This window comes from Nonomuraea cavernae (assembly GCF_014646355.1).
Lineage (GTDB): Bacteria > Actinomycetota > Actinomycetes > Streptosporangiales > Streptosporangiaceae > Nonomuraea > Nonomuraea cavernae.
On sequence record NZ_BMNH01000002.1, the window covers coordinates 466,996 to 524,666 of the forward strand.

A 57,671-nucleotide genomic window follows, 5' to 3' on the forward strand; every position below is an offset into this window, starting at 1 on the left:
CAGCACGCGCTACTTCAAGGCCGGCGACGAGGGGCTCGGCCGGTACGGCGGGGTGATGGTCGCCTTCGCGGGCTCGATGCTCGGCCTGGTGGTCGCCGACGACCTGCTCCTGCTGTACGTGTTCTGGGAGCTGACCACGGTCTTCTCCTACCTGCTGATCGGCTACCACCCGGAGAGCAGGACGAGCAGGCGGGCGGCGCTGGTGGCGGTGACCGTCACCACGTTCGGCGGGCTGGCCATGCTGGCGGGGCTCGTGCTGATCGGTGAGGCGGCGGGCACCTACCGCGTCTCCGCGATCGTCGCCGACCCGCCACCGGTGGCAGCCGGGACGCTGGCGCTGGTCCTGGTGGGGGCGCTGTCGAAGTCGGCGATCTTCCCGTTCAGCCTGTGGCTGCCCGCGGCGATGGCCGCGCCGACCCCTGTCTCGGCCTACCTGCACGCCGCGGCCATGGTGAAGGCGGGGATCTACCTGCTGGCCAGGCTCGGCCCGGCCTTCGGCGACCTGACGTGGTGGCGGGCGCCGGCGGTAGGCCTCGGGGTGCTGACGATGCTGCTCGGCGGGTGGCGGGCGCTGCGCGAGACGGACCTGAAGCGGCTGCTCGCCTACGGCACGGTCAGCCAGCTGGGCTTCCTCACGGTGCTGTTCGGCGCGGGCACCCGGGACTCCGCGCTCGCGGGCGTGGCGATGCTGCTCGGGCACGCGCTCTTCAAGGCGGCGCTGTTCCTGGTGGTCGGCGTGATCGACCGCGGGACGGGCACCCGGGATCTGCGCGCGCTCAGCGGGCTGCGCCGGTCGATGCCGTGGGTGTGCGTGGTCTCGCTGCTGGCGGGGGCGTCGATGGCGGGTCTGCCGCCGTTCGTGGGGTTCGTCGGCAAGGAGGCGGCGCTGGAGTCGCTGCTGACGGGCGAGCCGGCGGCGACGGCGATGCTGGCCGGGATCGTGCTCGGGTCGGCGCTGACCGCCGCCTACACGCTGCGCTTCCTGTGGGGCGCGTTCGCCGGCAAGCCCGGCCTGGAGCCGACGCCGGTCCGGCGTACCGAGGCGGCGATGTTCGCGCCGCCCGCGCTGCTGTCGGCGCTCGGGCTCGCGCTGGCGCCGCTCGCCTCCGTGTACGACACCGCCATGTCGGGTTACACCGGGACGTTCCCGCCCGGTCACGGCACTCATCTGGCGCTCTGGTCGGGCGCGCCGGTGCCGCTGGCGCTGTCTGCGCTGGCCCTGCTCGGCGGGGTGGCGTTGTTCCTGGCGCGGGAGCCGGTCGCCCGCCTCGGGACGAGGCTGCACCTGCTGGACTCCGGCCACGTCTACTGGTCGCTCATGCGGCGGCTGGACCTGTTCTTCGTGCAGTTCACCGGCGTCACCCAGCGCGGCTCGCTGCCCGACTACCTGATGCTGGCGCTGAGCGCGATGGTCGGCCTCGGCGTCTTCGCCATCGGCTACGGCCGGCCGGCGTCGCTGGAGGTGGCCGTCGTCGCCTGGGAGCGGCCCGAGCAGCCCGTCGTCGTGGTGCTCCTGGTCGCGGCGGCGCTGCTCGCCCTGTACGCCCGTGCGTACATCCTGGTGGCCGTCGTCTCCGGACTCACCGGGTACGGCACGGCGCTGCTCTTCCTGGTGCACGGCTCCCCCGACCTGGCGCTCACCCAGTTCCTCGCCGAGACGCTGAGCCTGGTGGTGTTCGCGCTGGTGCTGCGGCGGCTGCCGTTGGAGGCGGACCGGGGGCGGGTGGATCTCCGCCTCCGGCTGGCCCTCGGCGTCGCGGTGGGGGTGGTGGCCACGGGCGCCGGGATGCTGGCGATGAGCGCGCGCGCCGCCGAGCCCGCGGGCGCGCACATGGCGTCGGCGGCGCAGACGGCGGGCGCGCACAACATCGTCAGCGCGCTGCTGCTCGACATCCGGGCCTGGGACACGATGGGCGAGAGCTCGGTGATCGTGGTGCTGGCGCTGGGCGTCACCAGCATGGTGTTCCTGCGCCGCCGGACGTACAGCATCGAGAGGGAGGGCGGCGAGCAGCCGCCCGGCCGCACCCACTGGCTGGCTTCGACGCTGCCCGCCGGTGAGCGGGCGCTGCTGTTCGAGATCGTGGCGCGGCTGACCTTTCACTCGGTGATGCTGCTGTCGGTGTTCCTGCTGGTCATCGGGCACTCACGGGTCGGGGGCGGGTTCGCGGGCGGCATCGTGGCGGGCCTGGCCATCACCGTCCGCTACCTGGCGGGCGGCCGCTACGAGCTGGCCAGGGCGGTGCCGGCGCACGCGGGCGTGCTGATGGGCGTCGGACTGACGCTCTCGACCGGGACGGCGCTGACCGGGCTGCTGTTCGGGCAGGCGGCGCTGGACATCCTGGCCGTGGACCTGGCGGTCCCGGTGCTGGGCCACCTGCACCTGTCCACGGGGCTGGTGTTCGACCTCGGCGTCTACCTGGCCGTCATCGGCCTGGTGCAGGACGTGCTGCGCGGCCTCGGCGCCGAGCTGGACCGGCAGATCGACGCGGAGGCCGCGTGACGGCCCCGCTGCTGCCCCTCGCCGCCTGTGGCGTGCTGATCGCCGCCGGGGTCACCCTGCTGCTGGAACGCAGCCTGGTCCGCATCCTGGTGGGCGTGATCGTGCTCGGCAACGGCGTCAACCTGCTGATCGTCACGGTCGGCGGGCCGGCGGGCAACCCGCCGATCCTCGGCCGGTTCGCGCCGGAGAGCATGGCCGACCCGCTCCCGCAGGCGATGGTGCTCACCTCGATCGTGATCACGCTGGGCGTCAGCGCGTTCCTGCTGGCCATGGTGCACCGCTCGTGGCAGCTGACCGGCAGCGACGGGGTGCAGGACGACACCGAGGACCGCCAGGTGCGGCTGCGGGCCAGGCGCGGCGAGCTGAGCGAGGGCGTCCGGCAGCTGAGGGCGGCCTACCGGCGGCTCATCCTCGACCAGCGGGCCGAACTGGCCCGGCTGGACGCCGCGCGGGCCGAGCGGCAGGCGCTGGAGGAGACCAGGCGCCAGGAGCTGGAGCCCGCCGAGGAGAAGAAGGTCCGGCTGCTCGGGCTGCGCGAGGAGGACGCCCGCAGGCAACGCCAGCAGGCGGCCCGGGAGAAGGAACTGCGCAGGAGGCTGCGGATCCGGCAGCGGGAGGCGCTCAAGCAGATGCGGACCGCGATCCGGGCCGAGCGGGAGCGCCAGGCGCTCGCGCTGGACCCCGAGCTGGAAGGCGACGAGGACTGATGGAGGCTCTGGTCAGCCTGCCGGTGCTGCTGCCGCTCCTGGCTGCGGGGCTGAAACTGGCGATCGGCGCCCGCCTGCGCCGCCTGCAGTCGCTGATCAGCATCGGAACGCTCGGCGGCGTGCTCGTGGTCTCGGTGCTGCTGCTGATCGAGGCCGACACGAACGGCCCGCTCGTCACCGACCTCGGCGGCTGGCCCGCCCCCGTCGGCATCTGCCTGGTCGCCGACCGGCTGTCCACGCTGATGCTGGTCGTCTCGTCGGCCGTGACGCTCTGCGTGATGATCTACGCGGTCACCAGCGCGTACGCCGACCAGGAGCTCACCGCGCCCATGGGGATCTTCCACCCCGCGTTCCTGGTGATGGTGGCGGGCGTGACCGACGCGTTCCTCACGGGCGACCTGTTCAACCTGTTCGTGGCGTTCGAGATGCTGCTGAGCGGCTCGTACGTGCTGCTCACCTTCGGCGGCACCCAGTCGCGGATCCGCGCCGGGGCCACGTACACGGTGATGGCGCTGGCCTCGTCGATGCTGTTCCTCGTCGCGCTGGCCGTCACCTACGCGGCCACCGGCACCCTGGCCATCGCCCAGCTCGCCGAGCGGTTCCCCACACTGCCCATGCACGTCCGGCTGCTGATCGAGCTGACCCTGCTGCTGGTTTTCGCGATCAAGGCGGCGATGTTCCCCCTGTCGGCGTGGCTGCCCGACTCCTATCCGACCGCGCCGACGCCGGCCACGGCGGTCTTCGCGGGGCTGCTCACCAAGGTCGGCGTCTACTCGGTGATCCGGCTGGAGGCCCTGCTGTTCCCCGGGGGGCCGGTGTCGACGCTGCTCATGTGGGTGGCGCTGGCGACCATGCTGACCGGGGTGTTCGGCGCCGTGGCCCAGACCGACATCAAGCGGATGCTCTCCTTCACGCTGGTCAGCCACATCGGCTACATGGTGTTCGGAGTGGCGCTGTCGACCGTGCAGGGCCTGACCGGCGCCATCTTCTATGTCGTGCACCACATCACCGTGCAGACGAGCCTGTTCCTGGTGACCGGGCTGATCGAGCGGCGCACCGGCACCACGTCCGTGGACCGGCTCGGCGGGCTGATGACGGCCGCGCCGCTGATCGCGGTGCTGTTCTTCGTCCCGGCGATGAACCTGTCGGGCATCCCGCCGATGTCGGGCTTCCTGGGCAAGCTCGTGCTGGTCCAGGCGGGGGTCGCGGACGGCACCCCGCTGGCGCTCACGCTGGTGGCCGGCGGCCTGGTGACCAGTCTGCTCACGCTGTACGCCATGGTGAAGACCTGGGGCAAGGCGTTCTGGCGGGAGCCGCCGGCCGAGCACCCGGGGCTCGTGATGGAGAGCGAGGAGGCGACCGGCGAGGCTCCGATCGTGACCACGGCCGCGATGCCGGTGTTGCTGCTCGGGTCGTCGGCGGCGCTGGTGGCCCTGGCCCTGTCGTTCACGGTGCTGGCCGGGCCGCTGTCGTCGCTGGCGGAGCGGGCGGCCGGTGAGCTCATGGCGCGCGAGCCGTACATCTCCGCCGTACTCGGGCGGACGATCTCCGGGGGCGGATCGTGAACCTCGCCCCGAGGCTGTTCGGCCGGCGGGTGCCGCTGCCGCTGCTGGTCGCGCTGGCCCTGCTCTGGGTGACGCTGTGGGGCGAGCTGTCGGTGGGCAACGTGCTGGGCGGGCTGGCCGTCGGGCTCGTCGTCACGTGGCTGCTGCCGCTGCCGGTGCTGGATCCGGGCCTCCGGCTGAACCTGCCGGCGCTGCCGTCCTTCCTGGTGCGGTTCGCCGGCGACATGGTGGCCTCGACGGTCCGGGTGGCCGTCTGGGTGCTGCGTCCCGGCCCGGCGCCGACCCAGGTCGTCACGGTACGGCTGCGCACCTCGTCGGACGCGATGACCATGCTCGTCATGGTGGCGCTGTCGTCGGTGCCGGGCAGCCTCGTCATCGAGGTCCACGGCGAGCCCCGGGAGCTGGTGCTGCACATCCTCGGCTACCGGGGGGACGTGGCCGAGAAGGTGACGGAGGACGTCGCGGGGCTGGAGCACCGCATCGTGGCGGCGTTCGGCACCCGGGCGGATCGGGAGGAGTTGCGGTGACGGGCGTCTACCTGGTGACCTTGGGGCTGCTCGGCTGCGCGGCGCTGGCCACGCTCTACCGGATGGCGCGCGGCCCGAACATGCTGGACCGGGCGGTCGCGCTCGACGTGATGACCGCGCTGGCCATGTGCGGCATCGGCGCGTTCGCCGCCGTCCGGCACGACTACTCCGACGTGCCGATCATGTTGGTGCTGTCGTTGCTGGGCTTCGTCGGCTCGGTGTCGATCGCCCGCTTCTTCGCGGGCAGGTCGCGATGACCCTCCTCGACGTGGCCGCGGCCATCTGCATGATCACCGGTGCGGGGCTGTGCCTGATCGCCGGGGTCGGCCTGGTGCGCTTCACCACCACGCTGGAGCGGATGCATCCGGGCACCAAGCCGCAGGTGCTCGGCGTGCTGCTGATCCTGGTCGCGATGTGGCTGCGCAATCCCACCTGGGCGATGGCCGGCCCGCTGGTGGTCACCGGCCTGGCGCAGGTGATCACGGTCTCGGTGGCCGCGCACATCGTGGGGCGGGCCTCCTACCAAGCGGGCGCTCCCGGCGAGGACGGCACCGAACTGCCCCCGCGGGAGTCCTGAGGGCTCGCCGCGTCATTCCTCCGTGGAGGTGGAGCGGTCGAGCGCCGGCTGGATGAACCAGGCCCACAGGGCGAGCAGCGCGACGACTCCGGCCGTGATGATCGCCACCGTGCCGTCGAACAGGTAGTCGACGACCAGCATGGTCGCCGCGGTCATCGCCACGGCGAGCGCCAGGGCGCCGGCGATGCCGTACAGGTTGGAGCGGCGGACCAGCGTCTCCTTCATGCCCTGCCGGAACAGCACCCGGTGCTGGGTGGCCGGGGCGATGTAGAGGATGGACGCGATGGCCGCGCTCACCAGCGCGACGAAGTACAGCCGCCGGTCGAGGTCGCCCAGCCGGACGAACCCCTCCGAGAACGGGACCGTGAGCAGGAACGCGAACAGCACCTGGACTCCGGTCACCGCCACCCGGGCGCCCTGCAACAGCTCGACGAAGTTACGGTCGGCTCGCTCGCCGTGGGATTCCTTCGCCGACTCCAGCCCCTGCTCCACCCGGGCCCCCTTTCTCCCCTTATTACCTTTTGATGGGCTATGACTTACCTTGCGGCTTTCCTCGAAACCTCGGGCCTCCCCCGTGGGGGGATCGCCGCTGGTCGGGGCGGATGAGCGGCCGCCAGATGATCCTTTCGGCCCGGCGTGACGGAGCCGGCGGATCGGCCCCCCGCCCGGAGCCGCCGCTCCCTCAGCGGCGCCCTCTCGCCGTCGCCTCGGAAACGCTGGTATTCCCCCGGGCGATATGCGAGCGTGCAAGATGTGTCCGGATCAGAATCACTGATGAACCGCGAACCGCTGGAAAGCTCGACAATTTCCGGCAATTTGCCGCAATTAACCGAGCCGTTCAGTCTCGCCTGGCTTCTTCATCCCGTCTCGACCACCGATTTCATCCGTTCGTACTGGGAGACGGCGCCCCTTGTCGTCCATCGCGAGACGCCGGAGTATTTCTCACGCCTGCCGGGGCTGGACGATGTCGACGAGCTGATCACGGCCACGACGTCGGGCCCGATTCGATCCGTCGACGACGGACTCATGGTCAGAACGGATGCGAGGGGCACCCGGACGGATCGGCGCTTCCGTCTGGACGCGGGCGGCATGCCGGACGTGCAGGAGGCCTACCGGGCCTACCACGACGGTTTCTCGATCGTCCTGAACCGAATCCATCACAGGTCCGGCGTGGTCGCGCGACTCTGCGGCGCGCTCGAGGTCTCGCTCCACCACCCGGTCGGCGCCAACCTGTATCTCACTCCGCGCGACAGCCAGGGATTCCTTCCGCACGCCGACACCCATGACGTCTTCATCCTGCAACTGCACGGCACGAAGGAATGGCACGTCGCGGACCCGCTGGACAGCCTTCCCCTCGCTTCGGCGAAGTCCGGGCCCCTGAAGTCGTTCTCCGGCTTCCGCGCGTTCACGCTACGGCCGGGCGACGTCCTCTATCTGCCGCGCGGTTTTCCGCACGAGGCCGTGACGGGCTCCTCCTCGTCCCTGCACCTCACCGTCGGTCTGCACGTCTTCAGGTGGATCGACCTCGTCAGCGAGGCGCTGGCCCTGTTCGCCGACGAGCACACCGGCCTGCGGAGCGCGCTGGCGCCCGGCTTCCTGGACGCCCCGCTGGACGCGGCCCGGCTCGCGACCCTCGCGGACGAACTGGCGCGGGCGGCGATCAGTCAACCGCTGCTGATGGAACGCGCCAAAGCCCGGCTCGGCGCGCGGGTCCGGGCCACCGGCAAGGCCGCGGGCGGCGGGCATTTCCGGTCGATAGACGCCATCTCCGGACTGACCCTCGACAGTGTCGTGGCCCGCGCTCACGGTGTTCTCTGCCGGGCCGGCTCCACCGCCGAGGAGGCACGGGTCGAGTTCGCCGGCAACTACGTCTCCGGGCCCGCCTTCCTGGCGCCCGCGCTGACGTTCGTCGCCGGCCACGAGCGGTTCGCGGTCGGCGAGCTACCGGGCCCGCTCTCGGCCGAAGACAAGATCGACCTTGTCGGTCGGCTGGTCAGCGAGGGCCTGCTGCACTGCACGGACAACGACGATGGAGGCGAGAGCTGATGACCGCTGACCAGGACGCGACGGCGGGGCGCGGGAACGATGTCACCGACGGCCCCGAGAAGCGCGTCGTGAGCGAGGCCCTCAAGAGGCTGAACGAGGAGGACGAACGCCTTCTCCGGCTCTGGCAGGAGAGCGTCGTCCTGCAGGAACCGCGCCTCAACAGCAAGGGCGTGGCCGGTCTGGTGCGCATGGCGATGGTCGACGAACCGTTCCGGGCGCGTCTCGTCAACGACACCGAGCGGCTGCTCGACGAGCTCGACCGGAAGGTGCACATCGGCGACCAGCTGCCGGACGGCGTGACCTTGCGCTTCGTCGAGCACACGCCGGACACCCTCTATGTGGTCCTGCCACCGCGCGCCAGGGAGATGAGCCGGCGCTCCCCCTCAGTGCGCGAGCTGCTCAGCTCGCGCACCTCGGCACAGGCGTGGTTCGAGGACAACGCCGACCTGGGCGACGCGGTGCTCGACAACGGCGACGGCCGTGACACGGGGGACCCCGCCGTCGACCCGCCCATCTTCGTCCTCCCCTGACCCGTCTGACGACGGGAGGCGTCCGCCGGCCCCGTCATGCCGGCAGACGACCTCCGGTCAGGTGCCGATGGGCGAGTACATCCAGGGGTCGCGCAGGTCGTGGTAGGTGGGCGGCCCCTCGAAGAGGCTCGTCAGCTCCGCCAAGGCGTCGCGCAGCCGGGGCGGCGGCTCCCTGCGCTCGCCCGCTCTGGCCTCCTCCTCGGAGGTGAAGTAGGCGGTCTCGGTGTAGAGGCCGCTCTCGTGCAGGGCCGTGGTGCCGCCGATGAGGTCGGGGCGGAAGGCGGCCAGCTCCGGCTCGCAGAGCCGGATGATCTCGTCCATCCGGTCCGGGTCCTTGAGGTGTCCCTGGATCACCTGCACGAATCCGGCCGAGTCGGACCCTCCGCCCAGGTACTGCCGTACTCGGGGGCAGTCGTGGAGGATCATCTGTCCCTCGAACAGCTTCGCGGTCGCGAACCACCACTTGCCCTGGACGGCCAGGTCGGCCGTGCGCCATGCCGACTCCTGCGTGTCGTAGCGCGCCACGGCGATGTAGGCGCCGCTGTCGGTCACGCCTATGGTGCTGCCGAGCCAGCCGTGCGCCTCGTGCGACATCTCGCGATGCCACCAGTCGTGGGCCTCCCGCAGTTCGCCGGACGCGGTCACCTGACCCTGAATGATCTCGATGAACATCACGGCCCCCTGCTTCCGTCCCTGTTCCTCACGCTAGGGGGGCCTCTCCGCGAATTCGAGACGGCACGGTTCTCGTGCGGGCCAAGAGTTGGTGTCAGCCGTTCCCGCCCGGCCCGGCTCGATCAGGGCAGCAGGGTGTAGTGCGGGAAGTTGCCCACCAGGCGTTCGCCCTCGGGGCCGGCGGTGACCGCCCGCACCAGGAGCTCGCCGCCGACGAAGGCGCCGCGCCAGGAGGCGCCGAGCCCGCCGAAGAGCTCGTCGCGGTCGCCTCGGGAGCGGGGCCGGTTGTGGCCCACCTTGAACGCCCGGATCCCGGGGGCGAGGCGCTCGGCCGTCGCCTCGTCGTCGCAGGACAGGGTGGCGACCAGGGCCCCGTTGCTGGCGTTCATGGCGGCCAGCAGCTCGGCCTCGGTGTCGACCAGGACGATCGTGTCGACCGGGCCGAACGGTTCGGCGTGGAACAGCGGCGAGGAGCGGGGCGGGTCGAGCAGCGCCGTCGGAGCGAAGTACGCGGAAATATCCTGACCGGGCAGGAAATGTCCGCTGTCGAGGGCGGCCCGGTGGATCGGCACCCCGCCCTTGTCGACGGCCTCGTCCACCTGGTCGGCCAGCTCCTTGGCCTTCGAGGCGCTGATCAGCGGCCCGAAGTCCAGCTCGGGCAGCGGATCGTCCGGATCGCGGACCGCCAGCGGATGGCCGAAGCGCAGCGAACCGACGGCCGCGAGGTAGGCGGCCAGGAACTCGTGGAACAGCTCCCGCTGCACCACGAACCGCGGGTAGGCGGTGCACCGCTGCTTGCCGTAGTCGAACGAGGCGCGGATCTGCCCGGTCAGCAGATCCCAGCCCGAGTAGTCCCACACGCCCCAGCAGTTGAGCCCCTCCTGCTCAAGGACGTGCCGGCGGCCGAGATCGGCCAGCGACGCGGCCACCTGCGCCCCCGCGTCCCGGCCGCCGACGAACGAGACGCAGCCGACCGACCGCCCCCGGACCAGCACCGGCGACAGCTCCGCCCCTCCCCCGCTGACCAGGGTGACCGGCAGGCCCTCCTTGACGGCGAGGGCCGTGGCCAGCGTGAGGCAGGACAGCCCGCCGCCCGTCGGGGTCTTGGCGATCACCGCGTTGCCGGCCAGCGCCTGGACCAGCACGGCGTGCATGAGCACGCTCATCGGATAGTTCCAGCTCGCGATGTTGCTGACCGGCCCGGACAGCGGCGCGCGGCCTGCCACCATGCGGTCGATCTCACCGAGATACCAGCGCACCCCGTCGAGACACCGGTCGACGTCGGCGCAGGCCGTCTTCCACGGCTTGCCGATCTCCCAGACCAGCAGCAGGGCCAGCAGGTCGCGGTGCGCGGCCATCGACTCGACGGCCGCCGACACCCTGGCGCGGCGCTCGGCGAGCGGCACGTGCCGCCACTGCCGGTGCTCGTCGGCCGCGCCGGCCACGGCCCGCGCCGCCCCTGCCCGGTCCAGCCGGGGCGGGCCGGTGATCGCGGTGCCGTCGAGCGGTGAGAAGACGGGGGCCGGGCGGCCGTCGCGCTGCCAGAACCCGCCCCAGTGGTTGAGCACCCGGTCGTCGTGGAACGCCTCCGGGGCGGCGGCACAGCATCTGTCGTAGGCGTCCGCCCAGGACGTCCCTGGTTTGAGCTGCATGAGGGCCCTCCTCAGTCGGACCAGTCGACGGCGACGAGCTCGGGCAGCGGCTCGAACTCCCTGATCGCGTCCAGCGAGGAGCCCATCGCGGCGTTGGCCTCGCGTTCCACCATCACCTCCACGAGCACCGGCAAACGTTCCCGCTCCGACTCGGCGCTCGCCCAGGCCAGCGCGTCGCGAAGGTCGCCGGGCAGTTCCACCCGGCGGGCCGGGCAGCCGAAGGCCTCCATCGCCTTGACATGGTCGATGCCGCCCTCTCCGTAGTGCAGGTCCACCGCGTAGTCCATGTCCAGGTAGAGCAGCCCGGGCCGGGCGTGCTCCAGGATCTCGGGGACGACCTCCTCCACCTGGGGCGAGTCGGGCAGCATGATGATCACCAGGTCGGCGTCCGCGACGGCCTCCGCCACGCTCCGCGCGCCCGTGCCGCCCCTGGCCAGCAGGTGTTCGATCCGCTCGCCGCCGAGGTCGAAGCCGGTCACGGCGTGCCCGGCCTTGAGCAGGTTGGCGGCCATCGGGGTGCCCATGATCCCGAGGCCGACGAATCCGATGGTCACGGGTTCCTCCAAGCGAACGCGCCCGGCCCCTGGTGCCGGTACTCCAGGCCGACGTGGCCCTGGTAGCCGGCGGCTTCCAGGCGGGTGAGAATCTCTGGGTACGGCATGCTCCCGCTGCCCGGCTGCCCCCTGCCGGGGTCGTCGGCGATCTGGACGTGGCCGAACCTGGGGGTGGCGGTGTCGATGAGGGCCAGCACGTCCTCGCCCATCACGTGCAGGTGGTAGAGGTCGGCGAGCAGGGCCACGTTGTCGCGGCCGACGGCGTCGATCACCGCGAAGGCCGCCCGCGACGAGGTGATCGGGTAGTGGGGGCATTCCTGGGAGTTGAGCGGCTCCAGCACGACGGTCGCGCCGGCGCGGGCCGCCACGTCGGCGGCCAGGGCGAGGTTCTCCGCCGCGAGGTCGTGGTCGGTGCCGGGGTCGTTGCCGTAGAGGGCGTTGAGCACCGTGCAGCCCAGCTCGGCGGCGAATCCGGCCGCGACGTCGACGTTGGCGCGGAAGCGCGCCGAACCGTCGGGGCGGGCCAGCAGGCCGCGATCGCCCGCGGCCAGGTCGCCGGCGTCGAAGTTGAGCGCGACCAGGTGCACCCCGGCATCGTCGATGGCGCCCTTCAGCGCGTCGAGCTCCCGGTCGGACGGCTGCGGCCCGGCGAACGGCCACCACAGCTCGACGGCGTCGAATCCGGCCTTGGCCGCCGCCTCCGGACGCTCCAGCAGGGGCAGGTCGGTGAACAGGAGGGAGAGGTTGACGTCGAACTTCAGCATGGGTCCTCCAAGCGCTTCAAGGCGTCGTCTTCCCGAGCACCGTACGCAGCAGCGCGGCCGTCTCCGAGGGGGTGCGGCCGACCCGGACGCCGACCGCTTCGAGGGCGTTCTTCTTGGCCTGGGCGGTGCCGGACGAGCCGGACACGATGGCGCCGGCGTGGCCCATGGTCCGGCCCTCGGGCGCGGTGAAGCCCGCGACGTAGGCGACGACGGGCTTGGTGACGTGCGCGGCGACGTAGGCGGCGGCCCGTTCCTCGGCGTCGCCGCCGATCTCGCCGATCATGACGATCGCGTCGGTCGCCGGGTCGTCCTGGAACGCCTGGAGGCAGTCGATGTGGGTGGTGCCGACGACCGGGTCGCCGCCGATGCCGACGGCGGTGGAGCAGCCGAGGTCGCGCAGTTCGTACATGAGCTGGTAGGTGAGCGTGCCGGACTTGGAGACCAGGCCGATCCGCCCGGAGGAGGTGATGTCGGCGGGGATGATCCCGGCGGAGGACTGGCCGGGGCTGATCAGGCCGGGGCAGTTGGGCCCGATGATCCTGGTCCGTCCGGCGGCCAGGGCGCGCAGCCGGACGGCGTCGTGCACCGGGACGCCCTCGGTGATGACGACGCAGAGCGGGATCGGCGCCGCGACGGCCTCCTCGACGGCGGCCAGGGTGAAGCGGGGAGGGACGAAGACGACGCTGACGTCGGCCCCGGTGGCGGCGACGGCGTCCGCGACCGAGCCGAAGACGGGCACCGCGCGCTCGCCGAAGTCGGCCGTGCGCCCGCCCTTGCCCGGGGTGACCCCGGCGACGACGTCGGTGCCGGCGGCGAGCATCCGGGCGGTGTGCCGGGTGCCCTCCGCGCCGGTCATGCCCTGGACGAGCACCCGGCTGTCCTTGGTCAGGAAGATCGCCATCACGCACCTGCCGCGAGTCCGGCCGCCAGCTCGGCGGCGCCGTCCATGGTGGGGACCTGGCGGACCGCCGGGTGCGCGGCCTCGCCGAGGATGCGCCGCCCCGCCTCGGCGTTGTTGCCGTCCAGGCGTACGACGATGGGCCGGGCCAGGCCGCGCTCGCCGAGCAGGTCGAGCGCGCTGACGATGCCGGTGGCGACGGCGTCGCAGGAGGTGATGCCGCCGAAGACGTTGACCAGCACGGAGCGCACGTCGGGGTCGGACAGGATGATCTCCAGCCCGTCGGCCATGACCTGGGCGGAGGCGCCGCCGCCGATGTCGAGGAAGTTGGCCGGGGCGGCTCCGGCGCCGGCGACCACGTCGAGCGTGCTCATGACCAGGCCCGCGCCGTTGCCGACGACGCCGACCCGGCCGTCCAGCTTGACGTAGTTGAGGCCCTTGGCCCGCGCGCGGTCCTCCAGCCCGGCGGATGGGGGCGGCGCCGGATGGTCGTGCCGGAAGGCGGCGTTGCCGTCGAGGGTCACCTTGCCGTCGAGGGCCACGATCCGCCCCTCGGCGGTGCGGATCAGCGGGTTGACCTCGACCAGCAGGGCGTCCTCCTCGACCATGACGCGCCAGAGCCGTTCGAGTGTCCCGGCCGCCTCCTCCGGCAGGCCGGCCCGCTCGGCCAGCAGCCGCGCGGTGGCGGCGTCGACGCCGGTGAGCGGGTCGACCGGCACCCGCGCCACGGCGTCGGGGCTGGTCGCGGCCACCTCCTCGATGTCCATCCCGCCGTGCCGGGAGACGATGGCCAGGAAGGCGCCCTCGGCCCGGTCGACCAGGTAGGCCGCGTAGTACTCCGCGGCGGGGGCGGTGGCGGCCTCGACGAGGACGGCGTGCGCGCGGTGGCCCCTGATGTCCATCCCGAGGACGCGGCCGGCCTCCTGCTCGGCGGCGGCCGGGCCGGGCGCGGCCCTGATCCCGCCCGCCTTGCCCCGGCCGCCGATCCGCACCTGCGCTTTGACCACGACGGGGGCGCCCAGGCGGGCGGCGATCTCGCGCGCCTCGGAGGGTGTGGTGGCGACCCCGCCGGCCGGCACCTCGATGCCGTGACGCTGGAAGAGCTCCTTCGCCTGGTGTTCGTACAGGTCCATTAGAGCCTCCTTTGTAGACGGTATACCGTATGGAATATCCCTCGTCCAGACCCTCGACAGGAGCCCGCGGAGCGGGATATTCCATACAGTATGGAAAACACTGCAGCGGTCAGGGACTGGCGCGGGCGCTCCTACCTCGTCGGACCGGTCCCCTCCGACCGGGCTCGGATGTTCTGGCTCGCCTGGGCCGCCATGGTGGCGATCGGCCCCCTCCAGTACGGCTACGCGGCCCTGCTCACCCGCGACGGCGCCGCCCTGGTCCCGCTCGCGGTGTGGATCGTCTGCCAGGCCGCGGGCGCGCTCCCGGCCCTGCGCCTGGTCCGGCGCCGGCGGCTCGGCGTGCGGGCCGCCCTCGGCGCGGGCGCCGCGCTGAGCGGGCTCGGCCTGCTCACGCTCGCCCTCACGGCCGGCTCCGCCCCCCTCTCCGCCGTCCTGCTCGGCTACGCCGTGCTCGGCGGGCTGGGCGCCGGGCTGGTCTACGGCGTGTGCGGCGAGGTCGTCTCCTCCTGGCATCCCGAACGGCCGGCGACCCGGGTCGGCCTGCTGACCGGCGCCTTCGGCTACGGCGCGCTGCCCCTGATCGTGTGGGTGAGCCTGGTCCCGGACGCCCTGCCGGCGGCCTTCCTCACCGCGGCGGTCCTGGCGTGGACGGCCATCGCCGCCGCGGCCCGGTTCCTGCGCCTGGCGCCGGAGCGCTGGTGGCCGGACACCGTCGACCCGAGGTCGCACGCGCTGGACGCGGCGATCCTGCGCCGGACCCCGGGGCCGCTACGGGAGTTCTCGCTGCCCCAGGCGCTCCGGACGGGCGCGCTGCCCACCCTGGCCGGGGTCCTCGTCTGCGCGGGGGCGGTGTCGATCTTCGATGTGATCGTCGTGGCGGGCACCGGCGCCTGGGGCCCGCTCGCCGTCCTCGTGGCGCTGAACGGCGCCGGCCGGGCGCTGGCCATGCGCTGCTCGGAGGCGTTCGGGCGCAGGCGGGTGCTGACCGGCGTCCTCACCCTGCTCGCGGCCGGCCAGGTCCTGCTCGCCGCCGGGTGGTCCGCCTCGCCGGGCGCGGCCGTCGTCACCGCGCCCCTGTGGCTGGGGGCCGTCACGGCGGGCGCGGCGGGCGGCGCCTTCTACCCGCTGGTGGCCAGCCTGGTCCGCGACTACTTCGGCGCGGAGCGTACCGGGCAGATCCACGCGGTCGTCTACAGCGCGAAGGCGGTGGCGGGGATCGGCGGCGTCGCCCTGGCCGCGATCGCCCTCACCGCGCCGGGCGGGGCACTGCTGGCGGCGGCGGCCGTCGCGGGGCTGACCGCGGCGGCCGGCCTGCGGCTCCGCGCGCCCGGACTGCCGGCGACGATCCCCGTGTGACCAGGCTCACCAGCGAGATCACCAGACCCCACGGTATGCTGTAGGCAGTCGACGAAAAACGGAAGAACATTCTGGGAGCCAGAGATGATGCTGCTGTCGGACCAGGCGGGCGCCAAGATCCCCCGTCCCGCCACGCTCCGGGAGAGCGTGATCGAGGCCATCCAGGAGCTCATCGTCTCCAGCCAGCTCAAGCCCGGCCAGCACCTGGTCGAGAGTGAGCTGGCCCAGCTGCTCGGGGTGTCCCGTCAGCCGGTGCGCGAGGCGTTGCAGCAGCTCAGCGGTGAAGGCTGGGTCGACCTGCATCCCGGTCAGGGCGCGTTCGTGCACGTCCCGACCGTGGAGGAGGCCGACCAGTTGCTCGCCGTGCGCGCGCTGCTGGAGACCGAGTCCGCCCGCCTCGCCGCGCAACACGCGAGCGAGGAGGGCGTCCGGCGGCTGCGCGAGCTGTGCTCGCGCGGCATCCAGGCGGTCGAGTCGGACGACACCGACGCCGCCGTGGCGATCAACTCCGACCTGCACGCGCTGGTCACCGCGCTGTCCGGCAACAAGGTGCTGGCCGAGCTGGCCGCCCAGGTGGCCCGCCGGGTGCGCTGGTACCACACGCCCGTGGCACGCCAGCGTGGCATGACGTCCTGGCGCGAGCACGCGGCCCTGATCGACGCCATCGAGGCGGGCGACGAGCGGCGGGCCGCCGAGATCATGCGCGAGCACACCGAGAGCACCCGCGCCTCCTACCGCGAGCAGCGGGCCGGCGAGCCGATCGAGCCGGCGCCCAAGCGGGTACGCCGCCGCCGCACGCGCACGTCGTCGGCGAATTGACGAGACGTTCACAAGCGGTCGCTTGCCCGGTAACACCCGGGGTAGAGGATGAGCTTCACATGGAGGTGATGAGTCGATGAAGGCGTTTGTCCGCTTTCTTCTAAGTGATCCCCTGGGCCAACCGGCCGACGGCCGGGCGATCGGCCTCGGCCTGAGCATCGCGCTGCGCAAGCACTACTCCGCGGACGACGCGGAGAGCCATCTGCGCCGATGGGCCGTGGACCAGGAGGTCCGCGAGACGCCGCGGAGCTGAGCCGTGGGCAGGAGCCGGCGCCCCCGCCCACGGCGGTCAGCCCTCCACCGGCTCCGACACCTCGGCCTTCTCCGCCGCCGCGGCGCTCCTGGCGTCGCGGGCCGACTTCAGCAGGCTCAGCACCGTGGTCACGGCGAGGGTGCCGAGGATGACCCCGAGAGACACCAGGATCGGGATCCGCGGCGCCCACGAGACGCCGTCGTGGTGCAGCGCCTCCAGCACCAGCTTGACGCCGATGAAGGCGAGCAGCACCGACAGCCCCTTGCTCAGGTAGACCAGCCGGTCGAGCAGGCCGCCCACGAGGAAGAACAGCTGCCGCAGCCCCATCAGGGCGAAGGCGTTGGCGGTGAAGACCAGGTAGGGCTCCTTCGTCAGGCCGAAGATGGCCGGGATCGAGTCCAGCGCGAACAACAGGTCGGTGGTGCCGATCGCGACCATCACGATGAGCATGGGGGTGACCATCCGCCGGCCGTGGTGCACCGTCAGGCGGGCGCCGTGGTAGGTGTCGGTGGTCGGCAGCACCCGCCGGATGGCGCGCAGCGCGACGTTCTCCGAGAACTCCGCCTCCTCCTCCTCGTGGCCGATCAGTTTCCACGCCGTGTAGACGAGGAATGCGCCGAAGACGTAGAAGAGCCAGTCGAAGCGCGACACCGCCTCCGCGCCCGCCGCGATGAACACGCCCCGCATGAGCAGCGCCAGGACGATGCCGACGAGCAGCACCTTCTGCCGATACTCGTACGGCACCCGGAACCTGCTCATGATCAGCAGGAACACGAAGAGGTTGTCCACGCTGAGCGAGTATTCGGTGATCCAGCCGGCGAAGAACTCCCCGCCGTGCGCCGGGCCCGACAGCACGAGCAGGCCGATGCCGAACAGCACCGCCAGGCCCACGTAGAACGACACCCAGGCGACGCACTCCTTGAACGACGGCGCACGCGGGTTGCGGGCGACCAGGTAGAAGTCGAATGCCAGCACCACGCAGAAGCCGCCGATCGTGGCCGGCCACACCCAGGCGGGCAGGTTCACCGCCGCGCTCCCTTCCTCCGGCTCAGGATCTGGGCGTGCCGGACGTAGTGGTCGAGCAGCTCCGCGGCGTGCGGGTTGTCCCCCGCGCGGTGGAGCAGCCAGTGCGGCATGAGCCGCTCATGCAGCCAGATGAAGCCGATCGCGAAGCCCAGGCTGACCATGGCCTGGAACCCCAGGAAGGGCAGCACGCCGTCGGCCAGGCCGACCCCGGCCACGCTCTCCTGGAACAACCGGGACAGCGGGTAGGCCGCCATCCAGTAGAGGCCCGCCGGCCCGAAGGTCCCCGGCCGGAACACGCCCCGGCCCAGCAGCACGCCGTACAGTCCCCCGAACAGGGCGAGGGGTGCGGCGAGCGCCAGCGCCGAGAGCGCGGCCAGGCCGGCGGACTGCCCCGCGAGGAGGGTCAGCCCACCGGCCATGGCACCGGCGACGGCTCCGATCGACGCCCCTGGCAGGGCGAGTTCGAGGCTGTGCCGTCCGATCATCAGCCCACGACCACGCCGAAGGCGAACAGGCTGTAGAACAGCATGCCGAGGTAGAAGAACGCGCCAAATCCGATGATCACGTTCGTCCACCACCTCGGCCTGATCGGTTTGGGCAGCATGCGGTTGTTGACCAGCAGCAGCGTCACGCAGTAGGCGCCCATCGCGAAGGTCGACAGGAACGCCAGCGTGTCCAGGATCCCGCTGGGCCCGTCGGCCGGGCCGAACAGCAGGATCAGGATGCCGAAGATGATCACCCCCCACAGGAAGCCCGCGTACAGGTGGGACATGCGCAGCTTCTTGGCGCCCTTGACGAAGTTGTACGTCATGTCGGCCTGGCCGCGCGAGAAGGAGTCGAACAATCCCAGCGTCGCGTTCAGCCCGATCAGCGCGATGAACCCGAGGAAGATCATGCCGAGCACCGAGCTGCCGACCGAGGAGACGGCGTCCGACATGGCGCCGAGCGCCACCTCGCGGTCGTCGCCCTGGACGGCCGTGCGGACGGCGGGGTTCTGCCGCACCGCGGCCTGGGCGATCACCGTGAAGGAGATCGTGACCAGCATGGTGATGCCCCAGAACAGCAGCAGCGCGTCGAAGGTGACCCAGCGCCGCCACCCCTTCCACTTGGCCATCTCGGCCGGGTCCTCGGTGTCGAACATGAAGCCGCGCGACGGCATGGCCTCCTCTTCGCCGGCGTGCCGCAGGCCCCGGATGCGCGGGATGTGCACGCCCATGCCGGCGCCCGAGTCACGCAGGTGGAGGGTGTACCACATCTGCTGCATGCCCGAGGGCCCGGCGAAGGCGCACGCGCCGACGATGACCGGGAACCAGGCCGCCGACATCGCCTCGGGCGGCAGGTAGCCGAAGGCGAACATGCCGGTGATCGTGGAGACCACGTCGCTCCAGGAGCCGACGAGGGAGGCGACCACCGAGGTGCTGATCACCAGGACGCCGATGAGCAGTGACAGGACCTTCTCCAGCACGCTGTAGATCACCTTGGTCAGGCTGAAGATCATGCCGACCAGGATGAGCCCGACGACCGCGGTGGCCACCCAGGGGACGCCGGTGATCTCCTCGAACGCCGCCGCCCCGGCCGATAAGTGACCCGGCCAGATGTAGACGGCGATCGCGACGATGAAGAAGAACCACATCAGCGGCTTGAACACGCGGGCCGCCCCGGAGAAGATGCTCTCGCCCGTCGCCATGGCGTAGCGGGCCATCTCCAGCATGACCACGGCCTGCAGCGTCACGCCGATCAGGAACAGCCACCGGATCTCCGGGCCGAACAGCAGCACCAGCCGGGGCCACATGTACGATTCGCCCATCCCGACGCCCAGGGCCACGAGGAAGACGGTGGGCCCGAGGATGTGCACCGAGGGAGGCGCGTCAGGGAGCTTCCTGATGGGCATCGGCTCAAGCCGGCCCGCTTTCCACACTCGTTCGTCCTCCACCGGTGGCGACGCCGCCACCGGTGGCTTTGATGTGTCCACTAAAGGACCTCCTGGGGGGTTGTTGGTTCTTCTGCGCCCCGATGCGCCCCCTCGCCCGAACTGTGCCCTTGGCTCTAGCGCAGCAGTCCGGCGGCTCTGGCCCAGCGGTACTTCGCACCGAGGACCGCTACGGGCTTCTCCGTCGTGTACGGATAGGCGACCACACCATGCTCGAACAGGTACTCGCAGGCCTCCTCCACCTCGGTGTCCCCGGCCAGCGAGGCCACGACCGGCTTGGTGTTGCCCTTGGCCCGCTCCTCGGCCACCACGCGGGAGACCAGCTCCGCGAAGACCATGGGCGGGGTCACGATCGTGTGCCAGTAGCCGAGGACAAGCGCGTGGATCCGCTCGTCCGACAGGCCCAGGCGGACCGTGTTGGCGTAGGTCGACGGCGGCTCGCCGCCGGTGATGTCGATCGGGTTGCCGGCCGCGCCGAAGGGCGGGATGTACGCGCGGAACGCCTCGTCCAGATCGGGCGGGATCTCCATGAGCGTCAGCCCGGCGTCGACGCAGGCGTCGGAGAGCAGCACGCCCGAGCCGCCGGCCCCGGTGATGATGACCACGTTCTCGCCCTGGGGGGCGGGCAGCAGCGGCAGCGCGCGGGCGTACTCGAGCATGTCGTTCAGGCCGGGCGCCCGCACCACGCCGGCCTGCTTGAGGATGTCGTCGTAGACCTTGTCGTCACCGGCCAGGGCGCCGGTGTGCGAGCCGGCGGCGCGCGCGCCCATCGCGGTGCGCCCCGCCTTCAGCACGATGACCGGCTTCTCCTTGACCACCCGGCGGGCCGCCTCGACGAAGCCGCGGCCGTCCTTGAGGTCCTCCAGGTGCATGGCCACGGCGCGGGTGTTGTCGTCCTGCTCGAAGAAGGTCAGCAGGTCGTCCTCGTCCACGTCGGCCTTGTTGCCGACGCCGACGATCGCCGAGACGCCCATCTTGGTGGTGCGGCTGAAGCCCAGGATGGCCATCCCGATGCCGCCGCTCTGCGAGGTCAGCGCGACGCCGCCCTTGACGTCGTACGGCGTGCAGAACGTCGCGCAGAGGTTCTCCGGCGTGTAGTAGTAGCCGTAGATGTTGGGGCCGAGCATGCGCACGCCGTGCCGGCGGGCGATCTCCACGATCTGCCGCTGGCCCTCGACGTTGCCGGTCTCGGCGAACCCCGACGGGATCATGATCGCGCCGGCCACGCCCTTGCGCCCGACCTCCTCCAGCGCCGAGGCGACGAACTTGGCGGGGATGGCGAAGACCGCCACGTCCACGTCGTAGGGCACGTCGGACACGCTCCGGTAGGCGGGCAGCCCCATGATCTCGGGCGCCTTCGGGTTGATCGGGAAGATCCGGCCCTGGTAGCCGCCGTTGATCAGGTTGCGCATGACCGAGTTGCCGATCTTGCCCTCCTCGGCGGAGGCGCCGATCACGGCGACGGAACGCGGCTTGAAGATCCGGTTCATCTTGGCCAGGATCTCCTCGCGCGAGGGGCGCTCGCGCTCCGGCTCTGGCTCGCCGACGATGACGCGCACGTCGGCGGCGACGGCTCCGCCGGCGCTCGCGAAGACCGGATTGAGGTCGATCTCGGCGATCTCGGGGAAGTCGGCCACCAGCCGGCCGACGTTCTCGATCAGCCCGGCGAGCGCCTCCCGGTTCGCGGGCTCGGCGCCGCGCACGCCGCGCAGCACCTCCGCGGCCCTGATGTCGTCCAGCATGCCGAGCGCCTCGTCGCCCGTGAGCGGGGCCAGCCGGAACGTCACGTCCTTGAGCACCTCGACCAGCACCCCGCCCAGGCCGAACGCGACGACCTTGCCGAAGGTGGGGTCGGTGACCGCGCCGACGATCACCTCGTGCCCGCCGCCGACGAGTTGCTGCACCTGGACGCCCTCGATCCGGGCGTCGGGGTCGTGGGCGCGGGCGTTGGCGATGATCGTCTCGTGGCCGGCGGCGACCTCCTCGGCCGTCTTCAGGCCGACCAGCACGCCGCCGGCGTCGGTCTTGTGCAGGATGTCCGGCGACACGATCTTCAGCACCACCGGGAAGCCGATCTCCCCGGCGATCCGGGCCGCCTCCTCAGCCGACGTGGCCAGCCCCTCACCGGGGGTCGCTATGCCGTACGCCTGGCAGAGCACGCGCCCCTCGGGGGCGGTCAGGGCCGTACGCCCCTCGGCCCTCGCCTTCTCCAGGACCTCGCGGACCGCGTCCATGTCAGATGACTCCGTTCGTCTTGAGCTCGGACAGCTCCGCGGCGCTGACGCCGAGGGCTCCGTAGATCTCCTGGTTGTGCTGGCCGAGCAGCGGCGGCGTGGTCACCTCGACCGGCGAGTCCGACAGCTGCAGCGGGCTGCCGACGGTCACGAACTCGCCGCGCTCCGGATGCTCGACCGCGACGACGATGCCCTCCTCGCGCAGGCTCTCGTCCTCGACCAGCTCCTTGGTCGACAGGATCGGCCCGCACGGGACGTTCGCGGCGTTGAGCCGGTCGAGGACGGTCCACTTGTCGTGGCGGATCGTCCACTCCTCGATGAGCTGGAACATCTTGTCCAGCTTGGTCAGCCGGGCCTCCGGGGTGGCCCACTCGGGGTCCCCGGCCAGCTCGGGGCGGCCGATGATGGCCGACAGCGGCTGCCAGCCGACGGGCTGGACGATCACGTAGATGTAGTCGTTGGGCCCGCCCGGCGCGCAGCGCACCGCCCAGCCGGGCTGGCCGCCGCCGCTGGCGTTGCCCGAGCGCGGCACCTCGTCGCCGAACGTCCGGTTCGGGTATTCACGCAGCGGGCCGTGCGCGAGCCGCTGCTGGTCGCGCAGCTTGACCCGGCACAGGTTGAGCACCGCGTGCTGCATCGCGACCTGCACCCGCTGTCCCCGGCCGCTCCGCTCGCGCTGGTAGAGCGCGGCCAGGATGCCGGCGACCGCGTGGATGCCAGTGCCCGAGTCGCCGATCTGCGCGCCGGTGGCCAGCGGCGGGCCGTCCTCGAAGCCGGTGGTCGACATCGAGCCGCCCATCGCCTGCGCGATCACCTCGTACGCCTTGAATCTCGCGTAGCGGCCGGTGCCGAAGCCCTTGATCGAGGCGTAGACGAGGCGCGGGTTGAGCTCCTGGAGCCGCTCCCAGGGAAAGCCCATGCGGTCGACCGCGCCGGGGCCGAAATTCTCCACCAGGACGTCGGACTCCTTCACCAGCTCGGTGAAGATCTCCTTGCCCCGCTCGCTCTTCATGTTCAGGGTGATGCTGCGCTTGTTGCAGTTGAGCATCGTGAAGTAGAGGCTGTCGACGTCGGGGACGTCACGCAGCTGCTGGCGGGTGATGTCGCCCGCCGGGGCCTCCAGCTTGACCACGTCGGCGCCGAGCCAGGCGAGCATCTGGGTGCAGGACGGGCCCGACTGGACATGGGTCATGTCGAGGACGCGAACACCTTCGAGAGCCTTCACAGCCGCCTCTCCCTACTTGTACATGGTCTGGTTCATGGTCCCCGGGGCGTACACCTCGGGATCGACCCACACGTTGATGAGCGAGGGCCTGCCCGACTCGCGGGCCCGCTGGAGCGCCGGGGCGATCTCGGCCGGGTCGCGCACCTCCTCGCCGTGGCCGCCGAGGAGCTTGGCGAACTCGCCGTAGCGGATGTCGCCGAGGGTGTTGCCGACGCGGGCGCGCTCCTGGCCGTACTTGGCGGCCTGGCCGTACCTGATCTGGTTCATCGAGGAGTTGTTGCCGATGACGCCGATGAACGGCAGGTTGAAGCGGACCATGGTCTCGAAGTCCCAGCCGGTGAGGCTGAAGGCGCCGTCGCCGAACAGGCAGAGCACCTCCTTGTCCGGCCGGGCCTGCTTGGCGGCCATCGCGAAGGCCATGCCGACGCCCAGGGTGCCGAGCGGTCCGGGGTCCATCCAGTGGCCGGGCGACTTGGGCTGCACGACCTGGCCGGAGAAGGTGACGATGTCGCCGCCGTCGCCGATGTAGATCGTGTCCTCGGTGAGGAACTCGTTGATCTCGTGCACGAGGCGGTAGGGGTCGATCGGGGAGGAGTCGGACAGCTGGCGCGGCAGCCGCTTCTCGTAGGCCCTGGCCTCGACCGCGCGCAGCTCGTCGATCCACTCCTTGCGCCGGGCCGCCGCACCGTCGATCCGGCCGCTCGCCGCCTGGGCCGCCGCCGCCAGGATGAGGCCGGCGTCGCCGACGATCCCCAGGTCGATGTCCCGGTTCTTGCCGACGGTACGGTAGTCGAGGTCGATCTGGACCACCGTGGCGGTGGGCGACAGCCGCTTGCCGTAGCCCATCCGGAAGTCGAACGGCGTGCCGACGATGATGATCAGGTCGGCCTCGGTGAAGGCATGCCGCCTGGACAGCTGGAAGTGGTGCGGGTCGCCCGGGGGCAGCGTGCCGCGGCCCGAGCCGTTCATGTAGGCCGGGACGTTCAGGGCCCGCACGAACTCGATCGCGGCGTCGGTCGCGCGGCAGGTCCAGACCTGGTTGCCGAGCAGGACGCACGGCTTCTCCGCGTGCGCCAGCAGGTCGGCCAGCCGTTCGATCGCCTCGGGGTCGCCCTGCTGGCGGGTCGAGGCGCGGTAGTGGCCCTGCTTGGGGATGCGCGCCCGCTCCACCGGGACCTTCGCGTCCAGCACGTCGCGCGGGATCTCCAGGAAGGACGGCCCGGGCGCCCCGTGGTAGCACTCGCGGAAGGCCATCGAGACCAGGTCGGCCACGCGTTCGGTGCTCGGCACCGTCGCCGCGAACTTGGTGATCGGGCTCATCATGTCGACGTGCGGGAGGTCCTGCAGCGAGCCCATCTTGTGCTGGCTCAGCGCTCCCTGGCCGCCGATGAGCAGCATCGGGCTCTCGGCGCGAAACGCGTTGGCCACGCCGGTGACCGCGTCGGTGGTGCCCGGCCCGGCCGTGACGACCGCGCAGCCGGGCCTGCCGGTGATCCGCGCGTAGCCGTCGGCGGCGTGCGCGGCGACCTGCTCGTGGCGTACGTCGATGACCTCGATGCCCTCATCGACACAGCCGTCGTAGATATCGATGATGTGGCCGCCGCAGAGCGTGTAGATCACGTCCACGCCCTCCGCCTTGAGTGCCTTGGCTACAAGATGACCACCGGAGATCGTTTCCGACATCGTGCCAACCTTTCGGGCGAGTGTCTTCCGCATACTGCATACCGTATGAAGGCAATGGTTACCCTCTCGCGAACGGCCTGTCTAGACCTCCGGGCAAGTCGAGAAGCTCCACGCGCTCCCCGTCCCAGCCCGGCGGCACCACGGCCAGGGCATCCGCCAGCGCGGCGCCCCAGAGCGATCCCGGCCGGTCGTGCCCGACCGGCACCGCTCCCCCGCCCGTCCGCCGCACCGCGACCAGCCGGGTGTCGTGCTGGTGCGCCCTGACCGGTCCGGCCAGGGCGGCGCTCTCGCGCCCGCGCTCCGTACCGGTCAGCCGGTCCAGCACGGGCACCAGCAGCGTGAGCGCCGCGCCGAGCGCGGCGTAGGGGTTGCCGGGCAGCCCTGCCACCAGCGGCCCGCCCGGCAGCCGGGCCAGCAGCTGCGGGTGCCCGGGGCGCACGGCCACCCCGTCCACCAGCGTCTCCGCCCCGAGGTCCGCGAGCACCGCCCGCAGGTGATCGGCCGGCCCGCGCGACGACGCCCCGCACACCACCACCACCTCGCCGCACCCCGGCGACGCCCCGGCCTCCGCGACGGCGACGGGCGGCACGGCGGGTGCCGCCGGGGACCGGGGCGCCGGTGGCGATCTCCACCGCCTCCCCCGCCCGTAACGGAGCGTCGTGGGGCCTGCCCCCGGCGAGGACCCGGCCGACGATCCGCCACGGCGGCGCCCCGGCGACCGCGTAGCCGTCCATGGCCGCCACGTCGGCGCCCGGCACGGCGACCAGCGCGCGCAGCGGCCCGGCCAGCCGGCACCCCCGCGCCTCGGGCAGCGGCACCTCGACCGCCTCGGCCGCCTCCCCCGGCCGCGCGGCGGCGGCCGCGATCCGGCCGGGTGAGGGTGGTCCGGGGCGCAGGTGGGGTCCGGGTCCGGCGACAGTCATGGGCGGCTCCTTGACCGGCATTTTTCCATACTGTATACCGAATGCACAATACGACGCGAGAACGGAGCGGAGCGTGAAGGTCGCTGTTCTTGGCGCCGGCGCCATCGGCGCGTACGTGGGAGCCGCCCTGCACAGGGCGGGAGTCGAGGTGTCCCTCATCGCGAGAGGCCCGCACCTGGAGGCGATCCGCACGTCCGGCGTGCGGGTCCTCAGCCCCAGGGGCGACTTCACCGCCCACCCCCATGCCACCGACGACCCGCGCGAGGTCGGGCCGGTGGACCACGTCTTCCTGGGCCTCAAGGCGAACGGCTACGCCTCCGCCGGCCCCATGATCGAACCGTTGCTGCACGAGGCCACGAGCATCATCGCCGCGCAGAACGGCATCCCGTGGTGGTACTTCCACGGCCTGAAGGGCCCCTACGAGGGCTATCGCATCGAGAGCGTGGACCCGGGAGGCGCGGTCACCGCCGCGCTCCCGCTGGACCGGGCGATCGGCTGCGTCGTGTACGCCGCCACCGAGATCAAGGAGCCGGGCGTGATCCGGCACCTGGAGGGCACCCGCTTCTCGATCGGCGAGCCGACCGGCACGCCGACCGGGCGGTGCGCGGAGTTCAGCGACGCCGCCGTGGCGGGCGGCCTGAAGTGCCCGGTCGAGCCCGACCTGCGCCGGGACATCTGGATCAAGCTCATGGGCAACATCGCGTTCAACCCGATCAGCGCGCTGTCCAGGGCCACCATGGCCGGCATCTGCCGTCACCACGGCGCCAGGGAGCTGGTCAGGGCGATGATGCGGGAGACCGTCGAGGTGGCCCGCAACGTCGGCTGCGACCCCGGCATCTCGATCGAACGCCGCCTGCGCGGCGCCGAGAAGGCGGGCGAGCACCGCACGTCCACGCTCCAGGACCTGGAGAAGGGCAAACCGATGGAGCTCGACGTGCTGCTCGCGGCGGTGGTCGAGCTGGCGGATCTGACGGGCGCGGAGGTGCCCACCCTGCGCGCCATCCACGCGGTGAGCGACCTGCTCAACGAGAACCTTGTCCGTACCGGATAGATACACATACCGTAGTCTGTATACAGAATGGAGGGCTCATGAGCTATGACCGCCTGACCCATCCACTGGTGCGCGAGAACGGCGAGTTGCGCAGAGCCACCTGGGACGAGGCGCTGGAGCGCGCCGCCGAGGGCTTTCGCCGCAACGTCGCCGAGCACGGTCCCGACTGCTTCGCGATGCTGTCGTGTGCCCGCTCCACCAACGAGATGAACTACATAGGCCAGAAGTTCACCCGCGTGGTGATCGGCACCAACAACGTCGACTCCTGCAACCGCACCTGCCACGCCCCGAGCGTGGCCGGTCTGTCGGCGGTGTTCGGCAGTGGTGGTGGCACCTCCTCCTACCAGGAGGTGGAGGACACCGACGTGATCCTCATGTGGGGCTCGGCGGCGCGCAACGCCCATCCGATCTTCTTCCACCACGTGTTGAAGGGCATCCGCAACGGCGCCCGGATGTTCGCGGTCGACCCCCGCCGGACCGGCACGGCCCAGTGGGCCGACCGCTGGCTCGGGCTGAACGTCGGCACCGACATCCCGCTGGCCCACGCGGTCGCCCGGGAGATCATCCACGCCGGGCTGCACAACCAGGCGTTCATCGAGCGGGCCACGACCGGCTTCGAGGAGTTCCGGGCCTCGGTCGAGCCGTGGACCCTGACCGCCGCCGAGCAGGTGACGGGCGTCCCCGCCGAGGCGATCCGCGAACTGGCCCACGCCTACGCCCGCGCCGACCGCGCGCAGCTGGTCTGGACGCTCGGCATCACCGAGCACCACAACGCCACCGACAACGTCCGGGCGCTGATCAACCTGGCCCTGCTCACCGGCCACGTCGGCCGCTACGGCTCCGGCCTGTCCCCGTTACGCGGCCAGAACAACGTGCAGGGCGGCGGCGACATGGGCGCCATCCCCAACCGGCTGCCCGGCTTCCAGGACCTCCTCGACCCCGGCATCCGCGAACGCTTCGAGCGGGCCTGGCAGAGCCCGATCCAGCCGCGCTACGGCCGCAACCTCACCCAGATGCTCGACGGCATGGCCGAGGGCGAGGTCACCACCTGCTACCTGATCGGCGAGAACCCCGTCCAGTCGGAGGCCGACTCCCTCGCCTGCGTCAAGCGGCTGTCGATGCTCGACCACCTCGTCGTCCAGGACATCTTCCTCACCAAGACCGCCCAGATGGCCGACGTGGTGCTGCCCGCCAGCGCCGCCTGGTGCGAGGCGGAGGGCACGTTCACCAACAGCGAGCGCCGGGTCCAGCGGGTGCGCCGGGCGGTGACCCCGCCGGGCGAGGCCCGCGACGACATCGAGATCCTCTGCGAGCTGGCCCGCCGGCTGGGCCACGACTGGCACTACGACGGCGCCGAGGAGGTCTGGAACGAGCTGCGCGCCCTGTCGCCCGCGCACACCGGGATGAGCTACCGGCGGCTGACGGAGTTGCAGGGCATCCAGTGGCCGTGCCCGTCGGAGGACACCCTCGAACCGCCCTTCCTGCACGGGCGCCTCTGGGACGACGACCCGGTCCGGCGCGGCATGCCGGCCCCGTTCGCGGTCATCCCGCACTCGCCGCCGGTGGACCTGCTCGACGAGGAGTATCCGCTGCGCCTCACCACCGGCCGCCGGCTCGACTCGTACAACACGGGGGTGCAGTCCTCCGGGTTCGCCTCGCCGCTGCGCCGCGGCGAGACCATCGAGCTGTGTCCCGAGGACGCCGACCGGCTGGGGCTCGTCGCGGGCGAGGAGGTGCGCATCACCTCCCGCCGCGGCTCGGTCCTCGCGCCCGTCCACATCGACCCCGCCCTGCGGCCGGGGCTGGTGTTCATGACGTTCCACTTCCCGGACGAGGTCGACACCAACGCGCTGACCATCGAGGCCACCTGCCCGATCGCGGGCACGGCCGAGTTCAAGGCGGCCGCCGTACGGGTCGAGAAGCTCGCCCGCGGCGCGGAGACGCTCAAGCCCGTTCAGGCCGGGTGACGCCGTGGACCTGAGATTCCGCGACGCCGAACCCACCGCCGAGGAGCGCGCGGCGGTCGACGCGCTGCTCGGGCCGCCCGCCACCGCCTGGGACGGCGGCGCCCGGACCGCGACCGACCTGCGCTTCGCCGCCCGCGCCGAGCCCGCCCGTGACCTGCTGCTGCCCGCGTTGCACGCGGTCAACGACCGGGTCGGCTGGATCAGCGAGGGCGCGCTCGACTACATCTGCCGCCGCCTGACCGTCCCGCCCGCCGAGGCGTACGGGGTGGCCTCGTTCTACTCGCTGCTGGCGCTCGAACCCCGTCCCCCGCGCGTGCTGCACGTCTGCACCGACCTGGCCTGCCAGGCCAAGGGCGCGCAGGACGTACGGCGGCGCGTCGAGGAGCGGCTCGGCGCGCCGGGCGGCTCCTGGCAGCCCAGCCCGTGCCTCGGCCTGTGCGAGCGGGCCCCGGCCGCGCTCGCCCTCACGGCCGGCGAGTCCCCGGCCGCGACGGTGTACGGCCCCGCCGACCCGGACGTTCTCGCGGACGCCGCCGAGCCGGCGGAGCCTCCGGTGGAGGCGGCGGTGCCGCAGGCCGGGCAGCCCGGCCTGGTGCTGCTCCGGCGCATCGGGGTGGTGGACCCGGCGAGCCTCGACGACTACCGGGCCAGTGGCGGCTACGCGGCCCTGCGCAGGGCCTTCCGGCTCGGCCCGGCGGGTGTGATCCGCGAGGTTCTGGAGTCGGGCCTGGTGGGGAGGGGCGGCGCGGCCTTCCCGACGGGCCGGAAGTGGGACGCCACCGCCCGCCAGCCCGACCATCCGCACTACCTGGTGTGCAACGCCGACGAGAGCGAGCCGGGCACCTTCAAGGATCGCGTGATCATGGAAGGCGACCCGTACGCGCTCATCGAGGCGATGACGATCGCCGCCTACGCCACCGGCTGCGCCAAGGGATACCTCTACATCAGGGGCGAGTATCCCCGGGCGACCCGGCGGCTGGAGCACGCGATGGCGACGGCCCGCACCCGGGGCCTGCTCGGCGCGGACATCCTCGGCCAGGGCTTCTCCTTCGACATCGAGCTGCGCAGAGGCGCCGGGGCCTACATCTGCGGCGAGGAGACGGCCATCTTCAACTCGATCGAGGGCTTCCGGGGCGAGCCGCGCAGCAAGCCGCCGTTCCCGGTGGAGAAGGGCCTGTTCGGCAAGCCCACGGTCGTCAACAACGTGGAGACGCTGGTCAACGTGCTGCCGATCCTCGAGCACGGCGCCCAGGCCTACGCGGCGACCGGCACGAAGGACTCCACGGGCACCAAGCTGTTCTGCGTCTCGGGCAACGTCGACCGGCCGGGCATCTACGAGCTGCCGTTCGGCGCGACGCTGAGGGAGCTGCTGGACCTCGCCCGGCCGGAGAGGCCGCTCAGGGCGGTGCTCCTCGGCGGCGCGGCCGGGGCGTTCGTGACGGACCTGGACATCCCGCTGACGTTCGAGGGCACCCGGCAGGCGGGCGCGACGCTCGGGTCGGGCGTGGTGCTCGCCGTCGACGACACCGTGGACCTGAAGAGCATGCTGCTGCGGATCGCGGAGTTCTTCCGCGACGAGTCCTGCGGCCAGTGCGTGCCGTGCCGCGTGGGCACCGTACGCCAGGAGGAGGCCCTGCACCGGCTGTCCGGCCGGGTGAACCAGCGCGACCTGGTGCTGCTGCGCGAGGTCGGCCAGACCATGCGGGACGCCTCGATCTGCGGCCTCGGACAGACCGCGTGGAACGCGGTGGAATCAGCCATCGACCGCTTGGGGGTGTACAAGTGATCCCGCTGCAGCCGCCCCGCCGGCTCGTCGACGTCCAGATCGACGGCGAGACCGTACGGGTGCCCGAAGGCTCGACCATCCTCGACGCCTGCGCGGCGGCCGGGAAGGACGTCCCGACCCTCTGCCACGGCGACACGCTCACCCCGAAGAACGCCTGCCGGGTGTGCGTCGTCGAGGTCGAGGGGGCGCGGACGCTGGCTCCCGCCTGCTCGCGGAAGGTCGAGGCCGGCATGTCCGTCGGCACCGGCACCGAGCGGGCCAGGCAGAGCCGCAAGGTGGTGCTCGAACTGCTCGGCTCGTCGGTGGACCTGTCGACGACGCCGCGCGCCGCCGAGTGGATCGAGGAGTACGGCGCCGAGCCGGACAGGTTCGGCGACGACGCGGCCACGGTCGAGCAGCCCGTCAAGGTGGACAACGACCTCTACGTGCGCGACTACGGCAAGTGCATCCTGTGCTACAAGTGCGTCGACGCCTGCGGTGACCAGTGGCAGAACACCTTCGCCATCGCGGTCGCGGGCCGGGGCTTCGACTCGACGATCTCCACCGAGTTCGACGCCCCGCTCACCGACTCGGCCTGCGTCTACTGCGGCAACTGCGTCGAGGTCTGCCCGACCGGGGCACTGTCGTTCAAGTCGGAGTTCGACATGCGCGCCGAGGGCACCTGGGACGAGTCGCGGCAGACCCAGACCACCACGATCTGCAGCTACTGCGGGGTCGGCTGCAACCTGACCCTGCACGTGCAGGAGAACAAGATCGTCAAGGTGACCTCGCCGCACGACAACCCGGTCACCCATGGCAACCTCTGCGTCAAGGGCCGCTTCGGGTACGGCTATGTCTAGGGTCACCGTGCGGCGGCCGATCATGCGGATCAGGGAGGCGGCCCCCACCCACCGGATCGACTCCCTGGCCGCCGAGGAGCCGCTGGAGATCCGGGTCGACGGGGTGCCGCTGACCATCACCATGCGGACCCCGGGCGACGACTTCGACCTGGCCGCCGGTTTCCTGGTCAGCGAGGGGGCCGTCGGCTCGGCCGGGGACATCGCCGCGATCCGCTACTGCGCGGGCGCCACCCGGGAGGGGCTCAACACGTACAACGTGCTGGACGTCCAGCTCGCCCCCGGCGTCCCGCCGCCGGAGCCGCGCAACTTCTACACCCCCTCCTCCTGCGGCGTCTGCGGCAAGGCGTCGCTGGAGGCGGTCCGCTCGGTGGCCCGCTGGAGCGTCCGGGACGACCCGCTGGAGCTGACCCCGGCGACCGTCGCCGCGCTGCCCGATCGGCTCCGTTCGGCGCAGCGGGTCTTCGACCGGACCGGCGGGCTGCACGCGGCGGGCCTGTTCACGGCGGACGGCGAGCCGCTGTGCGTGCGTGAGGACGTCGGCCGGCACAACGCCGTGGACAAGCTGCTCGGCTGGGCGCTGCGCGACGGCCGGCTGCCGCTGCGCTCCACGGTGCTCATGGTGTCCGGCCGCGCCTCCTTCGAGCTGGTGCAGAAGGCGGTCATGGGCGGGATTCCCGCCCTGGCCGCCGTCTCCGCCCCCTCCTCGCTCGCGGCGGAGCTGGCCGCCGAGGAGGGGCTGACCCTGATCGGCTTCCTGCGGGGGGCGTCGATGAACGTCTACACCGGCGAGAAGCGACTGAACGTCACTCCGGGCACCGGAAACGGCTCATCCGGTGCGGTGGCACCCACGGGGTGATGGCGGGATGCCGACCGGCGCGCCTGGCCCCCAGCCGCCGGATCGGCATCCCAACATCCCGTGAGCTCACTCGTCCGCGGTGTGGACGCTGCTCGCCAGGTGGGCCGCCTCGCCCCAGGGGCCGTTGCGCACCCGCCGGACCAGGTCGCGCCAGGGCTCCGCCCAGCCGCTCAGCGGACCGCATCGGGCGGCGAGCGCGATGGCCAGCAGGGCGCCCGTCTCGTTCCGGCCGGCCAGCCAGGCCGCGTGCGGCAGGATCCGGCCCGGGTCGACGCCGGACGCCGACCCGGCGAGGACGCGCCCCGCGTCGACCGCCACCAGAACGCCGGCGGCTCCGTCCACCAGCGCGGCGAGCTGCGCACGGGGATCCGCCCAGTCCACCGAGGCCGCGACCAGCTCGGCTTCCAGGTGCGCGGGGAAGTCGCCGGCGACCTGCCGGACGACCGGCTCGACGGCTTCCCCTCCGGGTGACCGCCGCTCGTACAGGACACCCCGCTCGACGGCTTCCCCGCCGATCGGCAGCCACTCGTCCAGGGTGTCCTGCTCGACGGCCCATCCGCTCGAACGGCGTTCGCGCAGGGCGCCCGCGATCGCGGCCAGCCGCTGGGCCGCCGGACGGTCGCGGTCGGCGCCGGCGTCGGGCTCGCCGGGAGCCGCGGCGAGAGCCCGCACCGTGGCCCGCAACTCCGCGACGCCCGTCCCGGAGCGGGCGCATCGCACCAGCCCTCGCGCCGCGACCCGCCAGTCGGCGGTCCGGGTCAGGTCGCCCGCGATCCCGGCCAGCCGGTCGACGGCGGCGGGCGTGTACCGCGCCCACCCGTCCAGCGCGCCGACCGCCGCCCGGCGCGTGACCGGGTCGTCCGACTCCGCCGCGGCGACGACCAGCTCCGCGTACCGGCCACGGAAACGTCCGGGCAGGTCCAGGGGGTGCGCGCCGAGCACCGGCGCGGCCGGGTCTCCCCCTCCCGCCACCACGTCCGCGAGCAGCGACCAGGCCGCCGGATCGTCGAGCAGCTCCCGGCAGGCCGAGGCGATCGCCGTCCGGACGTCGGGCCCCGCCCCGTCCCACAGCCGCCGCAGCAGGCTCGCCGTGTCCGGCGCCCGGTGCCCGGCGAGCAGGCGGACGGCCTCCTTGCGCGCGGTCACCTTGCCCGCGGCGAGGATCGGGGTCAGCGCCGTCGTCAGCTCGCCGGGCGGCACGGACCGCGCGGCCCCGGCCGCCGCCGACACCGCCACGTGGGCGTCGTCACCGTACGCGCGGTCCAGCAGGAGGGTGAGCGCGTCCCGGGGGTGTCCGGTCCACGGCAGCGCGGTCAGCGCCGCCCGCCGCGTGAGGTCGTCGGGTGAGTTCAGGTAGCGGTCCAGCTCGCCGGACGGGACGGCCGGGATCCGCCCGATGATCTCGATCGCCATGGCCCGCTCGTGGCCGGGCAGCTCGGCGTCGTCCGCGATCCGGTGCAGCAGCCGCAGGCACGCCTCCCGCTGCCGCGCCGTCCACCGGCGCGCCGCGGCGCGGCTGACGTACCAGACGCGCCGCAGGCCTGTCTGGGTGAAGCGGCCTCGCGGCGGCTGTTCGCCCAGCGCGGCGTCCAGCAGGTCGGTGCGGTGCCAGGCGATCGCCTGGAACACCTCGCGGAGCGTGACCATGGACGGGTCCATCGCCAGCAGTCCGGGCACCCGCTCGCCCCGGGTCCGCGGCGGCGCCAGCCAGTGCGCGACCGCCGTCCTGACGCTCCCCTCGCTCGCGGACGTCAGCGCCCGGGCCAGCGCCCGCCGCAGCTCGGGGATCGCGTGACCGCGCCGCCCCAGGGCACCGGCCAGCAGGAACGTGAGCTCGTGCCGGTCGTGACCGGCCTCCGCGGCCAGGAACGGGGCCACCCGGTCCACCAGCGCCGCCGCCTGGCCGGGACTCAGCACCCCGGACAGGCGGCTCAGGTGGATCCGTCCCGTGTGCCGCGTGAGCCGGGCGAGGGTCCGCAGGGCGAACTCCAGCAGGTCCGCCTCATCCTGGGCGGCGCCGCTCCGCAGCACCTGGCCGGCCAGGCCGGTGAGCGCGTAGTCGGTCCCGCCGGAGCGGTCGCGGGCGGCGAGCGCGCCGTCGACCACCTGTTCCAGCGCCGGCAGGTGCGCGGGCACGAAAAGGCCGGCCGGGATCGCGGCCAGCGCCTCGACCGCGGCCAGCCGCACCGGGTCCTGCTCGTTGCGGAGCCGCCCCAGCGACTCCAGCAGGGCGGTGATCACCTCCGGGTCACGGCTCCGTCCCGCGCACGCGATCAGGTGCCGGTAGCCGAGGGCCCGGTCGCTCCCGTTCGAGCGCCGGGTCGCCGCCCGCAGCGCGGGCTCCGCCTCGCCGTACGGGAGGAATCCGGTCGTCTCCAGCAGGCGGGACGGGCTCTGCGCGACGGGCCTCAGCCGTGCCATCCGGCGGGCCTCGGCGGAGCGACGGTCCAGCGGCAGCACCTCCAGCAGCGGGCCGGACAGCTCGGCCCGGCCGAGGTCCGTGCCGGCCGTCGCCGCGTCGAACACGGCCTCCCTGCGGCTCGGCGGCAGCGCCCGCAGCAGGTCGGCCAGCCCCTCGTCGCCCTCCCCGGCCACGGCCGCCACCAAGCCCACCCCGGCGTCGCTCAGCGCGCTCAGCAGATCGTCGGCCGACCCCTGATCGTCCTCTCGGACCACGCGCCCCATTTCGCCCAGCTCGGCGTCGGCCAGCGCGCCCAGGCGGTCCCGGACGGCTCTCGACCGGAGCAGCGAGCGCAGCCACCCCGCGCGTCCGGAGACGAGGAACAGGGCGAGCGTGCGGCCGGGATCGGCCTCCAGCAGCCGGGCCACGCACCGCGCCGACAGCACGGGCGTCCAGTACGGCTCCAGCAGCGCGATCACGCGTTCCGGCGCCGCCGGCGCGGCGGCCTCGACACCCGCGGCGTGCCCCCTCCACCAGTCGTTCCGCAGGTGGTGCGGCAGCTCGGGCAGGACGTTCTCGGCGTGGGCGAGGACCGCGAGCGGGTGCCGCCTGCCCAGGCTCGCCCAGTTGCGCACCGCGTGCGCGAGGCCGTCCAGCTCCGCCGCGACGACCTCCGGGCGGCAGGCGACGAGCAGCCGGGCGGCCTCCCGCTCACCCCATCGTTCGCGGACCTGGCCGAGCAGCCGTTCCGCGAGATCGCTCCGGCCGTGACGCCGGATCGCCCGGTAGGCCGTGCTCCGGGCCTGCGTCGATCCCTCGCGCACGATGCGTTCGATGACCTCGGCGGGAAGACCGAGGCGGACGGTCAGGGTGATGGCGTAACCGGCGACGTCCGGATCCGGGTCTCGCGTCGCCCGGACGACGTGGGCGGTCTCTCCCGCCGCCGCTGCCAGGGTCAGGGCGGTGTGCCGTTCGTACGGGCCGCGCTCCGCGAGCTCGTCCAGCATCCCCCGCAGCTCGGGCCGCCCCGCCAGCCGGCGGCCGTGGTGGTGCAGCCGGTGGCGCCGCTCCTGGAAGGGCAGGCTCTCCATCTCGTCGAGCAGTTCGCCCGCGGATCCCGTCAGCTCATGCATGACGCCCGATTATGGCGAGACATCATCACATATGCCGCTGTTTATTGCCGGGCGGCTCCGTGCGCTCCGGTCGCGGGGCGCCTGGCGAACGCCGGGGCGTGCTCGGGCCGCAGGCCGACGCCGATGAGGTAGGCGGGCACGTACGACAGCTGGGGGAACACCCGCAGCAGGGCCAGCAGGGCGCGCGGCGGGCCCGTGCGCCTGCCCGCGATGACCGGCACGGCGAGGATCTGGTGCATCAGCCGCTGCAGGCTCTGCACCAGGAAGGTCGGCAGCAGCCGGCGGGCGTGCACCCCGGCGAGCGCCTCGGGGGTGACCGTCCCGCGCCGCAGCGGCTCGGCGAGCAGCGTCGCGGCGGCCACCGCGTCCTGCACGGCCAGGTTGATGCCGACGCCGCCGAGGGGTGACATGGCGTGTGCCGCGTCGCCGATGCACAGCAGGCCGTCACGGTGCCAGCGCCGCAGCCGGTCCATGCGCACGTCCAGGTGCTTGACGTCGTCCATCGACTCCAGGGCGTCCGTCCGGCCGGCCAGGGCGGGATTGATCTGCGCGATCTCGCGCCGGAAGCCGGTGATGCCGGCGGCCCGCAGCTCGGGATCGAGGCCCTTCCCGGCCAGGTAGCCGATCTGGAGGTGGGTCTCGCGCGGGATCACGACCATGATGCGGTTGCCGCCCAGCATCGGGGTGAGGGTGGCCGCCTCGTCCTCGGGCGTGCGCGGCAGCCGGAACCACCAGACGTCGAACGGCACCGGGAACTCCTTGGCGGGCAGCCCGGCCCGGCGGCGGGCCATCGACCAGCGGCCGTCGCAGGCGATGGTCAGGTCGGCGCGGATCTCACCGGTCCGGCCGTCCTCGGTGCGGTAGCGGACCCCGGCGACCCGGTCGGCCTCGCGGATCAGGTCGGTCGCCTCGGTCCGCATCCGCAGGGTGAAGCCGGGCTCCTCCGCCGCCGCGTCGGCGAGCAGCGTGAGCAGGTCCCACTGCGGCACCATCGCGATGTAGGGGTGGCGGACCTTGAGCCGGCGCAGGTCGCCGAAGACGACGCGACGGTTCTCGCCGACGGGGAAGGCGATCTCGTGGATCCGGTTCTGCGGGAGCTTGGCGAACCGGTCGCCGAGCCCGAGCTCGTCGAGCAGCCGCAGCGTCGACGGATGCACCGTGTCGCCGCGGAAGTCACGCAGGAAGTCGCCGTGCTTCTCCAGGACGGTCACCTCGACGCCGGCGCGGGCCAGCAACAGGCCCGACACCATGCCCGCCGGGCCTCCTCCGATGATGACGCAGGTCCCCTGACCGCTCATCTTCATCACCATATTTCATCGCCTGTTGAATAACTCCATCATGCGACCGCGCCTCCCCCCGGTCAACCCCACCCCCCGAACCGGCCCGAGGCCCATACCCCCGGCGAGCGGCGACAAGACCGCGCGCGACCGCCTCGGGTTCGGGCCTCCGGCGAGCGGCGAGCGTACCGATAGGGTGCTTTGTCATGGAGCAGCGGGTGTTGGGGCGGACCGGACGGCGGGTGGGCGTGGTCGGGCTCGGCGCCTGGCAGCTGGGGGCCGACTGGGGTGACGTGAGCGAGGCCGACGCGTTCGCCGCCCTGGAGGCCGCCGCCGACGCGGGGGTGACCTTCGTCGACACCGCCGACGTCTACGGCGACGGGCGCAGCGAACGGATCGTCGGCCAGTTCGCCAAGGGGCGGCCGGAGCTCACCGTCGCCACCAAGATGGGCCGCCGGCTGGAGCAGGTGCCCGCCAACTACGTGATGGCCAACTTCCGCGCCTGGAACGAACGCTCCCGCCGCAACCTCGGCGTCGACACCGTCGACCTGGTGCAACTGCACTGCCCTCCCACCCCGGTCTACTCGTCCGACGCCGTCTTCGACGCGCTCGACACACTGGTCGAGGAGCAGAAGGTGGCCGCGTACGGAGTGAGCGTGGAGACGTGCGAGGAGGCGCTGACGGCGATCGCCCGGCCGGGCGTCGCGACCGTGCAGATCATCCTCAACGCGTTCCGGCTCAAGCCGCTGGATCGGGTGCTGCCCGCGGCCCGCGCGGCCGGGGTGGGCGTGATCGCCCGGGTGCCGCTGGCCAGCGGCCTGCTGTCCGGCCGCTACGACGAGCACACCGTCTTCGCGCCCGACGACCATCGCAGCTTCAACCGGCACGGCGAGGCGTTCGACGTCGGCGAGACGTTCTCCGGCGTCGACTTCGCGACCGGGCTGGAGGCGGTCCGCGGGCTGGCGCCGCTGGTGCCCGAGGGGGCGACCATGGCGCAGTTCGCGCTGCGCTGGATCCTTGACCAGCCAGGCGTCTCCGTCGTCATCCCCGGCGCCCGCAACCCGGCCCAGGCCGCGGCCAACGCTGCCGCCGCGGCGCTGCCGCCGCTCCCCCAGGCCACCCTGGCGGCCGTTCAGGCCGTCTACGACGAGCTGATCCGCCCGCGAGTCCACGACCGCTGGTAAGGGGCACGGCGGACGCGATCTCTTAACAGGCGTCTTTACTCGGTGATGATCGAGGACTAACTTCTGAAGCAGCTCACTCAGGAGTGACAGATGTCTTCGATGATGATGACCTCCGCGGCTCGTGACGCGCTGCGCGAGGATGAGGTGATCTTCTTCGACTGGCATGTCGTCGGCCTCTGCTGCGCGGACGCGGGAGAGTTCTCGGTCCGCCCGCTGCGCCGGCGACGCCTGCCACGACGCGCGCGCCAGATCGGATCCGCGCCCGTGTACGCCCACCCGACCGCCTGGGTTCATCTCGCCGGGCTCCCGGTCACCGTCGACTGCCGCGCGCTGGGCCGCTGGCGGCGGTTCACGACCGACCTTCCCCCGGACGCCGGACTGCGCTGCTGCCTTGGAAGACCCTTATCTGGAGGTAATCGGTGAACGTGCGCTCCATCATCGTCTGGACGGCGGTCGCCCTCGTCGGCGCCACCGGCTGGGCTGTGCTAGCACTGTCCCGGGGCGAGAACGTCAACGCGATCTGGCTGCTCGCGGCGGCGCTCGGTTCCTACGCCATCGCCTACCGCTTCTACGCCCGGTTCATCCTGCGCCGGGTGCTCGGCGCCGACGACCGCAGGGCCACTCCCGCCGAACGACTCGACAACGGCATCGACTACCACCCGACCGACCGCCGGATCCTGTTCGGCCACCACTTCGCCGCCATCGCCGGCGCCGGCCCGCTGGTCGGCCCGGTGCTGGCCGCGCAGATGGGCTACCTGCCGGGCACGATCTGGATCATCGCCGGCGTCATCTTCGCCGGCGCCGTCCAGGACATGGTCATCCTGTTCTTCTCGATGCGGCGCAACGGCCGGAGCCTCGGCCAGATGGCCCGCGAGGAGATCGGCCCGGTCGGCGGGGCGGCGGCGCTGATCGCCGTCTTCGCCATCATGATCATTCTCTTGGCGGTGCTGGCCCTGGTCGTGGTGGGCGCGCTGGCCAAGTCGCCGTGGGGCACGTTCTCCATCGCGATGACCATCCCGATCGCCCTGTTCATGGGGTTCTACCTGCGCGTGTTCCGGCCCGGCCGGGTCATGGAGACCACGGTGATCGGCGTCACGCTGCTGGTGCTGGCGATCGTCGCCGGCGGCTGGGTCCAGGAGTCGAGCTGGGCGCCCACCTTCACGCTGAGCCCGTCCGCGCTCTCCCTCTGGCTGATCGGGTACGGCTTCATCGCGGCGGTCCTGCCGGTCTGGATGCTGCTGGCGCCCCGCGACTACTTGTCCACCTTCATGAAGATCGGCACGATCGTCCTGCTGGCGATCGGCGTCGCGGTCACCATGCCCACGCTCCAGACCACGGCGTTCACGGAGTTCGCCTTCAACGGCAAGGGGCCGGTCTTCGCCGGGTCGTTGTTCCCGTTCGTGTTCATCATCATCGCCTGCGGCGCGCTGTCCGGGTTCCACGCGCTGATCTCGTCCGGCACCACGCCCAAGATGATCCGCAAGGAGTCGCAGGTCAGGATGATCGGCTACGGCTCCATGCTGATGGAGTCGTTCGTCGCCGTCATGGCCATCACCGCGGCCTCGATCCTGAGCCCCGGCCTCTACTTCGCCATGAACTCCCCCGCTGGACTGGTCGGCGCCACCGTCCAGACGGCCTCCGAGGCGGTCACCAACCTGGGCTTCGTCATCACCCCCGAACAGTTGCAGGCGGCGGCGCAGGCCGTACAGGAACAGACCCTGATCGCCCGCACCGGAGGGGCGCCCACCCTGGCCGTCGGTTTGTCGCAGATCTTCTCCGACTTCATCGGCGGGCCAGGGCTACAGGCCTTCTGGTACCACTTCGCGATCATGTTCGAGGCGTTGTTCATCCTCACCACCGTCGATGCCGGCACCCGGGTCGGCCGGTTCATGCTCCAGGACACGCTGGGCAACCTGTGGAAGCCGATCGGCCGCGTCAGCTGGTGGCCCGGCCTGATGGTGTCCAGCGCGGTGGTCGTCGCAGGCTGGGGTTACTTCCTCTACCAGGGCGTCAACGATCCGCTCGGCGGCATCAACCAGCTCTTCCCGCTGTTCGGCATCGCCAACCAGCTGCTCGCCGCGGTGGCCCTCACCGTGGCCACGACCCTGCTGATCAAGAGCGGCCGGCTGAAATGGGCGTGGGTGACAGGGATCCCGCTCGCCTGGGACGTCGCGGTCACGCTCACGGCGAGCTACCAGAAGGTCTTCTCCAGCGACCCCATCCTCGGCTTCTTCGCCCAGCGCGCCCGCTATCAGGCCGCGCTCGACCAGGGGCAACTGCTGGCCCCGGCCAAGACGCCCGACGCGATGCGGCAGATCGTGTTCAACTCCACCGTGGACGGCATCCTGGCCGCACTGTTCGCGATCCTCATCATCGTCGTGCTCGTCGACGCGATGCGGGTGTGGGCGAAGGCGATCAGGACGAGAGAACCACTGCCCAACACCGAGGCGCCGTTCGAGGAATCCAAGATCGTCGAACCGTCCGGGCTCATCGCCACCCGCGAGGAGCGTCGCCAGATGGCCGAGACGTCGTCCCGCGACACCTGACCTCCGGCTCGGTACGGTCATCGGTACGGCTCTCGCCCTCGGCGGGAGCCGTACTCGTGCGGCTGCTAGGGTGCGGCGGGTGAGCGGACGTGGAGTTCTCGTCACCGGGGCGTCGCGAGGCATCGGCCGGGCGGTCGCGGCGGCATTCGCCGGCGAGGGCGACCGGGTCGCGATCCACCACCGCGACTCCGCCGAGCAGGCGCGGCAACTACTCGGCGAGCTGCCGGGGCAGGGGCACACCGTCGTCCAGGCCGACCTGGCCCACCCCGACGAGGTGCGGCGCATGGCCGACACGGCGGCCGAGACGCTCGGCGGCATCGACGTGCTGGTCAACAACGCCGGCATCTTCCTGCACCACCCCATCACCGAGCTGTCCTACGAGGAGTGGCAGGCGGCCTGGCGGCGGACGCTCGACGTCAACCTGGTGGGCGCGGCCAACGTCACCTGGTGCGCGCTCCAGCACATGCCCGCCGGAGGCCGGATCGTCAACGTCTCCTCGCGCGGCGCCTTCCGCGGCGAACCCGACGGCCCCGCCTACGGGGCGGCCAAGGCGGGCCTCAACGCGTTCGGTCAGTCGCTGGCCATCGCCCTCGCGCCACGCGGCATCGCGGTGGCCACCGTGGCGCCGGGTTTCGTGGCCACCGACATGACCAACGAACACCTCAAGCCGCCCCGGGGCGACGAGATCCGCGCGCAGAGTCCGTTCGGCCGGGTGGCCGAACCGGAGGAGATCGCGGCGGCCGTCGTCTACCTGGCCTCACCGGCCGCCGAGTGGGCCAGCGGCGCCGTCCTCGACCTCAACGGCGCCTCCTACCTCCGCTAACCGGTCGGGTGCGAGCGGCCCATGACGAGGCGGCCACGTGGGACAGATGCGGGATGATCTTACAGATGACATGGAGAGTGCGAAGCATCCATGCAGGTCAGGGCAAAGGAGCCAGCTGTACGGCCCCCGCTCTCCTACAGCGGGACCCGAGCTCGTTACTGGGCCAGATGAAGGACTACAGACAGACTTGCCACGCAGACAGGCCACGAGTCCTCTGAACTCCTCCTCGCTATGTAGTTGCTCCACTCCCAGCCAGTAGACGCCCAGGACTGCGGCGTAAATCTCGTCTGCGAGTGTGAAGAGATCGCCGCACTCGCAGACTCTCGCAGACCGGCATAATGAGACTTACGACGCGTCTATGTGTTCGTGTCGTTGCGGCGACCGAACAAGCCTCCTCCTTGCGTGAGGATGCGGCCTTCGACGTTGGTGAGTCCGAGGAGCGCCGCCGACAGCGCCTCAGGCGTCAGAAGCGCCTGGACATCATCACGTCCCATGAGAACCGGGTTCCCCTCCTCTGTTCTGGCCACGAGGGTCCCGTCGAGCCGTTGCGCGTGGACGACGTGAGTGACTGCCTCTTCGCCATACACGCGTAGCACAACACTCTCTACCTGAGCCGGATCCGACTTGGGCCATACTTGGTTGGCCCAGTAGTTGACCTCTTGAACGAAGACGGGGTGACGCCTGTTGAGATAGACCACCCCTCGGTATTCGACCCCGTCAACTTTCTGGCAGTCGTTCGGCACATAGCGCGCCAGCTGTTTGGCCTCATCGGCGTCGAAGTTCTTCCACTTGAAGGCGGGGAACCCTCCACGACCCTTCGAGATTGTTCCGGTCGTGGAACCACCACCCGCAGGAAGCAGTACCTGCCGGGGACCAGAGGCTCCGCGTGGCCGAGCTGAAGATCCCTGCTTAGGACTGTCTCCGCTCGAATCCACGCCACCCCCGCCGGCTGACGAGCTCGTCGGGTTGCCGGTGATCTTGCCGATGGCCGAGCTGAGGACACGCGAGGCTTTGAAGCGGGGGTTGAGACGGTCGAGGATTCTGGACAGATTCTTGGCGAGCGAATCCGCATCGACGTGCGCGTTCCTGTCCTCGCGGGCCTTCTCACGCGCCTCGGCCAGCTCTTTCGGAAACTGATCGAAGAATCTGTCCCCCCACTCTTCCCACGGCAGCTCTAGCCCACCCTTGGAGATGAGGATGTTTCGCGATGCCTGAGTGAGGACACCCCATTCCGTAGGCCGGCTGTCGCTGTACACCGGGGGGCGGACGATGAGCCAGGTCCGCCCCATCAGTTCGTCTGTGATACCGAAATGCCGGTATCGGGACTTGCTGTGCTCAGCGTGATACGCCTCGCCCTGGTAGTCCACGACCACGACGGGGCGTTGATCGATGTAGTCGGAAGTCCCCCCAACCGGTTTCTCCGGCTCGGGCACGTAGAACCAGTCTGTTTCCGTCCCGTGGTCGTCCACCACTACGGTGCCGTTGAGAGCCGTGTCGGGGATGAAGTGCCTCAGACCATGGATACGCCGTGGTCGCCAAACCTTGGCCTCGCCGTCGGGCAGGATGACGGTCTTGTCCCGCGTATCGCGTCGATCGTTTGAACGCTTGGCGTAGAGATCGACAACCGTGGTCTCGATGGGACTGCCGTCACGTGAGGGGATTTCGATCAGCCGGCTGTTGAGGTAGCGGATCAGGCCGTCGACGTTCTCGTGCCGTGACGCTTCGGGATCGCCGCGCCAGGTGTCAGCTTCTGGCCCTGCTCCGAGAAGTACCATGATGGTACCTGTCGTGGTCATCCACGACGGTCTGATCAAGCTCCAGTCGCAGCCGTTGTCCTCGTCGTAGAACGGGGCCACCACGTCTGTACGGCTGACGAAGTCGCCCTCCTCGTCCGCCGCGTTCCATTCCTTGAGGGCGTAGTTGCCTTCGGCGTCCCGTTCGATCCACAGCATGGCACCGTCCGGCGCCTCGTCGCTGTAGCTGATGACGACGACACCATACGGGTTCCACGGGAGGACCGAGGATTTGAATCCCTGGCCGAAGTTGCCGTCGACACCGATGGGCTTGCCACCGCCGCCGAAGGTGGTGAGGAAGGTGCGCAGATCATCCGGTCGCATGCCGGAACCGTTGTCCATGATGGTTCGGCGGAGAACACCCAGAGACTTGGCGGCCTGTTCCTCGATGCCGAAGTGGATGATCGAGGCGCCGCTCTCTTCGGAGTTCTTCCACGCCTCCCGAGCCCACTGGTACGGGCCGCCGGCTTCGTACGCTTGGCGGATGAGATGGGAGGTCGCCTCTGTGGGTACGTGAACATACCTGGGCATCTGACTCTCTTTCTCCCTAGAGCCGCAGCCCTAGAAAACAGAGGCAAGAGCGGAGGTGCCCTTGCCGACTAGGACCCTACGCAGTGCCACTGACATTTCTGCCGCAGCTGGCCAGACGGACGCCGCCGACTTCGGAGAGCAGCTTTCCTGCAGCCCGGAAATGTGTCCGTTTTCGCACCCCACGGATACCAGAGTCCGATATGACGTTCAGCGCTGAGTGGTCCTGTTCTAGGCGGCATCAACGTCCCGCCCTCCTGAAGCCATGGATTACCGAATCCACCGGAACCGCCCCCGCGGATCGCGGTCAGTCCGTCGTCAAAACACTCCCTGTTCAGACTTGGAGCAACGACATCGCCACAGTTCGTCTTCACCCTGGGCGATATCGTTGGCGGGCTGCAAACTGTCGTTCACTAGTCGTATGTTGACTCTGGTTGGCCGGACCAGCCGATGACTCGGACCGTTCCAGCGGCTTCACCGGTCCTGAGTCACGCGTCGTACGCCAACCGCATACCGCTGTCCCCTAGAGCTGTTTAGCAGGAGATTCATGGACGACGAGTTCGAAGACAATTACGAGACGTTCAGGGCTCTCCTCGATGCCTTCAACCCCGCTGAAGCGATCAAGAGGCTCGAGCTGATGCAAGTCGACCCTGCGGTGATCCAGCGCATCAGGGAACGGCATGAGCAACAGACCATTGTGATCAGGGAGCTCGAAGAGCCGCACTCGGTTGTGTTGGGCAATCGAGACACCTGGTACACCGGCCCGTCCCCCAGGGACAAGTGTTGGCCCGCGATTGTCGGCCACCTCGAGAAGGCCGGCTGGTCCGCGTCGGCGATCGGCAGCCTCGACACCGCCTCCACCCGCATCGTCTCGCTCCTGAGCCACCCCAAGGAGAAGAAGTTTTCGACGCGAGGTCTTGTGGTTGGCTACGTGCAGTCCGGCAAGACGACGAACTTCACCGCAGTCATGGCCAAGGCGGCCGACCGCGGCTACAAGCTGTTCATCGTCTTGGCCGGCATCCACAACGGCCTTCGCAGGCAGACTCAAGCGCGACTCGTCCAGCAGCTCGTCGAGCCGAACCCCACCCGTTGGCATCAGCTGACCGACCTCGAGCGGGACTTCGTGCCGACCGCCAATGCCGCCTCCTTCTTCGGCAAGAGCAACAAGGCGCATGTGCTCTGCGTCGTCAAGAAGAACGCCACAGTCCTGCGCAAGTTCGCCGAGTGGCTCAAGTCCGCCTCCGCGTATCTGCAGGACTGCCCGGCGCTGATCATCGACGATGAGGCCGACCAGGCGACGGTCGCCACCAAGACGATCAACCCGAGGATCAGGGAGATCCTCGACTGCCTGCCCAAGGCTGCATACGTCGGCTACACTGCCACGCCTTTCGCCAACCTGCTCATCGACCCGAGCGCCGATGATCTCTATCCGAAGCACTTCGTCGTCAACCTGCCCAAACCGGAAGGACACTTCGGCACCGAGGTGCTCTTCGGTCGGTATGCCCTCGATGGCGAGAACCCGGAGGAGGTCGACGACGGCTACGACATGATCCGCGAGGTGCCCGACGAGGACGTGGAATGCGTACGGCCCCTTAAGAAGACCGACGCCGCGGGGTTCATACCCGAGATCACGGAGACCTTGAGCGACGCTGTCCGCTACTTCTGGATGGTCACCGCGGCCCGGCGAGTGCGTGATACCGGCAACCCGCACAGCACCATGCTCATCCATACGAGCGTCAACACCGCCGTCCACAACAGCTTCCGAATCCCCTTGGAGCGCCTTCGCGACCGGATGAAGGACGAGCTGGAGATTCCAACCGTGCTGCAGGCGCTTCGTGACCTGTGGGAGGCCGAGACGGGAAGGGTGCCGACTGAGGACTTCGGCGAGGCCAAGGTTCCGTTCGAGGATCTCCTCCCCGAGTTGCCCGGCGTCCTGAACGACTGCCGGATCGTGATGGACAACTCCAGCAGTGAGGACAGGCTCGACTACGAGAACGGTCCCGTGGTGGCCATCGCCGTCGGTGGCAATACCCTTTCACGAGGGCTCACGCTGGAGGGCTTGTCGGTCAGTTATTTCGTGCGCGCGGTGTCGGCGTACGACACGCTGCTCCAGATGGGCCGTTGGTTCGGCTACCGCGACGGTTACGCCGACCTGCCCCGCATCTGGATGACGGCCGAGCTGAGCGAATGGTTCCGACACCTGGCCACGGTAGAGACCGAAATGCGGCGCGATATCGACATCTACATGACCGAAGACAAAACGCCGCAGACCTTCGCGGTGCGGCTGCGCACCCACCCTGCGCTCCGGGTCACCCAGGCCGCCAAGATGAAGGACGCGGTGAAGGCGGCCTCCGCCTACGGCGGCCAGCGCGTGCAGACGCGATACTTCCGAACCGACGCCGAATGGCTCAAGGACAACCAGACAGCTGCGAAGCGTCTCGTCGCCCAGGCCGCGCAACATGCGGCCAGACGTGAAGAGCGCCCTGGGGACGGTCGCTACATCTTCCGAGACGTCCCGTACGACCTCGTGCTCGATTTCCTGAAGCGATACCGCTTCCATGAGAAGTCGCAGGAATGCGACGCGGATCTACTCATCGGCTACATCGAGAAGCGGGTTCGCAGCGCCGGTTCCCTCCGGCGGTGGAACATCGCGATCGTTGGGAATCCTGTGAAAGACGACGACACAGCATTCGAGTTCGCTCCTGGGGTGGCGGTCCAGCGGATCGTCCGTGCGCGGCTGGAAACCACCGAAACCGGCTTCGCAGACATCAAGACGCTGATGAGCCGCCGGGATGCCGCCGTCGACTTGGACGGTGACACGGGGAGCCTCACCGAGCAGGAGATCAAGGTCGAACGGCAGAGGCAGCTGCCCGACAGGGGGCTGCTTGTGCTGTACCCAATCGACAAGGTCTCCTCGCCACCGCCACGGGAGAAGCAGCGCCGCCTGCCGCTCGACGCAGACGAGCACGTGATCGGCGTCGGCCTGGTCTTCCCTCAGCCGCACGGTGAGGACAGCGCCATCGAATGGATATCCGCAGACCTTTCGGGCGTCGACCCGGACGTGGACATCGAAGAGGTGGACTTCAGTCCGATCGAGGCTGAGGACGTCGCGTGAACGACGGTCTCCGTGACCTCATCGATCGATACTGGAGAGAGCTGGAGTCTCGGCACGTCTCCGGGGAGCGCAAGCTGCGCGTCTCCGAACTCCCCGTAGACACCGACCAAGGACGCCTGGCGGCAGCCGTCGACCACGACGGGCACCGCCACATGCTGGTGCCCATCGCCTCCCAACAGAGCGTTCGGCGAGGTCTGGACGGACCGGTCCTCACATTGCGCAAGCACCCCCTCGAAGGGGAAGACAGCTATCAGGTGTACGCCGACCTGGGATGTCTCCGCTCAGATCTCAACGATCTGTTCACCATGCTGTGCGCGGACGTGCTGAGGACCACCGGCGACATGCCGGAAAGTCCGTTGAAAGCCCTATACCGAGTACTGGATCGGTGGAAGTCGCTGCTCCAGGCGAAGGGCATGCCACTGGGTGCGGAGCAACTGGCCGGACTGTTCGGCGAACTCACCGTGCTCGTGCGGCTGTTGCTAATGGACAGCAGCGCCCATCGGCTTTGGCAGGGGCCTCACGGCCATCGCCACGACTTCTCAGCTCCATACAGCGCCGTCGAGGTGAAAACCGCGAGCGCCGGTGAGAGCCGTCGCGTGCGCATCCACGGCCTCGACCAGTTGCAGCCGCCGACAGGCGGCTCTTTGCAGCTGGCCTGGTATGACGTGAGGCGGACTTCTTCGCAGGGCGAGGGGTTCCTGGAGTTGATCGAGCGGGCGCTGCGCATCTGCGATGACGAGACCGCATTGCTGGGTCTGCTCGCCGGCGTCGGCTTCCGCTTATCCGACGCCTCTCTCTACCAGGACGTCCGTTTCACCATCGTCGAGGAGCGTTGGTATGAAGTGGACGCTTCGTTCCCCAAGCTAACCAGTAACGATCTTGCAACGGCAGGCATCCCGGTCACCGTGACAGACGTCGCCTACACAATCGACCTGTCCAGCGAGCCACCGTCCCCATTGGAATCGACCCGCGTGAACGAACACCTGTCTAGCATGATTCGGGAGTCATCATGACGACGATGTCCTGGTACTCCCAGCCCTTCCCGGCCGAGGGCGCGAGCGTGGCGGAGGGGATCCGCAACCAACTCGGCCGGCCGGAACTGGATCTACTGACGATCTTAGTCCGGGAATCGGCACAGAACAGCTGGGACGCCCGCCTGCGAGACCATGCCGAACCGGTCGACTACACCATCGAAATGTGGACCGTGGGACCGGCCCACGCGATGACGTGGCGCAACCTGCTCTCGCGGAACGCTCCCCTCAACACCTATCTGCCGCTCCGTCAGACGCTGCAGAACTCGACCATCCGCGTGATGGCGATCTCCGATCGAGGCACCAGCGGTCTCGGGGGCCCCACCCGCGCCGACGAGGCCGTAACCAAGGAGCACGACTTCGTCTCCTTCGTACGCAACGTCGGAGAGCCGCGCGACACCGAACTCGGCGGCGGCACCTACGGGTTCGGCAAGGGAATCTTCTATCTGATCTCAAGGCCCGGGACGATCCTGCTCCACACCCGCTGCATCGTGGACGGCGCCTACGAGACCAGGCTGATGGGATGCGCTCTCTGGAAGAGCTACGTCGCCAGTGAATCCGGTCGGGACAGGCGGTACACCGGTCGGCATTGGTGGGGCGATGTCACGGCTGACGTCGTCGAGCCGCTCGTCGGCAACGAGGCGGAAACCGCGGCCCGTCAATTGGGTCTGCGTCCCTTCAAGGACGAGGAAACGGGCACGACCATCGTCATCATCGACCCCAACCTGGAGGGTCGAGAGCCGGCGGAGGCAGCCGACTACCTGGCGGAGACGATTACATGGCACCTGTGGCCAAAGATGCTCGACTCCCCCGAAGGTCGGCCGTCAATGCGTTTCTCAGTTGTGTGCGACGGCGTCGAGCATCCCGTCCCCGATCCACGCGAGACTCGGCCCCTCAACCTGTTCGTCGCCGCATATCAGGCAATGGAGGGCGTGGACGGCAAGGTGTTGGAGTGTCTGAAGCCTAAGAAGCGCCTGGGGCGGTTCGGATTGGTCAAACGCACCGCGCCCGCGTTGGAGGCCACTGACGCGTCCAGGATGCTGAACATCGAAAGCGCCATCCACCACGTGTGCCTCATGCGCCCAGCAGAGCTCGTGGTCACTTACCGGCCTGGGCCCAAGCCTCCGAGCGAATACCAGCACTACGCGGGTGTCTTCCGTGCCGACGTCGACCTGGACGAGATCTATGCCAAGGCCGAGCCCCCGACACATGACGCATGGAACCCGCAGTCTCTCGAGTTTCCGGAAAGCACCTACGTCAACACGACGTTCCGCCGCATCGACGATGAGTTGACCAAGCTGTTCGGCATCGGCGGCGGTGCGCGCGGCGTCTCGGCCAAGGTCGCACTGGGGGCGGCCAGCACGATGTTCGCCTCACTCGTCGGCGGTTCCTGGGGAACGGGCGGCGCCACCGATTATGGCAAGCCGGGCAGCACCGAGACTCCCTCCCGGAACCCCGTCCCGGCTGCTTCCGACCAGGAGACGAATCATCCCCCCGGCGATTCGGGAGCGTCGGGCAACACAGGGACAGGCTCGACTACTCATCCCGACATGACTGCTACCTCCGCCGATGCGAGCTCGGCACCTCCTACCAGCTCCGAACTACTCGATGAAAGCAGAACGGCGGGCGGCTCCGGTCCCTCCGGCACAGGCGCGAGATGGATGGGAGGAGGTTCCCCCGTCACACCTCCTAGACGCCGGCCCCGCGTCGAGTACATCGGTAACCCCTACCACGGAGAACGGTCTGACATCCCCGTGCTGATCCAGGAGTTCCGTCTACCCGTGCCCGGCACGCAACGTGTACGCGTCGACCTGGCCGTGGCGTTGACCGGCGTGGGGGGGCGTGAGACCGAGGCACCGTTGGGAGCGGAGACACCTCGCTTGATCGGCTTGGAGGGCCCGGACGGCACGATGGACCTCACTCCCTCACCCGTGGTCGAAGGCGGCGATGGGACGACCTGGCGTGCGATCATCCGTCCTGCACCTGACACGATGACGGAGATCGACATCGCCGCAGAAGCGGTGTACGCCTCATGAGTCGCCGCGCGCTGCCGTACCGTCGTCCGTCCGAGGACGTGGTGCGGACCGAAGCATGGCTGCTGGTAACCGACGACGGTGAGCTGCCGCTGCCCGAGTCGCTGCCCGACTGGGACTACCAGATGGACTTGCGGCTACGTCGCAACGTGCATGTCGACCTCGAACGCGCCAGGTCCGAAGCCAGCCTCCCGTCTGACGCCGCCCTAACCCTCGCGGCGATCTGGACCGCCACCGGCTCGAACCTGCGCGGCCCGGCGTATCGCATGCGGCTCGCGAGTTCCGACCCCGGAGAGGTCGAGATCACAACGCACCTTCGTGGGTCCGATCTCGGCGGAGTCCTCATCCTGGACACCGCCTTGGTGCTGTCGGAAGCTTGCACAAGCAGCAGACCGCCGGCGCCGCGTCGCGCCGGTTCAGTGCTGTGGAGCGACCGCCGGTCGCTGCGGCTACAAGGCGACGCCCCGCAGTTCCCCATGGCGGTGATCGACTTCGCCAAGACCTCGTTTCCCGATGGCGCCGCGTGGCATCTCCAGATCGGCGGCAACCTGCATGGGGCGACCATGGGGTCGCTGCTGCTCTTGGTGAATGAGAAAAACACCGTTACAGCGACGGCGTTCCAGAACGCGGCGAAGCCGCGGCCCGTAGACCGGGTCGTCCTGTCAGCTGTCTACGCCGATATCGCCCGCATCATGATCGAACATGCGCTGCACCATGAGGACTTCAGGGATGAGGCGATCTTCCCGGACGATGCTTTGGGGGCCACGTTGACGTCGTTGTTCCACCAGTTGTTCCCCGGTTCATCGATCAACGACGTGAGGCTTAGAGCCGACCGCTCGCCCAGCCTCTTCTCTTCGGAGCTTCAAGCCGCCGTGAAGATCTTCGGGGAGGTGTGATGGGGCTCCTTTATCCCCGACTTCTGGCCGGCCAGGCCCGGCCGATGCACGAGGAATACCGGAGGCTGCGGGTCGACGAACTCACCCTCCGGGTCGCAGCCAGTCACGACTCCGCCGTATACGTAGCCACAGGCGGCGACCGGGTCTCTGAAGCCAAGCTGCACGATCTTCGCCAGCTGGTGGTGGACATCGCCAAGGAGTCGGGCTTCCCCGATGAGGCCAATCGCGAGTCTCGAAGCGCCTTTGACCTGCGCCTCGGGGCCGCCCTGCACGCCGAAATGGGACTCGTCCCCGCTGAGGCCGCGTCTGGGGACGTCTGGGCATTCCTCGCTTTGGTACTGCTCCCCGACGTCGCTTACTGGCGATATCCCCTCCCGCCGGGCGATCGAGTCCTGGGCACCGACCTCACCCGCCACGTCTTCGGACGCATGTGGTGGCGCGCCCAACTCGTGCACTCTTCCGACGACCCCGATCCGTACGCGGCGCTGAAGACCCTCGGGGAAGCGGCCTTCGACCAGATCTACACGCGCCGCAGAGCGCTCGGCAACAGCCCGCACCTGGTCAAGGGCATCCTACGGCTGTGGAGCGAACTCGATTTCACGGGGCTCGACGAACGACTGGCCCTGCGGGATTTCCTCATGCGGTTGCTCCGCCTCGCCCCCTTCGTGCTCTTCGAATCCCTCACCGATCAAGCGCTCGACACCGAACTCCGCGTCGCCGCGCAGGAGACTGTCACCGCGTTGCTCAGCACGACCACGCTGACTCCACAAGAACAGCAGTCCAGGATTGACTCGGTCTTCACCCGCGCGTCGGGCGCAGTCGCGGGTGTCACGTCGCCGAACATCGCATCGGCCGCCCCGGTTGGCGCCGCCCCGGCACCCAGCTCGTCCGATCAAGCAGACGCTGCGTCTGCGAGAGAGCCGACCTCTGAGCGCGCCGGAGACCCTACTCATCCCGGCGCCGGTCCCGCCCCGTATACCGCCTACGACGGTCCGGGCTTCGGTGACCCCAGGCAACTCGGCCTGCGAGAACGTGCCGAGGCCATCGCAGCGGTCGTAACGGCCGAAGGACCGGTCCAAGCCGTGCGCGTGCTCCGCGTCATCACTCGGCTGGCGGGGCTCCCCACACCTGACGTCGCGGTCAACGGGTTGACGGATGCGGTGAAGTACGCCCGCCGGATCAAGTTGATCGAGGTGGAGGATCATGCGGGGCAGGCCGGACAGCCGACCGTCACGCTGCGGTTGCCTGATCAACCAGCTTGTCTCCTTCGGATGCTCGGGCCACGCGATCTCGACGAGATACCGAATCAAGAGCTGGCGATGGCTGCGAGTCTGGTGCAAGCCGACGGACTGGTGCACGACCTCGACGCGCTCGCAAACCGAACCGCCCGGCTCCTCGGCTACGACGAAGCCCCGGAGCACTTCAAGGAGGCGCTATTCGACGCTCTCCGGAAATACGGCACTGCGAGCCCTTGACCCCGAAGGAGCGTAGTGGCGCTTCTACAGCAGCCAACCGCTTCGCTCTGCGTTCTCCCATGAGGCCGCACCACGTTGAGGCACTGAGGCGCATCCAAGTGACTACCCTGCGCTATCAGGATTAGTATTCGATTCCAGGCGAAAGATTGAATTCACCATGGCGATCCGTGCAGATGTGAGAGCCGAGCTTCTGCGCGGCCTCAGTTCCGAAGCCCAGACGATCGTGACCTCCGACGCCAGACGTCTGCTGGTGATCGCCGGCGCCGGCGCGGGCAAGACCGAGGCGATGGCCCGCAGGATCGCCTGGTGGCACGCCCACGATGGCATCCCCAAGGACCAGATCGTGGCCTTCACCTTCACGGAGCAGGCCGCAGAGGAGATGAAATTCCGCATTCGGAAGTACATACAGGTCGTCGAGCAACCCGGCGTCGACCCCAGCCTGGGCGGCATGTACATCGGCACCATCCACGGCTTCTGCCTCAACACCCTGCGCAATCTGTGGCCGGATGATTATCACAACGACGACGTGATCGACGACGTCGCCCGTTACTCACTCGTGCAGGAGGGCTACAACTTCCTCCTCGGACTGCAAACCTTGGAAGAGGCGCTCCGAGACGAGTCCGGCAAGCCGTACTCATCCCGCGGCCGGACGATCGAGTATTTTCTGCAGGCATACGACCTCCTCAACGAGTACGACCAACTCGCGGTCGAGCTTCCCCCTGGGCCGCGTCCCGACATCGGCGCAGAGCAAGAATGGTGCAAGCAGGCACAGCTCCTGACCCGAGTCGGCGAAGGACCCGTCGCCGAGGCGTTCGCCCGAGCCGCCGCCCGTTACTACGCCTACCTCCGGTGCAGACACTTCCTGGACTTCAGCACCGCCCAGTCTGAGCTAACCCGGCGACTTCGCGTAGACGACGCCGCGCTGGCCCGACTACGCGCATCGATCACCCACCTCGTCGTCGACGAGGTGCAGGACATCAACCCCGTCCAGGATGAGATCCGACGCATGCTCGTCGACGAGCAGGACGGATGGCTGACCGCCGTGGGCGACCATCGCCAGGCCATCTACAGCTGGCGCGGCGGCCGAATCGACATCATGGCCGATCTCGCGGCCGAACTAAGGGACGACGATGACGGTGATGTCCTCGACCTCACCAGGAATTACCGGTCGACACCGAGGATCATCGACATCTCCAACCGGTGGAACGCCACCATCAACGTGCCGGGCACCATGTCGAGCCCCGACATGACACACGGCCGCGTCAGCCGTGTAGACGTCGATGCTCAGCATGTCGGCATCGTGGACTTCGCCGGAGACCGTACAGCCGAAGCCGCGTGGATCGCCCAGACCATCAAGGAGTTGGTCCCCAGTCACGACGTCGGCGCCGCGCATGACACGCCGGACGGGAAACGAGGCATCACGTACTCAGATGTCGCGGTGCTCGTCCGCAGCAGCACTGACGCTCGTACCTACCTGCGCGCCCTACGCACCGTCGGCATCCCGGCCGTCGTCAAGGCTGGTCCCGATCTTTTCGCTCAACCCGAGGTGCTCCTCTTCGCTGCGGCGCTCTCGCTCTCCGGCGGCCGCGACCAGTTCTACGGCGCGGACTGGAACCAGCGCTCGCTGCCCAGTCGGCTAAGAGACATCCTCAACGTCACAGACGGGAACCTCGTCGGCGCTGCCCAACGGGCCATCCGCGCCGCCTTCAGCATGCTCGCTGCCGACGGTCTCGGCATCGCCCCAGGCGCGGCCGACAGGGTCATCCATGCTGCCGAAGGCATCGCTGCGCGGCTCGCCGGCGCCCCCATCAGCCGACTGGTCATCAACAACTGCAGAACCCCCGAGCTCCGCAGCTGGCTGGCCGGCCGAGGCCCTGTTCGCAGAGTCTTCCCCCAAACGATGCTTCAGTGGCTGATGTCAGAAGCGGGCGTGGCCTCTTGGGACGTCCAGAACGACCGCGCCGTAGCCGCGATGTACCACCTCGGCCAACTCAGCTCCCTCATCACCGGTATCGAGACTCCGGGATGGACCAGGGCCGCATCGTATAAGCATCAGATCACCAGCCTGCTACTGTGGGCCACCGAGTCCGCCCGCCCTCACGAAGCGCCGCTTCTCGCCACCCCCGACGCGGTGACCGTAACCACCATCCACAGCGTCAAAGGTCTGCAGTTCGCGGCAGTCTTCGTCGCGGACGTGTGTGCGTCGCGCTTTCCGAGCAACAACGCCAAACGCGCCCCTAGGCTGCCCTTCCAGCGGCCGCTGGCCGAAATCATCGATCCCGTTTCGCTCGCGGATAACGCCAACAACGACGACGAGCGCCGACTGATGTACGTCGCCCTCACCAGAGCCGAGCGGTTCCTCTATGTCTCCGCGTCCAAACCCTCGAAATTCTTCCGGGAACTCAAGAAGATCATCAATGACGTCGGCTCCCGCGACTGGGCCTCCGCGAACGACGTTCCGCGTGCCCTGCCCGGCCTCGACCTGATACCCAGCGAGCGTAGCAACGAGGATCGCCTCATCACGTCGTTCTCCGACCTCCGCTACTACCTGGAGTGCCCACACGACTTCTACCTGCGCAAAGTCCTGGGATTCACACCCACCATCGACCAGGCGTTCGGCTACGGCCGAGGTGTTCACAACCTCATGCGGGCCGTACATGCCGACCCGGCGCATTGGGCCGAGCTGGCCGCAGATCCCGCCTCTCTCAAACAGGCCGTCCAAGGTCTCATCGATCGCGGGCTTTTCTATCTGCGCCACACCACGGGCGAACCGGCGGACAACATGCGCCGACGCGGTGTCGAGATCGTCTCCGATTACGTGCGAACCTACGTCGAAGAACTCCGCAGCTTGACCTTCGAGCCCGAGCGGGAGTTCGAGGTGCTCGTCCCTGACGAGAACGTGCTCGTCTCCGGCGCCATCGACGTCGTGCGCCTGGACTCGCCGCCGCAAGTCACGATCATCGACTTCAAGTCCGGGGAGCGGGAGACCGAAAAGCACGACGCTCTCGACGAAGACGAGATGAAGCTCCAGGTCTCCCTCTACGCGGTGGCGGCCCGACAAGAGCTGGAATACGAACCCGAGCGCGGACTGGTCCGGTACCTCGGTGAGAAGGACCGCTCACGCAAGGAGCTGATCGTTCCCCTCGACCAGCAGACCATTGACGACAGCTTGACCGCGGTGAAGGACCTTGCGCGCGGGATCCAGCGCCGCCAGTTTCACTCAGGTCCACGTAAACCGAACAAGAACGGGGGACACCGTTGTGTGACGTGCGATTGGTCTCGCATCTGCGGCCTGAGCACGGTCTCGGCCACCTTGTAACACCGGGCCGCCGCCGACGTTCCAGCGAGCGCAGAGCGAGTCAGGTATGCGGCGCACGTCATCGCGTACCGCCAGGCTGCGCAGCACGCATGCGGTGGACCACCTCCGCGACGCGTCGCGCGGCCTCCAAGGGATCTACATGTTCCCAGATGCGAATCACTGACCAGCCTGCTTCGCCTAGTAGGCGATCGGTTTCTTCGTCCCGTTCACGGTTGCGACGCAACTTCTCAGCCCAGTAAGCCGAATTGGTCTTGGCCACGCTGTGATGTTCCGGACACCCATGCCAGAAGCAACCGTCGAGGAAGACCGCGACTCGGATGCGCGGGAAGACTAGGTCGGCAGTGCGACGGAGACCAGCGACCGGTCGAGCGGCAACCCTATAGCGCAGGCCCAGGGCATGAACGGCACGCCGGAGGGCTAGTTCCGGCTTGGTATCCCGGTACCTGTTGGATCGCATGCTCGCTCGGACGGCGTCACTCGAGGCCCAGGAACCCGCTCTCGAACCCATGGAATCAAAGGTACGCGCATTCCGCGCATGCCGTCTCCGGACCGATGGAGGCGTCGATGTTCGAGCTGCGCCTCAGCATGAGCGGACAGATCCGGAATTGTCGGTCCACCGGGCTACCGTTCTCTCGGTCAGCTTCGACGAGAGGACACCAGTGAGCAGAAGTTCCCTCACCCCGCTCAGAAGCATGGAGATCTGCGCGGGAGGAGGCGGTCAGGCTCTCGGCCTGGAGCGAGCCGGTTTCGAGCATGCCTTGCTCATCGAACGGAATCCGGCGGCATGCGCCACGCTTCGAACCAACCGTCCCTCATGGCACGTGCTGGAGGAAGACCTCCGGGAGTTCCGCCCTGAAGCATCCTCCGACCTTTGGGAGCTGGACCTGCTCGCAGGCGGCGTCCCGTGCACCCCGTTCACCATTGCGGGCCTACAACGTGGAGATCAGGACGACAGAGACCTTTTCCCCGAGGTGACGAGGCTGGCTGAAGCCCTCCTACCCCGGGCCATTATGATCGAGAACGTTGCCAATTTGCTTCAGCGCGAATTTGAGGTAGTCCACGAACGGGTGCGCAAGGAACTGGATCGTCTGGGCTACAGAGTCGAGTGGAAGTTGCTCGATGCACAGAACTTCGGAGTGCCTCAGCGACGAGTACGAAGCATTCTCGTCGCCCTGCGGCCCGAGAACCATAAGCACTTCCAATGGCCAATCGGCTTCAGCAAGGGCCAGACCGTCGGCCAGGTGCTGCTGGATTCCATGGCGAGCCGCGGGTGGCCGCAGGCCGATGAGTGGGCTGCCGGAGCCAACGAGATCGCGCCCACCGTCGTCGGCGGATCGGAAAGACGTGGAGGGGGCGACCTGGGCCCGACCAGGACGAAGAGAATATGGCGCCGACTCGGAGTCAACGGCAACAGCATCGGAAATGAAGTGCCCGGTCCGGACTTCGTCATGAGAGACGGCGTGGGGCAGAACGGCTGGGAGGGCCTACCCATGCTGACCGTTCCGCAAGTCGCGCTGCTCCAGGGATTTCCTCCGGAATGGGAGTTCATCGGCAGGAAGACGGCCAGATATCGACAGGTCGGCAATGCATTCCCCCCACCCGTCGCCGCAGCGGTGGCCGAGCAGATCGCGGCTGCGCTTCGCGCAGCATCATGACCCCCGTTCACCCATCACCCCGTGGACCGATATCCCGCCCGACCCAGCATCGCTCTCACTTCGCGGCAGAGTTCGCTTCATCAGGCGCCGAGGACTGCGGGTGCGCATCAGTCGGGCGGGGAGGAAGCTCATCAGTATCCCCGACGACCCAATGCAAGAACCCGATGACGTGCGCGTTCATGTTCGAACCGACTGTGGCGACAGCCTCTCTGGCGCGACGATGCAGGTCTGGATCCGGGCGAAACACCACCGCAGCGTACTTGTGCTTGTTGGGCATGATCCCACGATGACACGGTGGCTAGCCACCGTGAAGAGGGAGTATGATTTCCGTGTTCATGGAGACTTCATTGGCGTCTCGGCGACAGACACGCGACCGCTCGGTTCTCTTG

The 57,671-nt window shown here is 69.8% G+C and carries 46 protein-coding genes and 1 pseudogene (1 of these 47 running past the window's edge); 27 read left to right on the forward strand and 20 right to left on the reverse strand.

Features of this window, described 5'->3' with window-relative positions:
* The 6 genes in view from IEY82_RS06500 to mnhG are tightly spaced (each overlapping or abutting the next) and all read left to right on the forward strand, a layout consistent with a single transcriptional unit that may run on beyond the window.
* Nucleotides 1-2,500, forward strand: the 3' portion of a protein-coding gene (locus tag IEY82_RS06500; RefSeq protein ID WP_189123043.1) for a Na+/H+ antiporter subunit A. Its footprint begins 266 nt before the window's first position; only the last 2,500 of its 2,766 coding nucleotides appear in the window; its start codon lies off the left edge, out of view; its stop codon occupies nt 2,498-2,500.
* Entirely contained in the window at nt 2,497-3,207 is a 711-nt protein-coding gene (locus IEY82_RS06505; RefSeq protein WP_189123044.1) for a Na(+)/H(+) antiporter subunit C, read from the forward strand. Before IEY82_RS06500 ends, IEY82_RS06505 begins: the two co-directional genes overlap by 4 nt.
* Entirely contained in the window at nt 3,207-4,772 is a 1,566-nt protein-coding gene (locus IEY82_RS06510; protein WP_189123045.1) for a Na+/H+ antiporter subunit D, read from the forward strand. The genes IEY82_RS06505 and IEY82_RS06510 overlap by 1 nt, the downstream gene beginning before the upstream one ends.
* Nucleotides 4,769-5,299, forward strand: coding sequence for a Na+/H+ antiporter subunit E (locus tag IEY82_RS06515; RefSeq protein ID WP_225262194.1), 531 nt, complete (start codon nt 4,769-4,771; stop codon nt 5,297-5,299). Before IEY82_RS06510 ends, IEY82_RS06515 begins: the two co-directional genes overlap by 4 nt.
* Complete coding sequence (locus IEY82_RS06520) at nt 5,296-5,556, forward strand: monovalent cation/H+ antiporter complex subunit F (RefSeq protein WP_189123046.1); 261 nt, start codon at nt 5,296-5,298, stop codon at nt 5,554-5,556. Before IEY82_RS06515 ends, IEY82_RS06520 begins: the two co-directional genes overlap by 4 nt.
* Entirely contained in the window at nt 5,553-5,876 is a 324-nt protein-coding gene (gene mnhG, locus IEY82_RS06525; protein ID WP_189123047.1) for a monovalent cation/H(+) antiporter subunit G, read from the forward strand. Before IEY82_RS06520 ends, mnhG begins: the two co-directional genes overlap by 4 nt.
* Nucleotides 5,877-5,888: 12 nt before the next feature.
* On the opposite strand, the gene IEY82_RS06530 is transcribed toward mnhG, so the two are convergent.
* The gene (locus tag IEY82_RS06530; protein WP_189123048.1) at nt 5,889-6,368 is read right to left on the reverse strand and encodes a DUF6328 family protein; all 480 of its coding nucleotides are present in this window, start codon (nt 6,366-6,368) and stop codon (nt 5,889-5,891) included.
* Nucleotides 6,369-6,650: 282 nt separating this feature from the next.
* On the opposite strand from IEY82_RS06530, the gene IEY82_RS06535 reads away from it, so the two are divergent.
* Nucleotides 6,651-7,922 carry a cupin domain-containing protein gene (locus IEY82_RS06535; protein WP_189123049.1) on the forward strand — a complete coding sequence of 424 codons (1,272 nt, stop codon included), beginning with the start codon at nt 6,651-6,653 and terminating at the stop codon, nt 7,920-7,922.
* Nucleotides 7,922-8,452, forward strand: coding sequence for a hypothetical protein (locus IEY82_RS06540; RefSeq protein ID WP_189123050.1), 531 nt, complete (start codon nt 7,922-7,924; stop codon nt 8,450-8,452). The genes IEY82_RS06535 and IEY82_RS06540 overlap by 1 nt, the downstream gene beginning before the upstream one ends.
* A gap of 57 nt (nt 8,453-8,509) precedes the next feature.
* On the opposite strand, the gene IEY82_RS06545 is transcribed toward IEY82_RS06540, so the two are convergent.
* From IEY82_RS06545 to sucC, 6 genes are all read right to left on the reverse strand, one after another.
* On the reverse strand, nt 8,510-9,127 hold the full coding sequence (locus tag IEY82_RS06545) for a hypothetical protein (protein ID WP_189123051.1): 618 nt from the start codon (nt 9,125-9,127) through the stop codon (nt 8,510-8,512).
* 119 nt (nt 9,128-9,246) lie between these two features.
* Nucleotides 9,247-10,776 carry an aldehyde dehydrogenase family protein gene (locus tag IEY82_RS06550; protein ID WP_189123052.1) on the reverse strand — a complete coding sequence of 510 codons (1,530 nt, stop codon included), beginning with the start codon at nt 10,774-10,776 and terminating at the stop codon, nt 9,247-9,249.
* An 11-nt stretch (nt 10,777-10,787) separates the two neighbouring features.
* Nucleotides 10,788-11,330: an NAD(P)-binding domain-containing protein gene (locus tag IEY82_RS39800; protein WP_189123053.1), complete on the reverse strand. Its 543-nt coding sequence runs from the start codon at nt 11,328-11,330 to the stop codon at nt 10,788-10,790.
* Nucleotides 11,327-12,094, reverse strand: coding sequence for a hydroxypyruvate isomerase family protein (locus IEY82_RS06560; protein ID WP_189123054.1), 768 nt, complete (start codon nt 12,092-12,094; stop codon nt 11,327-11,329). Before IEY82_RS06560 ends, IEY82_RS39800 begins: the two co-directional genes overlap by 4 nt.
* A 16-nt stretch (nt 12,095-12,110) precedes the next feature.
* On the reverse strand, nt 12,111-12,995 hold the full coding sequence (sucD, locus tag IEY82_RS06565) for a succinate--CoA ligase subunit alpha (protein ID WP_189123055.1): 885 nt from the start codon (nt 12,993-12,995) through the stop codon (nt 12,111-12,113).
* Nucleotides 12,995-14,125 carry an ADP-forming succinate--CoA ligase subunit beta gene (sucC, locus tag IEY82_RS06570; RefSeq protein WP_189123056.1) on the reverse strand — a complete coding sequence of 377 codons (1,131 nt, stop codon included), beginning with the start codon at nt 14,123-14,125 and terminating at the stop codon, nt 12,995-12,997. Before sucC ends, sucD begins: the two co-directional genes overlap by 1 nt.
* 90 nt (nt 14,126-14,215) lie before the next feature.
* On the opposite strand from sucC, the gene IEY82_RS06575 reads away from it, so the two are divergent.
* From IEY82_RS06575 to IEY82_RS06585, 3 genes are all read left to right on the forward strand, one after another.
* Nucleotides 14,216-15,481: an MFS transporter gene (locus tag IEY82_RS06575; protein ID WP_189123057.1), complete on the forward strand. Its 1,266-nt coding sequence runs from the start codon at nt 14,216-14,218 to the stop codon at nt 15,479-15,481.
* 87 nt (nt 15,482-15,568) lie between these two features.
* A complete protein-coding gene (locus IEY82_RS06580) occupies nt 15,569-16,300 on the forward strand; it encodes a GntR family transcriptional regulator (RefSeq protein ID WP_189123146.1) in 732 nt (243 codons plus the stop codon).
* 76 nt (nt 16,301-16,376) lie between these two features.
* Complete coding sequence (locus IEY82_RS06585) at nt 16,377-16,553, forward strand: hypothetical protein (RefSeq protein ID WP_189123058.1); 177 nt, start codon at nt 16,377-16,379, stop codon at nt 16,551-16,553.
* Between the two features lie 36 nt (nt 16,554-16,589).
* Here the strand turns inward: IEY82_RS06585 and IEY82_RS06590 are convergent, their stop codons facing one another.
* From IEY82_RS06590 to IEY82_RS40115, 8 genes and pseudogenes are all read right to left on the reverse strand, one after another.
* Nucleotides 16,590-17,579 carry a TerC family protein gene (locus IEY82_RS06590; RefSeq protein WP_189123059.1) on the reverse strand — a complete coding sequence of 330 codons (990 nt, stop codon included), beginning with the start codon at nt 17,577-17,579 and terminating at the stop codon, nt 16,590-16,592.
* Nucleotides 17,576-18,064 carry a hypothetical protein gene (locus IEY82_RS06595; RefSeq protein ID WP_189123060.1) on the reverse strand — a complete coding sequence of 163 codons (489 nt, stop codon included), beginning with the start codon at nt 18,062-18,064 and terminating at the stop codon, nt 17,576-17,578. The genes IEY82_RS06590 and IEY82_RS06595 overlap by 4 nt, the downstream gene beginning before the upstream one ends.
* Nucleotides 18,064-19,470 carry an Nramp family divalent metal transporter gene (locus IEY82_RS06600; RefSeq protein WP_189123061.1) on the reverse strand — a complete coding sequence of 469 codons (1,407 nt, stop codon included), beginning with the start codon at nt 19,468-19,470 and terminating at the stop codon, nt 18,064-18,066. The genes IEY82_RS06595 and IEY82_RS06600 overlap by 1 nt, the downstream gene beginning before the upstream one ends.
* Before the next feature lie 155 nt (nt 19,471-19,625).
* Nucleotides 19,626-21,743 carry an acetate--CoA ligase family protein gene (locus tag IEY82_RS06605; protein WP_189123062.1) on the reverse strand — a complete coding sequence of 706 codons (2,118 nt, stop codon included), beginning with the start codon at nt 21,741-21,743 and terminating at the stop codon, nt 19,626-19,628.
* 1 nt (nt 21,744) lies between these two features.
* On the reverse strand, nt 21,745-22,968 hold the full coding sequence (frc, locus tag IEY82_RS06610; RefSeq protein ID WP_189123063.1) for a formyl-CoA transferase: 1,224 nt from the start codon (nt 22,966-22,968) through the stop codon (nt 21,745-21,747).
* Between the two features lie 12 nt (nt 22,969-22,980).
* Complete coding sequence (locus IEY82_RS06615) at nt 22,981-24,651, reverse strand: thiamine pyrophosphate-binding protein (RefSeq protein ID WP_189123064.1); 1,671 nt, start codon at nt 24,649-24,651, stop codon at nt 22,981-22,983.
* A gap of 58 nt (nt 24,652-24,709) precedes the next feature.
* Nucleotides 24,710-25,240 carry a molybdopterin-binding protein gene (locus IEY82_RS40110; RefSeq protein ID WP_308015911.1) on the reverse strand — a complete coding sequence of 177 codons (531 nt, stop codon included), beginning with the start codon at nt 25,238-25,240 and terminating at the stop codon, nt 24,710-24,712.
* 64 nt (nt 25,241-25,304) lie between these two features.
* Nucleotides 25,305-25,733, reverse strand: a pseudogene (locus IEY82_RS40115) (hypothetical protein); the annotation flags it as partial.
* Here IEY82_RS40115 and IEY82_RS06625 point away from each other — a divergent pair.
* From IEY82_RS06625 to fdhD, 5 genes are read left to right on the forward strand one after another with little or no spacing between them, the layout of a single operon-like run.
* Nucleotides 25,648-26,625 (forward strand): 2-dehydropantoate 2-reductase, encoded by a 978-nt coding sequence (locus IEY82_RS06625; protein ID WP_189123065.1) that lies wholly within the window; start codon nt 25,648-25,650, stop codon nt 26,623-26,625. The pseudogene IEY82_RS40115 and the gene IEY82_RS06625 overlap by 86 nt on opposite strands.
* A gap of 38 nt (nt 26,626-26,663) precedes the next feature.
* Nucleotides 26,664-28,592, forward strand: coding sequence for a molybdopterin oxidoreductase family protein (locus tag IEY82_RS06630; RefSeq protein ID WP_189123066.1), 1,929 nt, complete (start codon nt 26,664-26,666; stop codon nt 28,590-28,592).
* A 4-nt stretch (nt 28,593-28,596) separates the two neighbouring features.
* Nucleotides 28,597-30,378 (forward strand): NAD(P)H-dependent oxidoreductase subunit E, encoded by a 1,782-nt coding sequence (locus IEY82_RS06635; protein ID WP_189123067.1) that lies wholly within the window; start codon nt 28,597-28,599, stop codon nt 30,376-30,378.
* On the forward strand, nt 30,378-31,217 hold the full coding sequence (locus IEY82_RS06640) for a 2Fe-2S iron-sulfur cluster-binding protein (protein ID WP_225262325.1): 840 nt from the start codon (nt 30,378-30,380) through the stop codon (nt 31,215-31,217). Before IEY82_RS06635 ends, IEY82_RS06640 begins: the two co-directional genes overlap by 1 nt.
* Entirely contained in the window at nt 31,210-32,073 is an 864-nt protein-coding gene (gene fdhD, locus IEY82_RS06645; RefSeq protein WP_189123069.1) for a formate dehydrogenase accessory sulfurtransferase FdhD, read from the forward strand. The genes IEY82_RS06640 and fdhD overlap by 8 nt, the downstream gene beginning before the upstream one ends.
* Nucleotides 32,074-32,139: 66 nt before the next feature.
* On the opposite strand, the gene IEY82_RS06650 is transcribed toward fdhD, so the two are convergent.
* Nucleotides 32,140-35,607, reverse strand: coding sequence for a hypothetical protein (locus tag IEY82_RS06650; RefSeq protein WP_189123070.1), 3,468 nt, complete (start codon nt 35,605-35,607; stop codon nt 32,140-32,142).
* A 41-nt stretch (nt 35,608-35,648) separates the two neighbouring features.
* Nucleotides 35,649-36,905 (reverse strand): FAD-dependent oxidoreductase, encoded by a 1,257-nt coding sequence (locus tag IEY82_RS06655; RefSeq protein WP_189123071.1) that lies wholly within the window; start codon nt 36,903-36,905, stop codon nt 35,649-35,651.
* Nucleotides 36,906-37,090: 185 nt separating this feature from the next.
* Between IEY82_RS06655 and IEY82_RS06660 the strand changes: the two genes are divergently transcribed.
* From IEY82_RS06660 to IEY82_RS06675, 4 genes are all read left to right on the forward strand, one after another.
* The gene (locus IEY82_RS06660; RefSeq protein ID WP_189123072.1) at nt 37,091-38,068 is read left to right on the forward strand and encodes an aldo/keto reductase; all 978 of its coding nucleotides are present in this window, start codon (nt 37,091-37,093) and stop codon (nt 38,066-38,068) included.
* Nucleotides 38,069-38,158: 90 nt separating this feature from the next.
* On the forward strand, nt 38,159-38,491 hold the full coding sequence (locus IEY82_RS06665) for a hypothetical protein (RefSeq protein WP_189123073.1): 333 nt from the start codon (nt 38,159-38,161) through the stop codon (nt 38,489-38,491).
* A complete protein-coding gene (locus IEY82_RS06670; RefSeq protein WP_189123074.1) occupies nt 38,488-40,614 on the forward strand; it encodes a carbon starvation CstA family protein in 2,127 nt (708 codons plus the stop codon). Before IEY82_RS06665 ends, IEY82_RS06670 begins: the two co-directional genes overlap by 4 nt.
* A gap of 79 nt (nt 40,615-40,693) precedes the next feature.
* Nucleotides 40,694-41,437: an SDR family NAD(P)-dependent oxidoreductase gene (locus IEY82_RS06675; protein WP_189123075.1), complete on the forward strand. Its 744-nt coding sequence runs from the start codon at nt 40,694-40,696 to the stop codon at nt 41,435-41,437.
* Nucleotides 41,438-41,793: 356 nt separating this feature from the next.
* Here the strand turns inward: IEY82_RS06675 and IEY82_RS06680 are convergent, their stop codons facing one another.
* Nucleotides 41,794-43,761 (reverse strand): ATP-binding protein, encoded by a 1,968-nt coding sequence (locus IEY82_RS06680; protein ID WP_189123076.1) that lies wholly within the window; start codon nt 43,759-43,761, stop codon nt 41,794-41,796.
* Between the two features lie 544 nt (nt 43,762-44,305).
* On the opposite strand from IEY82_RS06680, the gene IEY82_RS06685 reads away from it, so the two are divergent.
* From IEY82_RS06685 to IEY82_RS06710, 6 genes are all read left to right on the forward strand, one after another.
* Nucleotides 44,306-46,873 (forward strand): Z1 domain-containing protein, encoded by a 2,568-nt coding sequence (locus tag IEY82_RS06685; protein WP_189123077.1) that lies wholly within the window; start codon nt 44,306-44,308, stop codon nt 46,871-46,873.
* Nucleotides 46,870-47,886 carry a PD-(D/E)XK motif protein gene (locus IEY82_RS06690; protein WP_225262190.1) on the forward strand — a complete coding sequence of 339 codons (1,017 nt, stop codon included), beginning with the start codon at nt 46,870-46,872 and terminating at the stop codon, nt 47,884-47,886. Before IEY82_RS06685 ends, IEY82_RS06690 begins: the two co-directional genes overlap by 4 nt.
* A complete protein-coding gene (locus tag IEY82_RS06695; RefSeq protein ID WP_189123078.1) occupies nt 47,883-49,940 on the forward strand; it encodes a hypothetical protein in 2,058 nt (685 codons plus the stop codon). Before IEY82_RS06690 ends, IEY82_RS06695 begins: the two co-directional genes overlap by 4 nt.
* Entirely contained in the window at nt 49,937-50,833 is an 897-nt protein-coding gene (locus tag IEY82_RS38920) for a hypothetical protein (protein WP_225262188.1), read from the forward strand. Before IEY82_RS06695 ends, IEY82_RS38920 begins: the two co-directional genes overlap by 4 nt.
* Nucleotides 50,833-52,308: a DUF6339 family protein gene (locus IEY82_RS06705; protein ID WP_189123079.1), complete on the forward strand. Its 1,476-nt coding sequence runs from the start codon at nt 50,833-50,835 to the stop codon at nt 52,306-52,308. The genes IEY82_RS38920 and IEY82_RS06705 overlap by 1 nt, the downstream gene beginning before the upstream one ends.
* A gap of 157 nt (nt 52,309-52,465) precedes the next feature.
* Nucleotides 52,466-55,627, forward strand: coding sequence for an ATP-dependent DNA helicase (locus IEY82_RS06710; RefSeq protein ID WP_189123080.1), 3,162 nt, complete (start codon nt 52,466-52,468; stop codon nt 55,625-55,627).
* 58 nt (nt 55,628-55,685) lie between these two features.
* On the opposite strand, the gene IEY82_RS06715 is transcribed toward IEY82_RS06710, so the two are convergent.
* Nucleotides 55,686-56,135 (reverse strand): very short patch repair endonuclease, encoded by a 450-nt coding sequence (locus tag IEY82_RS06715; RefSeq protein ID WP_308425796.1) that lies wholly within the window; start codon nt 56,133-56,135, stop codon nt 55,686-55,688.
* 184 nt (nt 56,136-56,319) lie between these two features.
* Here IEY82_RS06715 and IEY82_RS06720 point away from each other — a divergent pair, with 184 nt between their 5' ends.
* Nucleotides 56,320-57,282, forward strand: coding sequence for a DNA cytosine methyltransferase (locus tag IEY82_RS06720; RefSeq protein ID WP_189123082.1), 963 nt, complete (start codon nt 56,320-56,322; stop codon nt 57,280-57,282).
* A 55-nt stretch (nt 57,283-57,337) separates the two neighbouring features.
* Here IEY82_RS06720 and IEY82_RS06725 read toward each other — a convergent pair whose 3' ends face one another.
* Nucleotides 57,338-57,559, reverse strand: coding sequence for a hypothetical protein (locus tag IEY82_RS06725; RefSeq protein ID WP_189123083.1), 222 nt, complete (start codon nt 57,557-57,559; stop codon nt 57,338-57,340).
* Nucleotides 57,560-57,671 lie beyond the last annotated feature (112 nt).

Coding starts and splice junctions, on each gene's coding strand:
- IEY82_RS06665 (WP_189123073.1), top strand. CDS start 38,159: ATGTCTTCGATGATGATGACCTCCGCGGCTCGTGACGCGCTGCGCGAG.
- IEY82_RS06540 (WP_189123050.1), top strand. CDS start 7,922: ATGACCGCTGACCAGGACGCGACGGCGGGGCGCGGGAACGATGTCACC.
- IEY82_RS06535 (WP_189123049.1), top strand. CDS start 6,651: ATGAACCGCGAACCGCTGGAAAGCTCGACAATTTCCGGCAATTTGCCG.
- IEY82_RS06710 (WP_189123080.1), top strand. CDS start 52,466: ATGGCGATCCGTGCAGATGTGAGAGCCGAGCTTCTGCGCGGCCTCAGT.
- sucC (WP_189123056.1), bottom strand. CDS start 14,125: ATGGACCTGTACGAACACCAGGCGAAGGAGCTCTTCCAGCGTCACGGC.
- IEY82_RS06560 (WP_189123054.1), bottom strand. CDS start 12,094: ATGCTGAAGTTCGACGTCAACCTCTCCCTCCTGTTCACCGACCTGCCC.
- IEY82_RS06715 (WP_308425796.1), bottom strand. CDS start 56,135: ATGGGTTCGAGAGCGGGTTCCTGGGCCTCGAGTGACGCCGTCCGAGCG.
- IEY82_RS06615 (WP_189123064.1), bottom strand. CDS start 24,651: ATGTCGGAAACGATCTCCGGTGGTCATCTTGTAGCCAAGGCACTCAAG.
- IEY82_RS06580 (WP_189123146.1), top strand. CDS start 15,569: ATGCTGCTGTCGGACCAGGCGGGCGCCAAGATCCCCCGTCCCGCCACG.
- IEY82_RS06680 (WP_189123076.1), bottom strand. CDS start 43,761: ATGCCCAGGTATGTTCACGTACCCACAGAGGCGACCTCCCATCTCATC.
- mnhG (WP_189123047.1), top strand. CDS start 5,553: ATGACCCTCCTCGACGTGGCCGCGGCCATCTGCATGATCACCGGTGCG.
- IEY82_RS06705 (WP_189123079.1), top strand. CDS start 50,833: ATGGGGCTCCTTTATCCCCGACTTCTGGCCGGCCAGGCCCGGCCGATG.
- sucD (WP_189123055.1), bottom strand. CDS start 12,995: ATGGCGATCTTCCTGACCAAGGACAGCCGGGTGCTCGTCCAGGGCATG.
- IEY82_RS06655 (WP_189123071.1), bottom strand. CDS start 36,905: ATGAGCGGTCAGGGGACCTGCGTCATCATCGGAGGAGGCCCGGCGGGC.
- IEY82_RS06630 (WP_189123066.1), top strand. CDS start 26,664: ATGAGCTATGACCGCCTGACCCATCCACTGGTGCGCGAGAACGGCGAG.
- IEY82_RS06695 (WP_189123078.1), top strand. CDS start 47,883: ATGACGACGATGTCCTGGTACTCCCAGCCCTTCCCGGCCGAGGGCGCG.
- fdhD (WP_189123069.1), top strand. CDS start 31,210: ATGTCTAGGGTCACCGTGCGGCGGCCGATCATGCGGATCAGGGAGGCG.
- IEY82_RS06685 (WP_189123077.1), top strand. CDS start 44,306: ATGGACGACGAGTTCGAAGACAATTACGAGACGTTCAGGGCTCTCCTC.
- IEY82_RS06720 (WP_189123082.1), top strand. CDS start 56,320: ATGGAGATCTGCGCGGGAGGAGGCGGTCAGGCTCTCGGCCTGGAGCGA.
- IEY82_RS06550 (WP_189123052.1), bottom strand. CDS start 10,776: ATGCAGCTCAAACCAGGGACGTCCTGGGCGGACGCCTACGACAGATGC.
- IEY82_RS06660 (WP_189123072.1), top strand. CDS start 37,091: ATGGAGCAGCGGGTGTTGGGGCGGACCGGACGGCGGGTGGGCGTGGTC.
- IEY82_RS06650 (WP_189123070.1), bottom strand. CDS start 35,607: ATGCATGAGCTGACGGGATCCGCGGGCGAACTGCTCGACGAGATGGAG.
- IEY82_RS06600 (WP_189123061.1), bottom strand. CDS start 19,470: ATGCCCATCAGGAAGCTCCCTGACGCGCCTCCCTCGGTGCACATCCTC.
- IEY82_RS06595 (WP_189123060.1), bottom strand. CDS start 18,064: ATGATCGGACGGCACAGCCTCGAACTCGCCCTGCCAGGGGCGTCGATC.
- IEY82_RS06585 (WP_189123058.1), top strand. CDS start 16,377: ATGAAGGCGTTTGTCCGCTTTCTTCTAAGTGATCCCCTGGGCCAACCG.
- IEY82_RS06575 (WP_189123057.1), top strand. CDS start 14,216: ATGGAAAACACTGCAGCGGTCAGGGACTGGCGCGGGCGCTCCTACCTC.
- IEY82_RS38920 (WP_225262188.1), top strand. CDS start 49,937: ATGAGTCGCCGCGCGCTGCCGTACCGTCGTCCGTCCGAGGACGTGGTG.
- IEY82_RS06605 (WP_189123062.1), bottom strand. CDS start 21,743: ATGGACGCGGTCCGCGAGGTCCTGGAGAAGGCGAGGGCCGAGGGGCGT.
- IEY82_RS06725 (WP_189123083.1), bottom strand. CDS start 57,559: ATGCCCAACAAGCACAAGTACGCTGCGGTGGTGTTTCGCCCGGATCCA.
- IEY82_RS06510 (WP_189123045.1), top strand. CDS start 3,207: ATGGAGGCTCTGGTCAGCCTGCCGGTGCTGCTGCCGCTCCTGGCTGCG.